50 protein-coding genes and 1 pseudogene (1 of these 51 running past the window's edge) are annotated in these 57,671 nt (G+C 30.8%); 34 read left to right on the top strand and 17 right to left on the bottom strand.

What is annotated here, in order from left to right:
• Positions 1-291: 291 nt before the first annotated feature.
• The 3 genes from QZV12_RS03220 to QZV12_RS03230 all read left to right on the top strand — a co-directional run bounded on the left by QZV12_RS03220 (position 292) and on the right by QZV12_RS03230 (position 3,746).
• On the top strand, positions 292-1,983 hold the full coding sequence (locus QZV12_RS03220; RefSeq protein ID WP_295617119.1) for an ATP-grasp domain-containing protein: 1,692 nt from the start codon (positions 292-294) through the stop codon (positions 1,981-1,983).
• Positions 1,984-2,329: 346 nt separating this feature from the next.
• Positions 2,330-3,112, top strand: coding sequence for an endonuclease NucS (gene nucS / locus QZV12_RS03225; RefSeq protein ID WP_295617122.1), 783 nt, complete (start codon positions 2,330-2,332; stop codon positions 3,110-3,112).
• Positions 3,113-3,176: 64 nt separating this feature from the next.
• On the top strand, positions 3,177-3,746 hold the full coding sequence (locus tag QZV12_RS03230; RefSeq protein WP_295617283.1) for a manganese efflux pump MntP family protein: 570 nt from the start codon (positions 3,177-3,179) through the stop codon (positions 3,744-3,746).
• Between the two features lie 120 nt (positions 3,747-3,866).
• Here QZV12_RS03230 and QZV12_RS03235 read toward each other — a convergent pair whose 3' ends face one another.
• Positions 3,867-4,367, bottom strand: a complete 501-nt coding sequence (locus QZV12_RS03235) for a hypothetical protein (protein ID WP_295617125.1) — start codon at positions 4,365-4,367, stop codon at positions 3,867-3,869.
• A 248-nt stretch (positions 4,368-4,615) separates the two neighbouring features.
• On the opposite strand from QZV12_RS03235, the gene QZV12_RS03240 reads away from it, so the two are divergent.
• The gene (locus tag QZV12_RS03240) at positions 4,616-5,716 is read left to right on the top strand and encodes a hypothetical protein (protein WP_295617128.1); all 1,101 of its coding nucleotides are present in this window, start codon (positions 4,616-4,618) and stop codon (positions 5,714-5,716) included.
• 277 nt (positions 5,717-5,993) lie between these two features.
• Positions 5,994-6,833 (top strand): carbon-nitrogen hydrolase family protein, encoded by an 840-nt coding sequence (locus QZV12_RS03245; RefSeq protein ID WP_295617130.1) that lies wholly within the window; start codon positions 5,994-5,996, stop codon positions 6,831-6,833.
• A 73-nt stretch (positions 6,834-6,906) separates the two neighbouring features.
• Here QZV12_RS03245 and QZV12_RS03250 read toward each other — a convergent pair whose 3' ends face one another.
• A complete protein-coding gene (locus QZV12_RS03250; RefSeq protein ID WP_295617133.1) occupies positions 6,907-7,758 on the bottom strand; it encodes a HEAT repeat domain-containing protein in 852 nt (283 codons plus the stop codon).
• Between the two features lie 367 nt (positions 7,759-8,125).
• Between QZV12_RS03250 and QZV12_RS03255 the strand changes: the two genes are divergently transcribed.
• The 5 genes from QZV12_RS03255 to QZV12_RS03275 all read left to right on the top strand — a co-directional run bounded on the left by QZV12_RS03255 (position 8,126) and on the right by QZV12_RS03275 (position 13,870).
• Positions 8,126-10,726 carry an ATP-dependent helicase gene (locus QZV12_RS03255; RefSeq protein ID WP_295617136.1) on the top strand — a complete coding sequence of 867 codons (2,601 nt, stop codon included), beginning with the start codon at positions 8,126-8,128 and terminating at the stop codon, positions 10,724-10,726.
• Positions 10,727-10,899: 173 nt separating this feature from the next.
• The gene (locus QZV12_RS03260) at positions 10,900-11,319 is read left to right on the top strand and encodes an NfeD family protein (protein ID WP_295617139.1); all 420 of its coding nucleotides are present in this window, start codon (positions 10,900-10,902) and stop codon (positions 11,317-11,319) included.
• A 170-nt stretch (positions 11,320-11,489) separates the two neighbouring features.
• Positions 11,490-12,458, top strand: coding sequence for an SPFH domain-containing protein (locus tag QZV12_RS03265; RefSeq protein WP_295617141.1), 969 nt, complete (start codon positions 11,490-11,492; stop codon positions 12,456-12,458).
• A gap of 66 nt (positions 12,459-12,524) precedes the next feature.
• Complete coding sequence (locus tag QZV12_RS03270) at positions 12,525-12,899, top strand: DUF5518 domain-containing protein (RefSeq protein ID WP_295617143.1); 375 nt, start codon at positions 12,525-12,527, stop codon at positions 12,897-12,899.
• A gap of 437 nt (positions 12,900-13,336) precedes the next feature.
• Positions 13,337-13,870, top strand: a complete 534-nt coding sequence (locus QZV12_RS03275) for a UbiA family prenyltransferase (protein WP_295617146.1) — start codon at positions 13,337-13,339, stop codon at positions 13,868-13,870.
• A gap of 259 nt (positions 13,871-14,129) precedes the next feature.
• Here the strand turns inward: QZV12_RS03275 and QZV12_RS03280 are convergent, their stop codons facing one another.
• Entirely contained in the window at positions 14,130-15,221 is a 1,092-nt protein-coding gene (locus tag QZV12_RS03280; RefSeq protein ID WP_295617149.1) for a formate--phosphoribosylaminoimidazolecarboxamide ligase, read from the bottom strand.
• A 393-nt stretch (positions 15,222-15,614) separates the two neighbouring features.
• Here QZV12_RS03280 and QZV12_RS03285 point away from each other — a divergent pair, with 393 nt between their 5' ends.
• Both QZV12_RS03285 and QZV12_RS03290 read left to right on the top strand, forming a co-directional pair.
• Positions 15,615-16,181: a metallophosphoesterase gene (locus QZV12_RS03285; protein WP_295617152.1), complete on the top strand. Its 567-nt coding sequence runs from the start codon at positions 15,615-15,617 to the stop codon at positions 16,179-16,181.
• Between the two features lie 16 nt (positions 16,182-16,197).
• Positions 16,198-16,824, top strand: coding sequence for an RlmE family RNA methyltransferase (locus tag QZV12_RS03290; RefSeq protein ID WP_295617155.1), 627 nt, complete (start codon positions 16,198-16,200; stop codon positions 16,822-16,824).
• 142 nt (positions 16,825-16,966) lie between these two features.
• Here the strand turns inward: QZV12_RS03290 and QZV12_RS03295 are convergent, their stop codons facing one another.
• Complete coding sequence (locus QZV12_RS03295) at positions 16,967-17,398, bottom strand: hypothetical protein (protein WP_295617158.1); 432 nt, start codon at positions 17,396-17,398, stop codon at positions 16,967-16,969.
• Positions 17,399-17,689: 291 nt separating this feature from the next.
• Here QZV12_RS03295 and QZV12_RS03300 point away from each other — a divergent pair, with 291 nt between their 5' ends.
• The 5 genes from QZV12_RS03300 (at position 17,690) to QZV12_RS03320 (ending at position 23,189) form a co-directional block, all read left to right on the top strand.
• Positions 17,690-19,687 carry a minichromosome maintenance protein MCM gene (locus QZV12_RS03300; RefSeq protein WP_295617161.1) on the top strand — a complete coding sequence of 666 codons (1,998 nt, stop codon included), beginning with the start codon at positions 17,690-17,692 and terminating at the stop codon, positions 19,685-19,687.
• Between the two features lie 436 nt (positions 19,688-20,123).
• On the top strand, positions 20,124-20,531 hold the full coding sequence (locus QZV12_RS03305) for a translation initiation factor IF-2 subunit beta (RefSeq protein ID WP_295617164.1): 408 nt from the start codon (positions 20,124-20,126) through the stop codon (positions 20,529-20,531).
• 172 nt (positions 20,532-20,703) lie between these two features.
• Positions 20,704-21,747 (top strand): 60S ribosomal export protein NMD3, encoded by a 1,044-nt coding sequence (locus QZV12_RS03310; RefSeq protein WP_295617166.1) that lies wholly within the window; start codon positions 20,704-20,706, stop codon positions 21,745-21,747.
• Between the two features lie 160 nt (positions 21,748-21,907).
• Complete coding sequence (locus QZV12_RS03315; protein ID WP_295617169.1) at positions 21,908-22,873, top strand: tyrosine--tRNA ligase; 966 nt, start codon at positions 21,908-21,910, stop codon at positions 22,871-22,873.
• A gap of 133 nt (positions 22,874-23,006) precedes the next feature.
• Positions 23,007-23,189, top strand: coding sequence for a hypothetical protein (locus QZV12_RS03320; protein WP_295617172.1), 183 nt, complete (start codon positions 23,007-23,009; stop codon positions 23,187-23,189).
• Between the two features lie 247 nt (positions 23,190-23,436).
• Here QZV12_RS03320 and tmk read toward each other — a convergent pair whose 3' ends face one another.
• Positions 23,437-24,027: a dTMP kinase gene (gene tmk / locus QZV12_RS03325; protein ID WP_295617175.1), complete on the bottom strand. Its 591-nt coding sequence runs from the start codon at positions 24,025-24,027 to the stop codon at positions 23,437-23,439.
• A gap of 304 nt (positions 24,028-24,331) precedes the next feature.
• Here tmk and QZV12_RS03330 point away from each other — a divergent pair, with 304 nt between their 5' ends.
• The 4 genes from QZV12_RS03330 (at position 24,332) to QZV12_RS03345 (ending at position 33,039) form a co-directional block, all read left to right on the top strand.
• On the top strand, positions 24,332-26,896 hold the full coding sequence (locus QZV12_RS03330) for a U32 family peptidase (protein ID WP_295617178.1): 2,565 nt from the start codon (positions 24,332-24,334) through the stop codon (positions 26,894-26,896).
• A gap of 222 nt (positions 26,897-27,118) precedes the next feature.
• On the top strand, positions 27,119-30,127 hold the full coding sequence (locus tag QZV12_RS03335) for a U32 family peptidase (protein ID WP_295617181.1): 3,009 nt from the start codon (positions 27,119-27,121) through the stop codon (positions 30,125-30,127).
• Positions 30,128-30,318: 191 nt separating this feature from the next.
• Positions 30,319-32,244 (top strand): endonuclease MutS2, encoded by a 1,926-nt coding sequence (locus QZV12_RS03340; RefSeq protein ID WP_295617184.1) that lies wholly within the window; start codon positions 30,319-30,321, stop codon positions 32,242-32,244.
• Between the two features lie 318 nt (positions 32,245-32,562).
• The gene (locus QZV12_RS03345) at positions 32,563-33,039 is read left to right on the top strand and encodes a hypothetical protein (protein ID WP_295617187.1); all 477 of its coding nucleotides are present in this window, start codon (positions 32,563-32,565) and stop codon (positions 33,037-33,039) included.
• A gap of 731 nt (positions 33,040-33,770) precedes the next feature.
• Here the strand turns inward: QZV12_RS03345 and QZV12_RS03350 are convergent.
• Positions 33,771-34,004, bottom strand: a complete 234-nt coding sequence (locus QZV12_RS03350; RefSeq protein ID WP_295617190.1) for a hypothetical protein — start codon at positions 34,002-34,004, stop codon at positions 33,771-33,773.
• 241 nt (positions 34,005-34,245) lie between these two features.
• Here QZV12_RS03350 and QZV12_RS03355 point away from each other — a divergent pair, with 241 nt between their 5' ends.
• Positions 34,246-35,067, top strand: a complete 822-nt coding sequence (locus QZV12_RS03355; RefSeq protein ID WP_295617193.1) for a transporter substrate-binding domain-containing protein — start codon at positions 34,246-34,248, stop codon at positions 35,065-35,067.
• A gap of 463 nt (positions 35,068-35,530) precedes the next feature.
• Here the strand turns inward: QZV12_RS03355 and QZV12_RS03360 are convergent, their stop codons facing one another.
• Positions 35,531-35,914 carry a hypothetical protein gene (locus tag QZV12_RS03360; protein WP_295617196.1) on the bottom strand — a complete coding sequence of 128 codons (384 nt, stop codon included), beginning with the start codon at positions 35,912-35,914 and terminating at the stop codon, positions 35,531-35,533.
• Between the two features lie 767 nt (positions 35,915-36,681).
• Here QZV12_RS03360 and QZV12_RS03365 point away from each other — a divergent pair.
• The 7 genes from QZV12_RS03365 (at position 36,682) to QZV12_RS03395 (ending at position 42,508) form a co-directional block, all read left to right on the top strand.
• A complete protein-coding gene (locus tag QZV12_RS03365) occupies positions 36,682-37,077 on the top strand; it encodes a hypothetical protein (protein ID WP_295617199.1) in 396 nt (131 codons plus the stop codon).
• Positions 37,050-37,430 (top strand): hypothetical protein, encoded by a 381-nt coding sequence (locus tag QZV12_RS03370; RefSeq protein WP_295617201.1) that lies wholly within the window; start codon positions 37,050-37,052, stop codon positions 37,428-37,430. Before QZV12_RS03365 ends, QZV12_RS03370 begins: the two co-directional genes overlap by 28 nt.
• A gap of 254 nt (positions 37,431-37,684) precedes the next feature.
• The gene (locus QZV12_RS03375; RefSeq protein ID WP_295617204.1) at positions 37,685-37,966 is read left to right on the top strand and encodes a hypothetical protein; all 282 of its coding nucleotides are present in this window, start codon (positions 37,685-37,687) and stop codon (positions 37,964-37,966) included.
• Positions 37,967-38,310: 344 nt separating this feature from the next.
• Complete coding sequence (locus QZV12_RS03380; protein WP_295617207.1) at positions 38,311-38,625, top strand: hypothetical protein; 315 nt, start codon at positions 38,311-38,313, stop codon at positions 38,623-38,625.
• On the top strand, positions 38,622-39,983 hold the full coding sequence (locus QZV12_RS03385; RefSeq protein ID WP_295617211.1) for a glycogen synthase: 1,362 nt from the start codon (positions 38,622-38,624) through the stop codon (positions 39,981-39,983). The genes QZV12_RS03380 and QZV12_RS03385 overlap by 4 nt, the downstream gene beginning before the upstream one ends.
• A gap of 98 nt (positions 39,984-40,081) precedes the next feature.
• Positions 40,082-41,833, top strand: coding sequence for a glycoside hydrolase family 13 protein (locus QZV12_RS03390; protein WP_295617214.1), 1,752 nt, complete (start codon positions 40,082-40,084; stop codon positions 41,831-41,833).
• A 237-nt stretch (positions 41,834-42,070) separates the two neighbouring features.
• The gene (locus QZV12_RS03395) at positions 42,071-42,508 is read left to right on the top strand and encodes a hypothetical protein (protein ID WP_295617217.1); all 438 of its coding nucleotides are present in this window, start codon (positions 42,071-42,073) and stop codon (positions 42,506-42,508) included.
• 192 nt (positions 42,509-42,700) lie between these two features.
• Here QZV12_RS03395 and QZV12_RS03400 read toward each other — a convergent pair whose 3' ends face one another.
• The gene (locus QZV12_RS03400) at positions 42,701-42,958 is read right to left on the bottom strand and encodes a hypothetical protein (protein ID WP_295617221.1); all 258 of its coding nucleotides are present in this window, start codon (positions 42,956-42,958) and stop codon (positions 42,701-42,703) included.
• A gap of 379 nt (positions 42,959-43,337) precedes the next feature.
• On the opposite strand from QZV12_RS03400, the gene QZV12_RS03405 reads away from it, so the two are divergent.
• Entirely contained in the window at positions 43,338-43,802 is a 465-nt protein-coding gene (locus QZV12_RS03405) for a hypothetical protein (protein WP_295617225.1), read from the top strand.
• 177 nt (positions 43,803-43,979) lie between these two features.
• On the opposite strand, the gene QZV12_RS03410 is transcribed toward QZV12_RS03405, so the two are convergent.
• On the bottom strand, positions 43,980-44,687 hold the full coding sequence (locus QZV12_RS03410) for a lipopolysaccharide assembly protein LapB (RefSeq protein WP_295617228.1): 708 nt from the start codon (positions 44,685-44,687) through the stop codon (positions 43,980-43,982).
• A 435-nt stretch (positions 44,688-45,122) separates the two neighbouring features.
• Between QZV12_RS03410 and QZV12_RS03415 the strand changes: the two are divergent.
• The 4 genes and pseudogenes from QZV12_RS03415 (at position 45,123) to QZV12_RS03430 (ending at position 49,680) form a co-directional block, all read left to right on the top strand.
• Positions 45,123-46,709: pseudogene (locus QZV12_RS03415) on the top strand (C69 family dipeptidase).
• 718 nt (positions 46,710-47,427) lie between these two features.
• Positions 47,428-47,667: a C69 family dipeptidase gene (locus tag QZV12_RS03420; RefSeq protein WP_295617231.1), complete on the top strand. Its 240-nt coding sequence runs from the start codon at positions 47,428-47,430 to the stop codon at positions 47,665-47,667.
• The gene (locus QZV12_RS03425) at positions 47,601-49,013 is read left to right on the top strand and encodes a C69 family dipeptidase (RefSeq protein ID WP_295617234.1); all 1,413 of its coding nucleotides are present in this window, start codon (positions 47,601-47,603) and stop codon (positions 49,011-49,013) included. Before QZV12_RS03420 ends, QZV12_RS03425 begins: the two co-directional genes overlap by 67 nt.
• A 328-nt stretch (positions 49,014-49,341) precedes the next feature.
• Positions 49,342-49,680, top strand: a complete 339-nt coding sequence (locus QZV12_RS03430) for a transposase (RefSeq protein ID WP_295617237.1) — start codon at positions 49,342-49,344, stop codon at positions 49,678-49,680.
• A gap of 122 nt (positions 49,681-49,802) precedes the next feature.
• On the opposite strand, the gene QZV12_RS03435 is transcribed toward QZV12_RS03430, so the two are convergent.
• From QZV12_RS03435 to QZV12_RS03470, 8 genes are all read right to left on the bottom strand, one after another.
• Positions 49,803-50,249, bottom strand: a complete 447-nt coding sequence (locus tag QZV12_RS03435; RefSeq protein WP_295617240.1) for a hypothetical protein — start codon at positions 50,247-50,249, stop codon at positions 49,803-49,805.
• 577 nt (positions 50,250-50,826) lie between these two features.
• The gene (locus QZV12_RS03440; RefSeq protein ID WP_295617243.1) at positions 50,827-51,615 is read right to left on the bottom strand and encodes a sirohydrochlorin cobaltochelatase; all 789 of its coding nucleotides are present in this window, start codon (positions 51,613-51,615) and stop codon (positions 50,827-50,829) included.
• 388 nt (positions 51,616-52,003) lie between these two features.
• Positions 52,004-52,642 carry a precorrin-8X methylmutase gene (locus tag QZV12_RS03445; RefSeq protein WP_295617246.1) on the bottom strand — a complete coding sequence of 213 codons (639 nt, stop codon included), beginning with the start codon at positions 52,640-52,642 and terminating at the stop codon, positions 52,004-52,006.
• Positions 52,643-52,720: 78 nt separating this feature from the next.
• Positions 52,721-54,073: a cobyrinate a,c-diamide synthase gene (locus QZV12_RS03450; RefSeq protein WP_295617248.1), complete on the bottom strand. Its 1,353-nt coding sequence runs from the start codon at positions 54,071-54,073 to the stop codon at positions 52,721-52,723.
• Positions 54,066-55,256 (bottom strand): precorrin-6y C5,15-methyltransferase (decarboxylating) subunit CbiE, encoded by a 1,191-nt coding sequence (gene cbiE, locus QZV12_RS03455; RefSeq protein WP_295617251.1) that lies wholly within the window; start codon positions 55,254-55,256, stop codon positions 54,066-54,068. The genes QZV12_RS03450 and cbiE overlap by 8 nt, the downstream gene beginning before the upstream one ends.
• Positions 55,253-56,005 (bottom strand): precorrin-6A reductase, encoded by a 753-nt coding sequence (gene cobK / locus QZV12_RS03460; protein WP_295617254.1) that lies wholly within the window; start codon positions 56,003-56,005, stop codon positions 55,253-55,255. The genes cbiE and cobK overlap by 4 nt, the downstream gene beginning before the upstream one ends.
• Positions 56,006-56,192: 187 nt before the next feature.
• The gene (gene cobJ, locus QZV12_RS03465) at positions 56,193-56,924 is read right to left on the bottom strand and encodes a precorrin-3B C(17)-methyltransferase (RefSeq protein WP_295617257.1); all 732 of its coding nucleotides are present in this window, start codon (positions 56,922-56,924) and stop codon (positions 56,193-56,195) included.
• Between the two features lie 287 nt (positions 56,925-57,211).
• A protein-coding gene (locus tag QZV12_RS03470) for a cobalt-precorrin 5A hydrolase (RefSeq protein WP_295617261.1) crosses the window boundary here: on the bottom strand, positions 57,212-57,671 show its 3' end. It continues 566 nt past the right edge of the window; 460 of the gene's 1,026 nt are visible here — the last part of the coding sequence; its start codon lies beyond the right edge, outside the window; its stop codon occupies positions 57,212-57,214.

Here is a 57,671-nt window from a genome sequence, read left to right on the forward strand (position 1 = left end):
TTTAGAATTAAAAAAAAATGTGTTTTCGAATAGTTAAAATAAAAAAATTAAGTTATTGAATATTAAGAATAAAAAAAATTGAGTTTTAGAATATTTAGAATAAAAAAAGATTTGAGTTTTAGAATATTGAGAATTAAAAAAACATTTAAAATTTAAAGTACAAAAATAATACTAAAGGACATTAATAAAAAAAAAAAAAAAAAAAAAAAAATCTATTTAAAAAATCAATGCCTGAATAACACAGGAGAATATATTCTTAAAAAATTATTAAAAAATTGATAGGGTAAAAGTATGAGAAATATCATAATTGTTGAATGCATATCTACAGGACTAAACTATGTTCAAGACATTATAAACAGAAACTATAATCCGATTGTTTTAGAATTGAAAATAGATGGGGATGAAAAAGCAAAGAAAGAGTATGATGAAATGCTCGAAATAACTTATGGCCTTATTGATAATGAATTCGAAATCATCTATGAAAAGGACACATATGAAGAAAATCTTGAAATGGTTAAAAAGTATGATCCATTCTTGATTATTCCAGGAAGTGAAAAAGGAGTAACCCGTGCAACCAAATTAGCAAATGACTTGAATTTATTAGGCAATCCTATTGAAAATCTAGAAGCCATGACCTCAAAGGATGCAATGCAAAAGAGATTAGCTGAAAATAATCTTCGCCACATAAAAGGCAAGCTTGTAAGTTCAGTTAAAGAGGCAAAAGAATATTACGATATGGAAGGCTTAAAAGAGGTTGTAGTGAAACTGACATATGGTGCAGCAACTGTCGGAGTGAATATATGCAAAGACAAGGAGTCAATGATTAAGGCAGTTGAAAAGTCATTAACAGAGAATAACATTTATGGCGAAGCCAATGAGGACATCCTTATTCAAGAATATATTTATGGTGAAGAGTATGTTGTTAATACAGTTTCCTGTGATGGAGTTCATCGTGTAACTACCATTTGGAAATACAATAAAATAAAGACAGCTGAAGGATTTCCGATATATGACTACGATGAAACCATCAGTGAATTAGGTCTTGGTGAAGCGGAACTTGTTGAATATGCTTATGATGTAGCAGATGCAATAGGCATCAAATATGGACCAGTTCATGGAGAATATATGGTAGATGAAAAGGGTCCTGTTTTAATTGAAGTTAATTGCCGCCCTATGGGAACCTATTTAGAAGCAAAATTCATTGATGCATTTTCAGGCCAACATGAAACAGACAGCTCACTGGATTCATACATGAACCCTGAAAAATTCAAATATGAACAAATGAAAGGATATAATTTATTAGGACATGCAGCTATGAAATCATTTATTGTGCCAAAAGACGTTATTGCAAAGTCTTCTCCAATGAAACATATCAGCAATAAGCTAAAAAGCCATAGCAAAACAATTCTAATTCCATTCAATAAAAGTCAAACATTTGTAAAAACACAGGATTTGGAAACCAGTTACGGAACCGTATTTTTAGTCCATGAGGATCCTTACCAAATTAAAAAGGACATTGATTATTTAAGAAGCGTTGAAAAAAAATCATTCCAACTGGTTTTAAGTGAAGAGCATAAGAAAAAAATGGACTTTGATGAAGAGTATGAGGAAGAAATCAAATCTTTCGTAAGGAATATGAAAGGCTACGGAACTTGCATGATTATTACTGACACTAAATATGATGATTTAGATATTTTGCAACTGTATCCTCAAGAATTAAAGGAAGACAAAGGAGAATTTGATGCTGTTTTCGTAAACTTAAATAAAAGCATGATGGAAACAAGTGATGAACTCATCGCTAAATTCATTTTAGACATTCTCGATAAAATAAAGGTTGGAGGATTAGTGTTTATTCCAAAAACCACATATGAATATATGCCTAATGGCAGAACAGGAGCTGAAGCACTTGTTAAAGCTTTAGACTTAAAAATTGAATTGCCATTGTATAATTTCCCAAAAATGTTGATCGCATCAAAAAGGTAAAAAAAAATATAGAATGGCTAAAAATAATTAAATTAAGGTAAAAAAATACAAAATAGTTAAAATAATTAAATTAAATCTAAAAAAATACATAATAGCTAAAAATAATTAAATTTAAGGCAAATAAATACCGAATAGCTAAAAATATTTAATTATATGATTCTTTTTCAATAGTTTTTGTAGACAAATAATACTTTTGATAGAATCATAATCTTTTTTTATTAATTAAGTTTATAAAAAATGAAAACAAATAATTGATAAGTGAAAATTATTTTTTAAACTCACCATAGAAAAGTGAAAAAAATTATTTGATAAAAATCACAATACATAAAACTTTAAACATGATAAAATGAAATACAAAATCTTAGAAAATCCCAATTATGAAGAAACTTATGAGCTTATTGAAGAAGGTCTAAGGAAAAAAGCAACCATATTGCTTTTTGCATGTTGTAGAGTAAGTTATGAAGGTCGTGCTTTAAGCGAACTTGATTATGGAGAAAGAATCATTATGATGAAGCCAGATGGATGCTTTTTGATTCATCAAGACAATAAGGTGGATCCAGTCAATTGGCAGCCTCCTAAATCAAGACCAAGAGCTTACATTAAAGATGAAATTCTCTTTTTAGAAAGCCACAGACGCAGTCCTCCTGAAAGATTGGAAGTTGAGGTTAGAAAAGTCCATTATGCAAATTATAACCTAATAGAAGATTATGAAGAGCTTGAAAGAGCAGGCTATGAAAAGGATATGGGAGATATGATTTGGGATAAGCCTCACATAATCGAAGAAGGATTCCGTCCAAACGTAAGAGAATATGCTACTGAGCATGGATATATTGATATTCTTGGAAAGGATAGTGAAGGAAACCTAATGATTTTAGAATTGAAAGCCCGTAAGGCAGGAATAGCTGCAGTGAAACAGATTAGAAGATACTTATCTGACTTTGAAAATAGGGAAAATAAGGAAATCAAAGGAGAAGGAGAAAAGCAAAAGATTAGAGGATTGCTTGTTGCTCCATCTATTGGTGATGATGCACTTGAGCTTTTGGAAGAGGAAGGAATTGAATTTGTAGCAGTAGAACCTCCAAGAGAGCTTAAGAAAGATAAAAAAGTCACTTTAGATGCCTTTGGTTAAAATTAATCAAAACATCAAATTATTAATCAGACAATCATTATTGAACAAATTAAAACATATTATTATGGATTTCATATCAACATTATTGATAGCAATTGCACTTGCTATGGACGCATTTAGCGTTTCACTTACAAAAGGATTCACCTTAAAGAACCTTACCAAAAGCCAAGCATTATGGTTTGGAATATTCTTTGGAGGATTTCAGTCATTGATGCCAGTCCTTGGTTGGTTAGGTGGAATCCAATTGGAATGGCTAATCACCACTTTTGCACCATGGATTGCATTCATATTGCTAGTTCTAATCGGTTCAAACATGATTAGGGAAAGCTTCTCCAATGAAGATGAAGAAGAGACTTCTGACAAATTTTCATTTAAGGAACTGACATTGCTTGCAATAGCTAGAAGCATTGATGCATTTGCAGTTGGAATAACCTATGCAGTGTTAAAAACAGATATTTTAATTCCAGTAATAATAATTGGTGTTGTAGCATTTATCTTTACAATCATAGGACTTTATTTAGGTAAAAAAATAGGAAACTACTTTGGAGACAAATTTGAAATCCTCGGAGGAGTAATCTTAATCTTGCTTGGATTCAAAATACTCCTTGAAGGACTTGGAATATTAGTCTTATAAAAAAATATAATAAAAAAAGTGTAATCAAATATTTTTACAATGGTTTCAAACTAAACAAACAGCGAAAATATTTTTGGTCAAGGTTTTTAAGCCGAAGGCTCAAAAAGCTTGGAGCTTGAGTTAAAGCTCCAAAACAAACCTTTCACCACTTAATTCTTTTAAACGTTTTATCTCTTCCATTTGATGTCTTTTAGCATAGTCATTATATGGTTTAGGAGATAATGTGTGACCATCATACTCTAATTTATAGATGACAAATTCATCAGTGTCTAAAGCAATTGTGTCTTCAGCGGTTTTCAATTCAATGCTGTTCAATTCATCCATAATGCTTTCAAACTCTTTTTCTTCCAAATCTATAAGTTCATCAAGGTCTCTTGATGCAAAGCTTGGATTGAATTGCATAGCTAATCCAATCATACCATTGATCTCTTTTCCATCAATCTCAAATACTGATGCCCTAATATGATCCATATGCTTTACCATATGGTCTAATGTAGGTTTGGTAACTGGAATTTCACTTGCAGTTCCTAAAATGTTTATTTCATAATCATTTTTCCAATCCCCAATCCTATAAACTGCATAGTTAATATTATCACATTTTATCTCTTTTTCTTCAGCCATTCTATCACTTTAATCGTTTTAAAAATTAATGGCTTCTTAAACAAATGCCATTATTTAATTTATTAATTATATTATCTAATTACTAAATAAAATATTTTCCTAATAAAGAACTAAAAAAAGAAACAATTAAAGACTAAAAAAGCAATTAAATTAAAAAGTATAAATAATATTAAATAAAAAATTAATAATAGATATTAATTACTAAATTAATTCTTATGAAGCATGATAAAAAGGAAGGAGGTTAAAAATTGGTTAAATATTGTCAAGAGTGTGGAAATGCAAGTTATGACAGTGCACCAAAATGTGGAAACTGTGGTGCTATACTGCCTCCAAAATCTGAAGCAAACTCTAGACCCCCTAAATTAGATGGGAAATTCAAGAAAACAACTGTAATCAAAAGTACAAATGATTCAATATTTTCAGGCAAGTCAAGTGAAATTGGAAAGGGATTGTCTGAAAAATTATCTGGCTTTGATTTAAGCAAATTTAGCAATACCGCTAAAGATCAAAAAGCAAAGCAAAGTGTTGAACAAGTCCAAAGTTCTAAACCATCTTTTAGCAAAACCGCAACAGAAGGATTCAAGCAAAAGGATAAAGGAATAAAAAATCCTGCTAAAAAGTTCAGCACTCCAAAAACTGAAACTGAAACCAAAGAAGTTAAAAAGGAAACACCTAAGAAGGAAGCACCTAAAAAAGAAGTTCCTAAAAAGGTTATTCCTAAAAAAGAGAAAAAGGTTGAAACTAAGGAAATCAATAAACCTGCAAGCCCACTTTCCAATATAAACATTAGGAAAATAGGAATTGTAGCAATATTAGTATTGATAATTCTTTTAATCGCAGGAATTGGACTCAATGGAATCCATAACCAAACTACAGATGAAGTAAAAAGCTATACTGATGGTGTAATCAGCTATAATTACTCTGGAAATTGGTCCATGTATAACAATACTGAAGGAAACAGCAATTCCAGCGATATTGCATTTAAAACTAAAGATAACACATTAATTGGATTCACAACTATTAAAAGCGATGAAATCACTTACGATAAGATCTTAAGTGACGTTAATGCAACTGCACACTCCTTAAACGGAGAACTTGTAGAATACAAAAACATTGAAGTTGGTGGAGTTCCATCTTTAGAAATAACAATAAGCACTGCAGACCAAGGATACTCAAGATATATCTGTATCCTAAGGGATGGAGTATACTACAGCTTTGTCATAAACAATGGAAAATCCAGCAACAGCGACATAAGCGCTTTAAATACTCATGAAATCCAAAATATGATCAATAGTATTAGTTTCCCAAATGTCGACTATGAAGGAGTAGACAGTGAAAATATAGCTTAAGTCTATTAAAACTAATATTATTAATTTTTTATTTTTTTAACTTCCTATTAAAAGTTATAAATTTCTTTTTTTCTTTTTATTTTAATTCTTTTTGATGATTTACTATTTTTTAAAAATATTTAATTGAATAAAACAAATATTAAAATTAATTACTAAAATTCAAGAAATATAATATTTAATTGAATAAAACAAATATTAAAAATAATTACTGCTTATACTAAAATTTTATTAAAAATAAAATAAAATCAGATATAATAAACGATTTAGAGGTGAAAACATGAATATTATCAAAATAGCTCTTTGTCAAATGAATGTGGTAGACAATAAGGATGAAAACATAAATAAGGCAATCCAAATGATTAAGGAATCTAAAAAACAAGGAGCTGATTTAGCGGTTCTTCCAGAAATGTTCAACTGCCCTTATGAAAATGAAAAGTTTATTGAATATGCTGAAGAAATGGAGGAAAGCATTACATTAAAAGAGATTTCTAAAATTGCAAAAGAGGAAAATATTCATGTTTTAGCAGGATCAATCCCTGAACTTGAAAATGATGGCGATTCACAATCAATTTACAATACAGCAGTTCTTTTTGACAATTCTGGAAACATATTGGGAAAACATAGAAAGATGCATCTTTTTGACATTGACGTTAAAGGAAAAATCTGCTCTAAGGAATCAGACACTTTAAGCGCAGGAAACGAAATTACAGTTATTGAAACCGAACTTGCAAAAATTGGAATCGGCATTTGCTATGACATCCGTTTTGTTGAATTATCCAGAATTATGGCTTTAAATGGTGCAGAAATATTAATATTCCCTGGAGCATTTAATTTGACAACAGGTCCAGCCCATTGGGAAATCCTATTTAGATCAAGAGCATTAGACAATCAAACATTTACTATTGGAGTTGCTCCTGCATTGGATAGGGATGCAAATTACAATTCCTATGGACATTCAATTGCAGTTAGCCCATGGGGAGAGCTTATTGAAGAGTTAGGATTTGATGAGGAACTAAAAATAGTTGAAATAGATTTAGATGAAATTGCTAGAATAAGAGAGGAAATTCCTGTTTTAAAAAATAGAAGAACTGATTTATACGAAATCAAGAAAAAATAGCAAACTTAACTAAAAAATAAAAATAAAAAAAATAGAAAGATAAAATAAATCTAAATTAATAGCAATTTAGATTTTATTTTAAGTTTCCTAACCTTTTCTCAAAGTAAGACAATTTTTTCTCATTGTCTGCAAATACTTCAATTGCAGTTTCCAAGACCCTTACTTCATTGTCATAATCATTTGTTTGCCTATAAATGACACATAATCTTTTATATGGAGCATCTTTTGCTTGTCTTGAATAAACATATCTTTCATATTCTTTAATTGCCTTTTGAAGATTGGTCTTTTCCATTTCCTTGATTGTGCTCATTGGAATGACTTTTACAATAGCTTTTCCAGAATCCTTAGCTTTTTGTCTTTTTTGAGCTTTCTTAATTGCCTTATTACAGGATTTCTTAAAGTCCTTATCATCTTCGCCTTTTCTTGCTTCCTTGATCAATGCAATTGATTCATCAGTTGCTAAATCTCCTAAAGCTTGAATTGCAGCTAATTTTACACCCCAATCCTCATCATCAAGACATTTTGCTATAGTATCCAATTCATCTTCTGCTTGAAGCTCACCTAAAGCTTTAACAGCAACTTTTCTAACACCGAAGTCTTCATCATCTGTTGATTCGACAAAATAAGGAATTACCTTTTTATCTTCAGTTTCCTTAAGTGCAAATGCTAAGAATCTTTTATCCTTTCCTTCAGATTTAGCAAATTCATCAATCAATTTGTCTACAGCTACATCACCCATATTTCCTAAGATTTCTGCAGCTTTAAAACGAATTTGAGCATTTTCATCTTTAGTAGCTTCAATTAAAGGTTCAATAATAGATTCATCATTTACCCTTTCCAAACTTGCAATAGCTAATTTCCTCTTAGCTACATCTTCATCTTTTAATGCTTCTATAGCTTCTTCAATAGATAATTTTTCAGCCATAATAAAACCTCATAAATTAAAAATAAAAATCTTGTAATCTTAAAAATATTTTAATAAAAGAATTAAACATTTTATTAAATAATAATTTTGATTTAATAATATTTTAGTTTAAACTAATATTTAAATTAAAACTAATTTTTAAGTTAAACAAAATTTTGAATACAAATTATTAAATTAATTTGAATAAATAAAAACTAAACTATAAAATAAATAAATTACATAGATATTGAGTGAAACAATTTAATTATGCAACTACAATAACAAAAAAGAGCTAACAATTTAATTAGACAATTCAATAACAAAAAAAGAGCAAACAATTTATTATACTATAAATAACAGGAAAACCACCAAAATAAGATTTGATAATATGATAAAAAAACAGACAAAAAGCTATTCTAAAAAGCAGATTTATAAAAATCTCCACCCCTACGTTAAGGAATGGTTTGATAATAGCTTTGATGACTTTACACCTGCACAAAAGCAAGCGATTCCTGAAATACATAAGGGAAAAAACATCCTTGTTTCATCACCAACAGGATCTGGAAAAACATTAACTGCATTCCTATCTGTCATTAATGAATTGACAAGCCTTGCAGATAAGGGAAAGCTTGAAGACAAGGTATACTGCATTTACATATCTCCTCTCAAGGCATTGGACAACGACATCGAGAGAAATTTGGAACAGCCTTTAAATGAAATTGAAAAAATAGCTAAAAAGCCATTAAACATTCGTAAGGCTGTAAGAACTGGAGATACAAGCCAATACCAAAGAACAAAAATGCTAAAGAAGCCACCTCACATTCTAATTACAACTCCTGAAACATTGTCAATCCTTCTTGTTGCCCCTAAATTCCGGGAAAAGTTATCACATGTCAAATATGTGATTGTTGATGAGATACATTCATTGGCGGAAAACAAAAGGGGAGTTCATTTAAGCCTATCCTTAGAGAGATTGCAGGCATTGATTGGAGGATTTACAAGAATCGGATTATCAGCTACAGTCAGCCCCCTTGAGGAAGTGGCCAGATTCCTTGTAGGTTACGAATATGGAATTGAAAGGGATTGCATTCTTGTTGACATAAACTACCTTAAGGAGCGGGACATTGAAGTGATTTCTCCAGTTGACGACATTGTAATAGCTGACGATGAGGATACGAGAATGGCAACCTATGCATTGATAGATGACTTGGTAATGGAACATAAGACAAACCTTATCTTTACAAACACCCGTAGCGCAACTGAAAGATATGTTTACAACTTAAAGAAGCTTTATGGTGAGCACTTCAACAGCAACAACATTATGGCACACCACTCCTCACTTTCAAAGGAATCCAGATTGAGAACTGAAGAAAAGCTAAAAAAAGGAGAGCTTAGGGCAGTTGTATCCTCAACTTCACTTGAACTTGGAATAGACATCGGATACATTGACCTTGTAATCCTAATCAACTCTCCAAAGTCAGTTTCAAGAGCCCTTCAAAGAATAGGAAGAAGCGGACATAGGCTACATGAAAAATCTAAGGGAAGAATAATCGTTACAGATAGGGATGAACTTGTGGAATGCTCAGTGCTTCTTAAGAATGCCAAGGAAGGAAAAATTGACAATATAAAGATTCCAAGGGACTGCTTGGATGTATTAGCCCAACACATATATGGAATGGGAATTGAAAACCCATGGGACATTGACTATGCCTATGACATAATCAGAAAAAGCTACTGCTATAAGGACCTTGATAGGGATGAGTACGAAGATGTCTTAAGCTATTTGGCAGGAGAATATGTAGAGCTTGAGGAAAGATACGTTTATGCTAAAATTTGGATTGACTATAAGGAAAACACCTTTGGAAAAAGGGGAAAATTAGCAAGAATGCTTTATTCAACAAACATTGGTACAATTCCAGACCATTCTGCAGTTCTTGTAAAATGTGATGGAGAGACAATAGGAAAGGTTGAAGAGGACTTTATGGAAAAGCTTAAAAAAGGAGACAGCTTTGTCCTTGGAGGAAGAACCTATAAATTCAATTACGGCAAAGGAATGACAATAAATGTTTCTCCAGCATCAGGACCTCCTACAATACCATCATGGTATTCAGAGCAATTGCCACTTGCATTTGACCTTGCAGTTGACATACAAAGGTTTAGATACATATTGGAAAGCAGATTCCTGTATGCAAATTCCAAAGAGGAGATTATGGAATTCCTTCACGAATATCTTTATGTAGATGAATTTGCAGCAAATTCCATTTACGAATACTTCAATGAGCAATTCCTCTATGCACAAATACCTCATAAGCAAAGATTGCTTGTTGAGTATTACACAGGATTTGGAGGAAGAAAATTCGTTGTATTCCATAGCCTGTTCGGAACAAAGACAAATGATGCCATTGCAAGAGCTGTAGCTTATCTGGCATCTGACAGAAACAAGAGAAACATTACAATTTCAATTACTGACAATGGATTTTACTTAAGCTCTGATGGAAAAATGGGAGCATTGGAAGCATTGAAGAGATTGACTCCAGACAACTTTGAAAACATTCTAATAAGATCCCTTGATAAGACCGAAACATTGGCAAGCAGGTTTAGGCACTGTGCAGGAAGGTCTCTTATGACCTTAAGGAGATACAAAGGCCATGAAAAGTCAGTTGGAAGACAGCAAGTCAGAGGAAAGATATTATTGAAATATATTCAGGAAATGGACAATAATTTCCCAATCCTCAAGGAGTCAAGAAGGGAAGCAACTGAAGATTATATGGATATTAAAAATGCAAAAAGAGTCATTTCATGGATACACAGTGGAGAAATGGAAATCAAAACAATTAATACGATTATCCCAAGCCCATTTGCATTCAATCTTGTATCTCAAGGATATCTTGAAGTATTGAAACAGAACGACAAGTCTGAATTCACTAAAAGAATGCATAGGGCAGTTATAGAAAAAATCAAAGAGGAAATGAATAATGATTTTTATTAAAAATTGTTAAATCTCTTAAGAAAGTTATATGATTATTTAAAAAGTTTTTAAAAGTTTAAAAATTATGAAAATTAATTTAAAATGTATTAAAAATCCTTAAAAATATTTAAAAAGTTTTAAATACTATAAAAATATATCATATTTCGATAAATAATTCTTAAGGAGGGGGATAAATGTGCTTGGAATTTTGGATAATACTTGCAATTGTATTCCTAATTGGAGAATTATTAAGTGGAGGATTCTGCTTATTGTCAATTGGAATCGGAGCAATAGCTGCAGCAATATTGAATTATTTTCAATATAACCTTACTATTCAAATCATTGCATTTATTATAATCACATTGATTTTCGTTCTGATTTCAAGGCCATTATATAATAAGCTCAATAAGAATACTGTTGATAAGAAGTCAAATACAGAAAGGCTAATTGGATTAAAGGCAAAAGTCACAGAGGATATTAATTCAGATAAGATTGGAACCATCAAAGTAAATGGGGAAATTTGGAAAGCAATTTCAGATGAGGAAATATCCGAAGGAGAGGAAGTTGAAACCATAGCAATAGATGGAGTTAAGCTAAAGGTTAAAAAAGCTTAAAATCTTTATTGGGAAAAAAGAAAGATAAAGGTTAAAAAAGCTTAAAACCATTATAGGGAACAAAGAAATAAATATTAACATTTAAAAATAATTAATTAAACAAAAACAATTATTGAAATCTGAAAATAAGCATATCAAATAAAAATTATATTCATTTAGAAGGTGAAAAAATGAACATTATTTTATTAGTCTTAATCATAATAATCCTTGTAGTGTTTGCATCCAGAACCTTGCAAATATTAAGGCCTTATGAGAAAGGGGTTGTTGAAAGATTAGGAAAATATAATAGAACTGTTGAAAGCGGTTTAAACATTATCATTCCATTTATCGAAACAATCAGAAAAGTTGACCTAAGGGAACAGGTTGTAGATGTTCCTCCACAAGAGGTAATTACAAAAGACAATGCAGTTGTAGTTGTTGACTGTGTAATCTTTTATGAAGTCATTGATGCATTCAATGCTGTCTATAACGTTGCAAACTTCTATCAGGCAATTACCAAACTTGCCCAAACCAATTTAAGAAACATAATCGGTGATTTGGAATTGGACCAAACCTTGACTTCAAGGGAAATGATCAATACAGAATTGCGTGAAGTTCTTGATGTTGCAACTGACAAATGGGGAACTAAAGTAGTTAGAGTGGAAATTCAAAGAATTGAACCTCCAAAGGACATTGTTGAAGCAATGAGTAAACAGATGAAAGCTGAAAGATTCAAAAGAGCAACAATCTTAGAATCTGAAGGTTACAAGGAATCTGAAATCCAAAAAGCTGAAGGGGACAAGCAAGCTAAGATTCTTGCTGCAGAAGCAGAGGCAGAAGCAATCAAACAGGTTGCAGATGCAAAGAAATATCAAGAGATTGCAGTTGCAGAAGGTAAGGCAAAAGCTACTGAAATAACATATAATGCAATACATGCAGGAAATCCTACAAACGATTTGATTGCTATCAAATATTTGGAAGCTCTTGAACAAATAGCTGATGGAAATGCCACCAAAATCTTCCTGCCAACTGAAGTTTCTGGAATCTTAGGTTCAGTCGGAGGAATAGCTGAATTGTTCAAAGAAGATTCTGACAATGTAAAGGTTTTTGAAAAAACTTCTGAACAAAAGCAAATTGAAACCATGGAAAAAACTGAATAAAAACAAAAATTTAAAAATCAAAAAATATAAAATTAAATATAGAAATAATTGAAAAGAGGTGATATTATGGCAAAAATGAATGCTGTGATTTTAGGATTTATACTAACATTAGTTGTAGCCCTATTCTTCAGCCGTTATGAATTCTGGGGCCTTTTAATAGTTGGATTTATAGTAGGATACATTGCTCATGATGGAGCACTTGGCGGATTGTGGAATGCTGCTCTTGCAGGAGCATTCGGTTCAATAGTATCTGCAATCCTATTCGTAATACTTGTAACTGTTGGAGGAAGTGCATTAATGGGTCCTCTCGGAGGTCTTGCTGGATTTACAGTCTCTGGAATCACAGGTTTTATTGATGTTATTCTTCAAATAATCAAATACATGATTGCTATGGGAATAACTGGTGCTATTGGTGGAGCAATAGCTGGAAAAGAAGAATAAAAAATTTTATTTTTTCTTTTTCTTTATTTTTTTTAATACATTTTTTTATTTTTACTACTTTAAATGAATATTTTAAAATAACCTACACTTTTTTACAACTTTAAATGATTAACCTACTCTTTTTTACAACTTTAAAAGATTATTTTAAATAAAATACTTTTTTATAGTTACCACTTAAGATGAATATTTAAAATAAAGTCTTCATTTTTATTTTAATTTTTATTCTAAAACTAATTAAATCGATTTTTTCTTTTTTCTTTTTTAAAAAATATTTAATCTCTTTTTTATGTCCTTTTTTTAAAATAAATTCTAAACAAATTAAAACAATCTTTCCTTTAAACTAAAAAACATTAAACTTTAAATTATATGAAAAATAAAAATCTAATAAGATATATAAAATGTTAATTGATTAATTTTAAAGTTTTAGGTGTGATTGAATGGTAGATGCAGATAAGCAAAAAAATCCTAAAGGAAATAAAACTAAAAACAGTAGTTTGCCAGAGATAAATTTAAAATCATTGATATTTGGTGCAGCAGCATATGCATTTTTCCCACTTATGGCATATCAACATAATATTGATATCTTAATGGCATTTGCAGCTATTGGACCTCTTTATATAGGTTATGAGGCAAAAACAAAATTAAAAGCTGTCCTTTTAGGTATTGTTGGTGCAACACCATTACTCTACTTGGCATATGGGGGAATGATTGGAAACTATGTACCATCTGAAACTGGAGATTTAATCACTGTAGTTACAATTCTTGGCCTTGGTGCAATAATGGCATACTTCGGATCTTACCTTTACAAAGACAGATCCAAATCAAAAGAGGCTTACGAAGAGGCAAGCAGTTACAAAGGAACCAAGAACGTTCCAATTAAAATGAAAAAGATGGAAGACACAGGAAGTGTAACAACCAATATCCGCAACCTCTTTTTACCAAGCAGAAAAAAGAAAGAAGAAGATGAATAAAACAAATCTAATTTATTAGGATTTGAATAAATCTTAAAATTAATAAACAAATCAAATCAATTAGAATTTAATAATTCTAATTATTCTATTTTTTTTAATATAATTCCAAATATCCTGTTTTTTAAATTGATAGACACAAGTATTTTTTTAAATTTCATATTTATTTTGAAAATATGTTTTTTTAAAAAATAGTTTTAATAATGTCGAACTAAATAATGAGAAATAAAAAAAAGAAAAAAATAATGAAAAGATATTAAGTTTATGTAATGATCTTTTCAAATCCACCGTTTTCGAGTGCCATTTTAATTTCACGTGCAACTCTTCTTCCCATACTCATACCTTCACCGTATTTGAGGTAACTGTAGGAAGAACCTTCCATGAAGGTGTTTGTACCACCATCAGTTCTTGCACTTGTTTCAAATACAACAACTTCAAGGTTATCGTTAACAAGAGTTTGGATACAGAATGGACCGTTTAAACCAGGTTTTACTAATTCTGCAGCACTTTTAACTAATTTGTCACCGATTTCAAATGCTTGTGGGAGCAATGATTCTCTCATTACAACTGGGTGGTTACCAGTTACAACATAAGATGGGCTAATATCAATGGATAATTGGTCTTTAGCAGGCATTCTTACAAATCCATCAATACTGGATTCGTATCTGCTGTCCATACCCATAAGTTCCACTTCATCATTTAATGCTGAGTAGAAATAGTGGATACAGTAGTTACAACCGGATACATACTCTTCAATGTGAGCTTGTTCCACATCTGCATCTTCAATCCAGCCACGTTCTTTCATTGCTTCGATTTTTTCATCAAATTCTTCAGTAGATGAAGCTACGAAGTAACCTCTTCCACCTCTTGCTCCAGGGAACTTAACCATTACAGCACGGTCAATTTGTGAAGGGTCATCGTATTTCATTGGGATTCTGATTTTACCGTTGACAAGCAATTGTCTTTCCAAGTCTCTTTCAGCTTCCCATCTTAAGATGTCTCTGTTACCGAACATAGGAACATTGAACTTGTCTTCAACATTGTCCAAACCTGCATATGCAACAAAGGATCCATGAGGAATAACGATTGCATTCATGTCTCTTAATTTTTGTTGAACATCTTCGTTTACAATGTCTTCAAATTTATCGACAATGATATATTCATCTGCTACATCAAAACGTTGATAAGGGACTTCTCTTCCTTTTGCACATACGATAGCAGTTCTAAATCCTTCTTGTTTAGCACCGTTAAGAATATGTAAAGAAGTGTGACTACCTAAAGTTGCGATAGTTATATTGTCTTTATCATATCCTTCTAAAATCTCCAATATTTTTTCTTTACTAACTTTACCCATTTTTAATCTCCTGAATGAAATAATTTTTCAGAAATAATCTTAAAATATAGAATATATTTATCGATAATAATATTATATTTTTATAAACTTATAAAGTTTTATTATTAATTTTCATTTGAAGTATATTAAACAAAACTTATACTGATTTTTAAAAAATTCCCTATACTGAAACGATATTAGAAAGAAAAAATATTAAAAAATGATGATTTTCTAAAAAACTATATAATTTATATTAAACAAAGTAATTATTGTTAAACAATTACTTAAGAAAAACTTAGAAGACTGGCAAAATAATTTATTTAAACAATCTTAAGAGAAACTTAGAAAACTGCCAAATTAATTAATAGCTAAAACTGTTAAATTAATCTTAAAAACCAAAAGACATGTGAAATTATGCTAATCGGACTAATATCAGACACACATATTCCAGATAGAAGAGTTAAACTTCCAGAAAAGGTTTTGGAAAGCTTTGAAAATGTTGAGTTAATACTTCATGCAGGAGACATTACAAGCCAAAGCGTTATTGATGAATTGGAAGCGATAGCTCCAGTTGTTGCAGTTGAAGGAAATATGGATCGAGTTGTTGGAGAGATTGATTTGCCTGCTGCAAAAGTCATTGAAGTGGAAGGTCATAAAATAGGAATAATCCATGGAGAGGTTTATCCAAGAGGAGACACACAGCACCTATACTACAATGCATTACAGTTAGGTGTAGACATTCTTGTAAGCGGACATTCACATATAGCCCAATTGGAAAAGGTCAAGGATGTTATTTTAGTCAATCCTGGAAGTCCAACAAATCCAAGATTATCAGACCCCTCTGTAGCATTGATGGAAATAAATGGAAATGAGATAAGCATAGAATTCATACAAACTGGAAGACCTGTCTGTTCAGCATTGAATTTCTTTGAAGAAAAGGCAAAAAAGGACAAAGAGAAAGAAAACAATAAAGAGGAATAATTTAAGGAGGGCTAAAATGGGAAGCAGATGGCAAGTGGAAAAGAAGAATGATCCTTATTATAAAAGAGCAAAAAGTGAAGAATACCGTTCAAGAGCATCATTCAAACTCAAACAGCTTGATAAGAAATACAAGATCATTAAAGAGGGAGACACTGTAGTGGATTTAGGTGCAGCTCCTGGAGGATGGTCTCAAGTTGCTTTGGAAAAGGTAGGTGAAGAGGGAATCGTTGTAGGAGTGGACTTAAATAGGATAAAGCCATTCCCAGACCCTAATTTCTATGGAATCAGAGGAGACTTCACCAAAGACATTATTCAGGAAAAGGTTATGGAATTGACTAACGGAAAGGCAAAGGTCTTGATGTCTGATGCAGCACCTTCATTAACTGGAATCAAGGATTTAGACCATTTAAGATCTGTAGACCTTGTTGAAACAGTATTTAAGATTGCAGACAATATTCTTGAAACTGAAGGAAACCTGGTAATCAAGGCATTTCAAGGAGCTGAATACAAGCGTCTTTTAGACAGCATAAAATACGATTTCAGAAAAGTGAAATCAACTAAGCCACCATCATCAAGACAAAAAAGCAAAGAAATGTATATTGTTGGATTAGGATATAGAAAAGGACCTAAAAGGAAAAAATAAGAATTTTATAAATTTAATAAAAAAAGCATTGAATATGAAAATAAGAATTTTATAAATTTAATAAAAAAATAGTATTGAATAGGAATAGTTAAAATTTTAATTAAAATTAGTTAAAATAAAAAAAGAAAGTTAAATAAAATATTTATTTAACTGACAATGTATTATAAGCTTCTTGAGCTATCTTTAAATCTTCTCTTGTTTGTTTCAGTCTTTTATCAACTTCCGGAGCAGGCTTACCCATCGACAATGCACTTTCTACATCACTTAAATCATTTTGAACCCGTACAAGTTCCACTTTTGCATTTACAAACTCTCTTTCTAAAGTAATATTGTCCATAGCATAAATCTTATTACCAGTATCATTAAATTGAACCTCTAAATTGGTGCAATTAGATTTTAGCTCTGCTAATTGGTCATATTGAGTACCGGAAGAAATTCCACCAGTAAGATTAGAAGAGACTAGGCTAAAACCAATATAAGCAATTGCAGCAACAGTAGCTACAATCATTATAACTCCTAAAACTGAAATTAGCATAGAAGTTGATTTGAATAGACCCAATCTTGATTTTCTCATAAATTCACCATAATATTATTTAAAAAATATCTAATACTATTATTAGTTTTAAATTTACACCTATTTATAATTATCAATTAAAACTGAAAATGATAATCGGATAAAAAAATTAAAACTGAATGTAAAATTATAACTGGATTAAATAAATAATAATTTGATAAAAGAATAAAAAATGATTGTAAAATTATAACTGGATTAAATCAATTTTACAAGCCAAATACAGTAGGAAAATGAAATTTTTTTTAAAATCAAATAAACTTTTATAAGATTAAATATAAAGAATATAATACAATGAATTCCACTAACAAATCAAAAACATCACTTTCAAAATTTGAGGAATTTTTCTCAACAGTTTACAAAAATGATGTATTTGAAATCTTAGAAAAATATCCTGATGAAAGGTCACTTACAGTCAATTACAAAGAATTGGAGATGTTCGATCCTGATTTAGCGGATTTGCTGATAAAAAAGCCTGATGAAGTTATTGCAGCTTCCCAAAAGGCTATTAAAAATATCGATCCATTAATGAAAGATGCAGAATTAAACATCAGATTTGAAAATCTTGACAACAACATTCCATTAAGTGATTTATTAAGTAAATACATAGGCCAATTTGTGTCAGCTGATGGAATTGTCAGAAAAACTGATGAAATTCGTCCAAGGATTGAAACAGGAAGATTTGAATGTAGAAGCTGCATGAGAATAGTTGATGTGGAACAATCCTCTGGAAACCATATCATGGAGCCTTCATTATGCAGTGAATGTGGTGGAAGATCTTTTAGATTGCTTCAAGAAGATTCTAAATACATAGACACTCAAAGCGCTAGAATGCAAGAACCTTTAGAAAACTTATCTGGAGGAACTGAACCAAAACAAATGCTTATGGTTTTAGAAGATGATTTGGTAGATGAATTGAATCCTGGAGACAAAGTAAGAATCACAGGAACATTGAAAACATTTAGAGAAGAAAGAAGTGGAAAATTCAAAAATTACATTTATGTAAATCATATTGAACCTTTAGAACAGGAATTTGAGGAACTTGAACTTAGTGAGGAAGACGAACAGAAGATTTTAGAATTATCCAGAGACCCTCATATACACGATAAGATCATCAATTCAACTGCACCTTCAATTAGAGGTTACAGAGAGGTAAAGGAAGCTATTGCCTTACAGCTCTTTGGAGGAACAGTTACACAATTAGACGATGGTACTCGTTTAAGGGGAGACATACACCTCTTGCTTGTAGGGGACCCTGGTATGGGTAAGTCTCAAATACTTAAATACGTTTCCAAATTAGCTCCAAGAAGTGTTTACACAAGTGGTAAAGGTACTTCAGGTGCTGGATTAACTGCAGCAGCAGTTAGGGATGAACTTGGAGGATGGTCTCTTGAAGCAGGTGCATTAGTACTTGGGGACCAAGGTAACGTATGTGTAGACGAATTGGACAAAATGCGTTCAGAAGACAGATCTGCACTTCACGAAGCATTGGAACAGCAAACAGTAAGTATTGCAAAAGCAGGAATCATGGCAACATTAAATACAAGATGTTCTGTGCTTGCAGCGGCAAACCCTAAGTTCGGTAGATTTGACCAATATAAAGGTGTAGCAGAACAGATTGACTTGCCTTCACCTATTCTTTCTCGTTTCGATTTATACTTCGCACTTGAAGATAGGCCAAATGTGGAAAACGATAGAAAGATTGCTAGGCACATTCTTGAAATACATAAAACATCAAATGTAGAATATGAAATTGAGCCTGAATTGCTTAGGAAATATATCGCTTATGCACGTAAAAACATTAATCCAACCCTTACTGATGAAGCTATGCAGGTATTGGAAGAGTTTTATGTTACAGTAAGAGGAGGAGGTGTTGAAGAGGACACTCCAGTGGCAATCACTGCAAGACAATTGGAAGCTATCGTTCGTTTAGCAGAAGCCAGTGCAAAGCTACAGCTTAAGGACAAGGTGGAAGCTTCTGATGCACATAGGGCTATCAAGCTACAGCAATACTGTTTAGAAAAGATTGGAATGGATCCAGTATCTGGAAAGATCGATATTGATAAATTCGAAGGAAGACCTGCAACTTCAGATAGAGATTTAATGAATAAGATCATGGCAGAGATTACAGAATTGGAAGGAGAATTTGATAAGGTTCCAGTTAAAATCCTAAAGCAGACAGCTGTGGAAAAATATGAGATAAGTGAAGAGAAAGTTGACGAAATCGTTAAAAATCTCAAGAACAAGGGAATGATCTTCGAACCTCGTAATGGTCTTATAAACAGACTATAAGAGAACTTAAACATTACAAATCTCTTGTAAACAGACTATAGGAGAACTTAAACATCACAAATGTCTTGTAAATAGACTATAAGACTAAATTAAACATTTTTGCTTGATTCAATCAAGCATTTTTTTTATTTTTTTAAATTTAACAAACTTGTTTTGAATTTTCTTTTTAAAACTAATAGTGTTTTGGAATATATCTATAATTTTAATTTTATTTTAAGCAGAAATAAATTAGATATTCTCATAATTTTTTTATTTTAATCAGAATAGATTAGATTTTTATCCAAATATTTTATTATATTAATAAATACATTAATAAATGATAAAAAATATAACTTATATTAATATAATCCAAATACTATTTTAAAAAAGAATTATCCAAATTTTATTTGATTATAATTATTGCAAATTATTTTATTATTCCAAAGAGGTGAAAAAAATGGAAGATTATGAAAACTTATTAAACAGAGCTATTGACCAATTACCTCCTGAAGTATTTGAAAGCAAAAGGTTTGAACCGGTTAAAGCATACTCTGTTATTCAAGGTAATAGAACATTCATTCAAAATTTCAAAGATGTTGCAGATTCTTTAAACAGAGATCCTCAACATGTATTAAAATATTTATTAAGAGAATTAGGTACTGCAGGTAACTTAGAAGGAGTAAGAGCAATCTTACAAGGTAAATTCAATCATTTCCTAATCAATGAAAGAATTGATGAATATATTGAAAAGTATGTTATCTGCCATGAATGTAACAGACCAGATACCAAAATCATAAGAGAAGATAGGATATTTATCTTAAAATGTGCTGCATGTGGTGCAAAAGCTCCCCTTAAGCCATTATAAATTTTTTATATCTTTTCTTTTATTTTTTTATTAAAATTGATTTATTAAACTAAAACATGGATTATTAAATTAAAATATTGATTTATTTTATTAAGCCATTCATTATCTATTTTAACGTATATCTTGTATTTTTATCAAAATTATTAATTTTTATTTACTTGAGTGTTTTAAAATGTTTTGTCCAGAATGCGGTGCAACAGATGTTGAAATGATAGATGGAATCTGTAAAAACTGTTTTTTAAAGAAATTCCAACTTATGGAAATTCCAGAAAATATCTCTGTAACTGTCTGCAATCACTGTAATGCTAAATTAGATGAAGGAAAATGGAAAGATGAATACATTCCAGAAGAGGAAATCATCTATAGAGCATTAGAGAGAAACATCACCCTTTCCGATTTGGCTGAAAACGAAGAGATTGAACTTGAAATTGGCCAAATGAGAGGAACAATTGCAGAATGTTATGTTGAAGCTATTGCAACTGTTTTAGGAGAAGAAGTGGTGGAAACACACACTCCAAATGTAAAGATCAATTACTCTGTTTGCCCTGACTGCAGCAAAAGGAATGCAGGATATTATGAAGCTGTAATCCAATTGCGTGCTGATGACAGGGAACTTAAGGAAGATGAAATAGAAAAGGCAGAGGAAATTGTCAACAGAACCCTTAACAAGCAATATAAAAAGGACAAATTAGCTTATATCCCTCAAGTTGCAAGGCTTAAGGAAGGAAATGACTATTATATCGGTTCACTTAAATCTGCTAAAAAAGTTATAGAGCATCTTAAGGAAGAGTTTGGAGGAACTACTAAAGAATCTCCAAGACTTATAAGTGAAGACAAGTCTACAGGTAAGGGATTATACAGAATCTGGATATCCTTAAGGCTTCCAAAATTCGTTAAAGATGATTTTGTAAAATACAATGACAATGTCTACCAGATCAATGATGTTGATGGAAACAGAATCCAAGTGATAAACTTGGAAAATCAAGAGAAAATAGCATTGAAATGGAGAGAATATGACTCTATAGAAAAAATAGACCATCTTGAAGGTGTTCAAAAGGCAATCATAACATCAAAGTCTCCAAGCACTCTTCAAATCCTTGACCCAGATGATTACAGCCCAATTGATTTGGAAATGACTGAAAAATTGGAAAAATACAATATTGGCGAAGAGATAGATGTTATAAAGATAGATGGCAAAATCTATATAATCTCATAATCATTAATAAAGAAAAAATTTAATAATCTCAAATATTACCAAATAAAGAAATAAGAATAAAAATTTAACAATCCCAATTATTGCTAAATAAAGAAAATAATGGGAAAAACCAAAAATCTCATAATTATCAAATAACCGAATAAAACAAAAGTGTGATACAATGAACATTGAAGAAAAAATTGAATTAATTCAAGAAGGAACTTTAGAAATCATTGATGTAGATGAATTAAAAGAAAAGCTTGAAAAAGAACACCCTATTGCTTATACTGGATATGAACCTTCTGGAAAAATTCATTTAGGCCATGCAGTAACAATAATGAAGCTTAAACAATTACAGGATTTAGGATTTAAAATCAAGATTTTACTTGCAGATTATCATGCTTTCTTAAATGGAAAAGGAACTGTAGAGGAAATAGTTGAAACTGCAGAATACAATAAAAGATGCTTCCAAGGATTAGGACTTGGAGATGACACTGAATACATTTTAGGTTCATCTTTCCAAACCGGAAGCGAATACACTAATGACGTTTACCAATTAGCTACATTAACCACCTTGAAAAGAGCTAAAAGAAGTATGGATCAAGTCAGCAGACACGATGACAATCCAAAAGTGGCAAGTGTAGTTTATCCATTGATGCAAACTGCAGACATGTCTGCATTGGAAGTGGATATTGCATTAGGTGGTATGGAACAGAGAAAAATCCAAATGTTGGCAAGGGAAAACCTTCCAAGATTAGGAAAAGAAGCTCCTGCCTGTATTCACACTCCTTTGATTCATGGTCTTGACGGTGATGACAAGATGTCTTCAAGCAAAGGAAACTACATTGCTGTTGACGATGATGAAAAGACCATTAAAGACAAAATCAAGAAAAGCTACTGTCCAATGGGAGAAACTGAAGGAAACCCTATTTTGGAAATTGCAGACCACTTTGTATTTACACAGCAAGACACTTTGCTTATAGAAAGACCTGAGAAATTTGGTGGAAACTTAGAACTCACTAAAGATGAGTTATACCAAATGTACAGCGAAGAAAACTTGCACCCAATGGACTTGAAGAATGCAATGACCAAATTCCTTATTGACTTCCTTAAGCCAGTAAGAGACTTTATGGAGTCACAAGAATAAATAAGGATTAAACTTGGAGTCAAAAGAATAAATAAAGAGTAATTATAGGCTCACAAAATAAAAATAAGATTATAATTATTATTTTTAAAAAAAGATAAAGAGGGATAGAATGGAAGAAGAACCAGTATATGAAATGAAACTTACCAATGGTATTGGAGAACAAATGCTTGCTCATGTTATTGAACAGTTCGATGTTGAACTTAAGCAAACTGAATTTGGACCAAAACTCCAAGGAACAAAAGAAGAGCTTGAAAAAGCACAAGAATACATCGTTAAAGTAATGAAAGAAAGATTAGATGAATTAGATAAAAGATAATCTAATTTAACTATCTTTACTTCCTTATTTTTATTTAAAATTAAAAATACTTATTTTAGATTTTAATTATTATTTTAAAAAAAAATAACTAATTTAGATTATAATTTTAGATTATATAATTAGTTTAAAAAAAATAACTAATTTAAATCATAATAATTAGTTTAAAAAAAAATATTAATTTAGATTTTAATTATTAATATAAAAAAAATAACTTTTTAAGAGTTTACTTAAATATCCTATTTTTAGATTATAAAATACAATCCTTACAGATATCAAATAATGGAGCAACTTCTTTTTTAATATCAGAAGACACCTTATTTGGACCATTATTTGCATCAATTATCTTAATGTTATCATAGGATTCAGCCAAATCCAAATACTTCTGTTTCACTTCAGTTAAAAAGGCTTCGTTTTCGAATTTATCTTTTTTATCACATCTGTCAACAGATTTCTTAACATCCAAATCCAAGAGCAAAACCAAATCTGGAACCTTAGCATATTTATTTAACTCTTTAACCCATTCTAGTGGTTCTTGATACACAAAGCTTGAATAGAAAGATCTGTCGCTTATCACAACAGTGTTTTCCTTTTCCAAACTTTCAATCTTATCCATCTGCATAAGTCTATCAGCAGCGAATAATAATCCTAAAATCCTTTGCATAGACTCTGAATCAGCATCGCTTCTAGCCAAATATTCTCTAATAAGCCTTCCAATTTCCATATCAGTCGGTTCTGTAATTGTTTCAACATTAAAGCCATTATTCTCTAGCCATTCCTTTAACAATTTTATCTGGGTTGATTTCCCAGAGCCATCTATTCCTTCCAAAACTATATACATAAGATAAAATTTATTTTTTTAGAATATATAATTTATCTAATTTGAATAGTTTTCACAAGCTCCCATAAAAAACAATATATTAATAATGAATAATTAGAATCATATTTATAAAACTATTATATAATAAAATTAACATATTATTAATAGTTAGATTATTTTAAATAAAAAATCCTTAAACTAAGATTAAAATTGAAATAAAGCATTATCTCATAAATCAAAAACAAAAAAATTTTCATATTATAAAAATTAAATTAAATTAAATTTCTAAAAACAATCAAACATCAAAATTATAGGAGATTACTTAATGACATTACCTGAATTATTAGCACCTGCAGGAGACTATGACATATTGGTTACAGCAGTCAATGCAGGAGCTGATGCAGTATACATATCTGGAGAAAGATTTGGAGCAAGGGCATTTGCCAAAAACTTCACTTTAGAGGAAATAGAAAAAAGTGTGGAATATGCCCACTTGAATGGAGCAAAAATACATGTAACCGTAAACACATTAATAAACAACTTTGAAGTTGAAGATGTGGTGAAATACCTGTTCTACTTATATAAAATAGGTGTTGATGCAGTTATCGTACAGGACTTGGGAATCATTGAACTTATCAAAAACCTTATTCCTGGCCTTGAAGTCCATGCATCCACCCAAATGACCTTAAGCGATTATGATTGTATCCTATGGGCTGTGGAAAACAATATCTCCAGAATAGTCTTCCCACGTGAAATAAGCGTCGATAAAATAGCTGAAATATCCAAAAAGCTAAAGGAATCAAATTTAAGCATGGAAGTTGAAGTCTTTGGACATGGAGCCCTCTGCTATTGCTTTAGTGGAAACTGCTACATTTCCTCTTACAACAGTGGAAGAAGCGGAAACAGAGGAGCATGTGCACAGCCATGCCGTAAGCAATACAAGCTTAAATATAAAAATTACAATGTTGGAAACGGATATCTCCTTTCAACCCATGACCTTGCAGTCTACAAAGGATTGGATAGAATAGAAGATGCAGGTGTCTTTTCACTTAAATTGGAAGGGCGTATGAAGTCTGCAGATTACGTTGGAACAATCACAAATGCATACAGACACTTGATAGATGGAGATGAAGGAGACTATGAAAAGGACTTAAGCCTTGTATTCAACAGACAATTTACAGATGGATACATTCTCAACCAAAAGCCTGGACAGGTATTGGGAAGGGAAAGCTCATGTCACGAAGGAGTCTACATTGGAAAGATCATAGAGAAAAAAGGTGAACTAATTACCATCGCTAAGGAAAACAAGGAATTCAAGATCAACCTTGACATTGGAGATGGAATAGGCTTCAAATACAAGGATAAAATCAAAGGAATCTACATCGACAACATCAAGGAACAGACTGACGAGTACATAAAGCTTGAAACAACAAGAAATGTAAGGGAAGGTGACAAGGTTCTCTTAAGCTATTCCAAATCAACTCATGACAATCTCAAGCAATTCCACAATGAAACAATAAGGCAAAACATCCCATTGGATTTAGACATCAGATGGACTGAAGACTTGAGGCTTAACATCAATGCCAAATTCAAGATTGTTGAAAAGGGAATAAACAACGAAAACAAGGAAGAGGAATTTAACTTCAGATACATATCAGAAACCAAATTCGAACCTGCTCAAAAAAGGCCAATAAGCATTGAAGACATTGAAAAGCAAATGCTTAAAACAGGCTCAACATCATTTTACATTAACAGCTTAACCATAAATGGAATGCCTGAAAAAAGCTTTGTTCCTATTGGAAAGCTAAACAAGATAAGAAGAACCATACTTGATAAGGCTACCGAACTATTATTAGGCTATTACAAGCCTGACAAAAAGGAAATCAGAGCAACAAACAAACGCATTAGCCAATTCATTAAAGAATACAAAAGCTATACAGACATTCCAGTTAGAAATGAAAGATTGAACCTTTCAATATTTGCAGACAATTTGGAACTTATCAAAATGACTTCCAAATTGCCAATCCACAAGTATTTCTTTGATCCATCATTTTCATACAATAGCCCAGAGGAATACTTCAGCAATATTAAGGATTTATTGAAAGAGGCATATTCCATCGTTTATAAAGGCAAGGAAAATACAAATGACAAGCTGGTTCTTGTCTTATCATCATTTATCAGCGATGAGGAAATAAATGAAATCAGCAAAATCATTGAAGGCTTGGAAGATGAAGGAATGAGAATCCCAATCATGTATGACACTCCAGGAATAGCTAACAGCTTTAATCATAAGGTTTATGGAAACCATAACCTAAATGTCTGGAATAGCTATAGCGTTAAAAACCTCTCTGATGCTGGCTTTGAAAGCATAATCCTATCTTCTGAATTGTCACATACAGAAATCAAGGAATTGGTTTCAAAATACCAATTCATCAAGGGAGCTGCTGATGTAGACTTAAATCTAATCATTCAAGGAAACCTTGAAGTTATGAGCAGCAAGGATGACTTTTCAAATCTTAATGATGGAAAGGATTTTATAGTCAAGGATTCTTCAGATTATGCAATACTTGAAGACCAAAAGCGTAAGAAATTCAAATATAAGGTGGTCTTTGATTATAACATGCACAGCCATTTCATCAATAAGGACTGCTTATGCCTAATAGATGAAGTGGAATTGATTAAGGAAACTGGAGTGAACTCCTGCATAATAGATTGCAGATTCTCTTCACCGCAATACAGTTCTACAATAGTCTCACTTTACTCACAGGCATTAAAGGAAGACAACACATATGATTTGAACTTGCTTAAAGAGCAAATAAATAACATAACATTATCAAGATTAAACAAAGGAAACTTCATTAATGGAAGAATACATGAAAAACCATGCTAAAGCAAAAAAGAAGATGAAATTAAAATAATAATGCTAAAAAAGTAAAAAAAAAGAGCATTTGATAAAATAATAAATGATAAAAAGAAAAAATAAGATGAAATTATAACAATAAATCTAAAAAAACAAAAAATAAGACGAATTTATAATGATAAAGTTAAAATAAGCCAAATTATGAATTCATAAATTTATGAAAAAACAATTATCTTAAATTAGAGGAATAAAATGAAATTACCTGAATTATTAGCACCTGTTGGATCTGCAGAGCATTTGAAGTTAGCAATATTGTCTGGTGCAAATTCAATATACTTGTCTGGAGAGAATTTTGGAGCAAGGAAATTTGCAGAAAACTTTTCAGTCCCAGAAATAAGGGAAGCTGTAAAGTATGCTCATTTGCATAATGTAAAGGTTTATGTAACTGTCAATATCCTAATCAAGGAAGGAGAATTGGAAAAGGTAGCGAATTACCTTCTTGAATTATATAAAATGGGCTTTGATGCAGTGCTTATCCAAGACATTGGACTTGTAAGAATCATTAATGAAAACATCCCTAATCTTAAGATCCATGCATCCACTCAAATGAACATCCACAATATTGAAGGAATAAGATGGGCATCAGAACATAATATTAAAAGAATTGTTCTCCCAAGAGAGACTGAAATGAATGAATTGAAGGAGATTATCGATTATGCCCATTCATTAGGTATTGAAATAGAGATATTCGCTCATGGAGCACTTTGCTACAGCTATTCAGGACATTGCCTACTTTCTTCAATGCAAGGAGGAAGAAGCGGAAACAGAGGAACCTGTGCTCAGCCTTGCAGGGAAAAATATGAATTGAACATAAATAAAACCAAAAAGATCAATGCTAAAAACGAAGGAAACTACCTCCTATCACCAAAAGACCTTTCATTATATGAACATCTTGATGAAATAATCAGTTTAGGTGTTGACAGCATAAAGATAGAAGGGAGAATGAGAAGCAATGATTATGTTGCAACTGTTGTCAAAAACTACAGAAAAAGACTGAACAAATTAAGGTATGACAAGACAAACAGGGAATTGAACAGAAACATCAAGGAACTGGAAAGGAAAAGCAAAGGGAAAAAGGGAAGAAGCACTGATTTGAAAAAGGCTCATGACAAGGAAAGAATAGCTGAGCTGAAAAGAGAACAAAAGCTTCAGAATATGGAATCCCTTGAAGAATTGGAATTGGTATTCAATAGAGAGTTTACAACAGGACACTTGATTCCTAAAAACAATCCTATAATAATGAACAGGAAAAAGCCAGGACATCAAGGATTATACATTGGACAAATCCACAGATACAATCCCCAAACAGAAGAGATACACATTTTGCTAAGGGACAATCTCATACACATTCCTGAAAAGGGAGATGGAATACTAATCGAAACCAATCCAAATAGCCAAACCAATCCAAATGAAGATAATCAAGATAACAAAAACAGAAAAAATAAAACAAAACAGGATAAAAGAGCTAAAAGAAAGGAAAAAAGGACTAAAAGGGAAATCAAGGAAAGCATTCCTACTGATGGCAGCATCCAAACCTATGGATTTGACATATCCTCAAAACCTGTCCTAAAAGATTCCAAAGACAAGCATTGGAGAAAAAGAGACAGGGACAAGGACATTGAAGGAAAGCTATTAGTTGTCAAAAGGGTTAGGGAAAACAGAAGAATCAATTTCCCACTGACTAAAGGCTCAAAAGTATTCCTTACAAAGAAAAACTCCCTTTTGAATGAAGTGAAGGACCTTCCACATAAAAAGGAAAACCATTACATTAAAAAGTCATTGCTTGAACTTTACTTTAGAATAGACAGCGACAATTATCCTCACTTAAAGGGAAATCTGAAATTGGATAACGGCAAGGTAATCACCCTTAAGGTTAAGGGAGAAAAGCCATGGGAAGAGGCAATCAAAAAGCCAATATCCAATGAAACAATCAAAAAGCAGCTTTTAAAGATTGGAGACTTGCCTTATTACATTGAAAAGATTACAGTAAACAATAACAAAAGCCTGTTCTCCCCAATAAGTGAAATAAATGAGCTTAGAAGAACTTTCTTCAATAGACTTGAGGAAGAGATCGTTGAAAGCTACAAGCCAAAAATTGAAGATATGGAAATAGCTGAAAGAAACATATTCAGATTATGTGAAGACTTTAGAAAGAGAATTGACTTGAAATCAAAAGTCGATGACAGCAAAGACAACAATCTATCACTTTATATCAATAGCTTGGAAATCCTAAAGGAACTGAATAAGGGCAATGAATCCATTTACAATAGAATCTATTTGGAAATTCCTTCAAATAAGGACTTTGAAGAATTCAACCAAGACATAATAGAAAACAAATCCTTGCAGGAGCATGAATTAAACATCAGCTACTGTGTCAATTTCCTTAAAGAGGCTATTGAAATTTCCCAAAATCAGGATTATGAATTGATCTGGAAGTTGCCTGACATTGCCCATAAGCAATCCAAGGAATCAATAATGAAGATTATGGGAATCCTTAAAAAGATGAATTTGGACATTGACATAATGGTCTCTTCTATTGGATTGGATGATTCATTAAAAGACAAGTTCAATGTCAAACTTTATGGAAATTATCCATTGAATGTATTTAATATAGAATCTGTATTGGAACTTGACAATTATGAAACCATATCCATCTCTCCAGAGTTATATAAGAAAAACATTAAAGATTTGATGGAAGACTATTACATTGAACTTCATAAGGGCAAGGAGCTTCCTGAATTGGAACTTTTGGTTCATGGAAATATCGAATCAATGATAACAAGAAAGGAATTGGTCTCTAAAAAGCAATTGAAGCTAATCAGCAAATACAATAAAAAGCAAATGATGAAGAGCAATCATGATTATTACAATAATTTCTATATTGATTCAAATGAATATTATCTAAAGAATAGAAAAGACATGTATTATCCTATTAGAACCAGCTTGAATGAAGACACAATCATACTATTGAACTGTGAAGAACTTTGTCTAATCGATAATATAGACTATTTAAAGTCAATGGGAATCTCAAGCTTTTCAATAGATGCAAGATGGAAATCAGCAGATTACATTAAGGATATTGGAAAGACATATAAGGACATTATTGACGGAAAAACAGACAACATCAATGAATCTAAAAAAACAATAGCTGAATACTGTCCAAACATAACAAAGGCAAACTTTGAAAAGGGATTGAAATAAATATTTATAAAAATTTACGAAATGAATCAAATATTCTAATCAGATTGAAATTGAAACTCTTGAAAATCAAAAGATTTAAAAAACAATAGAAAAATAAAAGAAATTAACAATATGACAAAGAAAAAAAGGCAATTTAATTATTTTAAAAAATGTAAGAAATTATTTAATCATTCTTAAATTGAGGTAATCTTATGGAAGGAGCAAATTTACAAAACATTAAGGGAATTGGAGACAAATTATCTCAAAAGATTATTGGTGAATTGGGAGGAGAAGAGGAATTAAACCGAGTAATTGATGATCTTGACCTTGAAAGACTAATAAGCATTGAAGGAATCAGCCAAAGAAAGGCAATTGAAATCATGAACCAATTAATTGGAAATCCTGCCCAAAAGTTCTTGAAAAGCGAAAGGGCAATCCAACTGTACGAAGAGATAATAGAAAAGATAGTTGGCTATTCAAACACTTCCTACTCTAAAAACAGAATTCTGCTCCTTGCTCCTATAAAAGATGAAGCCATCATCAATGAAAGATTGGATTTTGTAATGAATGCAAAAGAGAAAGTAAGCCAATTGCCATTATATGACTTGGATAAGCTAATGAAAAACCTGCACACACCCAAGAAATCCAAAGCAAACTATGATGCAGCTAAGGCAATACTTGTAGAAAGCCATGAAGATGCCGACTACCTAATGGATTTAGGATTGAACAAATACTACACAATACTAACCGCCTCTGATTCACCATTCTTCCAGGAAGAATTGAAAGGATATGAATTAATCTTTTACATATACACTGAAGGATTCCTTGACTTAGGAGACATGCCTAACTTAATTATGATAAACAAGGATGCTCCAGTTTATCAGCTTGTACCTGAAGTGATATTAGACTATTTCAAGGAAAACAAAGACTTATTTGAAAGAGTTTCTAAAATCAAGGAAATTTTAGGCGAGGAAACCGTCCTTAATGACATTGGTCCAATACTTGATGAGCTTGATAGCTACAAGACTAAAGAAGTGGATTTGGACGAAATTGTTAATAATGAAAAAAGACATATAGACCAAGAATTGAAAGAAAGAATTCAAAATATTGACCTTGAAGGAGATGAAGTACTCGACTTATTAAACAATGCTTTACCTGCCAAACTAGAAGAAATATTTAACGAAATTTTAAGTAAATCAAAGGAAACAATTAAGGCAGAAAGTGGAGTTTCATTTGACCCATTCATCAAGAAGTATCCGATTGAAATTGATGACATGGAAGTTGAAAGGATGAAGATGGAAATTCTTTCAAATTCTGAAAACAATTACTTTGATAAGAAAAGCACTGCTGCAGAACAGTTGGCATCAATTAAGGAAGAGGCTGAAAAGGAAGTTGAAGAGATAATCAAATTCGATTATGAATATGCATTAGGAAGCTTTGCATACCTCTATGATTTGAACAAGCCTGAGTTTTCCAATGAGTATGACCTTCATCAGGCACTTCACTTGGAATTATGCTTGAAAGAGAAAATCAGTGAAGAGGAAATTCAAAGAATCGATTATAAATTGAATGAAAAAGAGAATATTGCATTATTGACTGGAGCAAACAGTGGTGGAAAGACCACTTTGCTTGAAACAATCAGCCAAATAGCAATCCTTGGACAGATGGGAATGCCTGTTCCAGCAAAGGCTGCAAAGATTAAATTGCTAGATGAAATCTATCACTTTTCCAAAAAGAGATCTTTGGATGCAGGAGCATTTGAATCATTCCTGAATGTATTTATGCCTATTGTTACAAGTGACTCAGAAAAACTGGTTCTCCTTGATGAGCTTGAAGGAATCACCGAATTGGAAGCAGCTGTTAAAATCATTTCCAGCTTCATTGAAATGATTGAGGAAAGCAATTCCTTTGCAATAATCGTAACTCACATGGCAAATGAATTGATGAAATATACAGACATTCGTGTAGATGGAATAGAAGCAACAGGGCTTGATGAAAACTACAATCTGATTGTAGATAGAACTCCTAAGATGAATTACCTTGCAAAAAGTACACCTGAGCTAATTATAAAAAGGATGTATAACAATTCCGACCCAGAACTTAAAAAAGTCTATGGCAGAATACTTGAAAAATTCTAAAAAAAGACCAATACAAAAAAGATTTAAAAACTAAAAAAATCTAAAAATATGAATTAAACAATGCTTTACCTGCCAAACTAGAAGAAATATTCAACTAATTTTAAGTAAATCAAAGGAAATTTAATATATTAATAAATTAAATATATTAACAGTTAACTAAATTAATAGGTGATTTTTATGGTTGGGTTCTCTGTTGAATTAGCAATTGTTGATTTTTTTGTTCCCATCTTATTTTTATGCTCTTTCTTAATCTTGAAAAAAAATTTGAAATCTAAAATGGAAAAAAAGCTCTACACCCTTTTTGTTATAGGAATGTCAATGTCTTTAATCATGGGATTCATAATCCCAACATATAAATTAATAGTAGGATTAGGATTTTTAAAATTCACCCCACCAGGACATTTAATAGTCATGACAGGAATTGGTCTTTTAACTGCAGGAAGCTCTCTTTTTATTAATGTTTTTAAAGAAGAAGACTTAAGCAAATGGTGCGGTACAGGATTAATGATTCCAGTTGCTTATCTGAATATGCTCTGGATAATATTAGGAGTGATTGGAGAGGCACTTCTTTATATTTCCTTAATTAAGATAGCAAAAGAAAATAACTTAAAGAAACCAATAATCTTTCTAGCCATTTCATTCTGTTTTGTAATACTTATGGGAATGTGTGGATCCATAGAGAATGTGAATTCTGCATTAACTCATTGGATATTGGAAATAGTAAATATTTGTACACAATTTTTCTTGCTTTTAGCAGTGATGAATTTATTCCCAAAAAAAGAGAAAGCTTGTTGATTTCATCTCTAACAAGCATCTAACATCATTGATATAATCCAGTTGATTTTCAGACTTTTTTTAAGCTCGAACTATGCTGGAATATCAGAATTATATAAGCCATGACAGATGTTTCGATTAGATAATCTCCCATATAAACCCAACCACTATTTTTTATTATATGATTAGATTAAACCTAAAATAAAAATTATATGATTGGATTAAACCTAAAATAAAAATATTTCTTTATTTTTTTAAGAAATTATTAAATAATTTTGCCCGTATACTAACTCTCTTGCTTCACAGGTAGTTTACCCTTTCCTCCACGAGTAACCCTCGAAACAGGCAGCCTATCTAATGCCGGGTTTCTCCTAATCATCGACAGCTAAAGCTTCCCTCATAGAAGGACCATAAACATCAGTCATAAAATATGATGCGACAATATAATCTTTACTTAAGATTGTATATATAATTTTGTAATAAAAAAAACTATTTTTAAAAAATGTGGAAACCTACGCCACATACACAGTTATAAAACCCCTTCCTCAAAATCAAGCATTTTAAGAAGAAAACTTTATATGTAAAAACAGCAAAAATGTGGAAACCTACCCCCTATAACAGTGTTAAAAAAGCCTTACACAAAACTTAGCAAAAAGAAGAAGCAGTTAGCATTTAAATTAGAAAAATAAGAAAAAATTTTAAGGGTTTAATCAAGTTCTTTAAACAGAAGTTTTGTTAAACAAAAATAGCTTTTATAATTTAGATTCGTCAATAGGAATAGGATTATCCCGAGTACCGAAAAAGTCAGGCAACCTATTTCTAGCTATACACCATGCTTTCCATTCATAATATTTTTTAGGGTCTTCTTGCCATAACTTTTTAATATGGGCTTTTTTACCATCATTATCTAGTTCTTCCATTTTTAGTACTTCTGAAGTATTTTCAAATCTACCATATCCTTCTGGACGATCAAAAGTGTACTCCATTTTATCACCTAATTAGTATTATATTCTTTGGCATTAATAAATTTTGTTTAATCAAGTTCTTTAAACAGAAGTTTTGCTAAACTTTATCAAACTTTTAAAATTAGATAAGTATTGAATTTATTTCAGAAATTTTATTAATAAAAGATTATAAATTATAATTATGTATAATATTAATGTTTTAGATTAATTAATTTTTAATTAAAGAGTTAATTATCTAATATAATTAATTGGGGCGAGAGTAATGAAAAAATTAACAATATCAATATCAATTATTTTAATGCTCTTAATAATTGTATGTGTTGGTTTCGGATTTTTTGATTTCTTAGGTAATCCTGAGACTTTTGATAACAATCCAGATAGTGCATTTGTCATTGGATTCAATAGTGAATTTCCTCCATTTGGTTATGTGTCTGACAATGCCACTTATACTGGTTTTGATATTGAATTAGCTCAAGAGGTTGCTAAAAGGAATAATTGGACATTCAAAGCACAGCCACTTATAGATTGGAACACTAAAAAAGTTTCTTTGGATAGTAAGGAAATTGACTGTATTTGGAGTGAATTCACTATCAATGGAAGAGAGAATGATTACCTTTGGACTAAGCCTTACTTTAACAATACCAAGTATGTTGTTGTTAACAAGGATTCAAATATCACAACTCTGGATGATTTGAATGGCACAGTTTTAGAAGTTCAAAAAGGAAGTTCAATCTTAAATACAATTGCAAAAAATGACACTCTAAACAAAACTTTTAAGCAAATAAATCAAGTGGATGGATACAACACCGCATTTAAGGATATGGTATCTGGAAATTGTGATGTTATAATACTTGATTGCTGTTTAGGAAGATATATGGTTAAGGAGAAATATACCAATACAAGAATCCTAAATGAAACAGTTAACACTGAAGAATATGGGGTAGCATTTGCAAAAGATAATCATGAATTAAAAGATCAAGTTCAAAGAACTTTGGATGAAATGTATAGGGATGGAACTGTAGAGAGAATTGCTAAAAAATACAGTGATTATGGTGTTCCTGAAGGTTTAATTTATCCAGAATAGGGAAATTTAATCTCTATTTTGCAACATAACGATTTAATGGGCTTGATTATACTAATGTTAAATGATAATGTATTCGGTGACTACTGAAACATTTATTTCACTCTTTTTATTATTTTTTTTTTAAATATTTAATCAAATTATCTAAAAGTTATTAATTGTTTTAATTTATTTTTGACATGCTTTATCGAATTTTGACTAAAATGTATCGTGTCACATTCTCCATTTTGCATTTTGTTTGATCAAGTTCTTTAAACAGAAGTTTTGCTAAACAAAATAGATTTAAAAAAAAAGTAAAAAATTAGGGTCTGTTGAAAACCTTTTTAAAAATTTATTTTAAATCTTTTTAACAGTGAAATTTAAAAATTTTTATATAAATTTATAGGATTTCAACAAAGCCCAAAATTAGATAAGATTATCTAAATTTTCATTAACAATTAAAATTCAGGAAAAGGGTTTATATAGGTTATCCTAAATTTGTATTGTTGTTGGGATCTTTATAACTAGGTATGTCCCCACCATCAATTATCCATCCGATAGGTACATCTCCACCGGATTGTAATCTTTCATTAGGATTAGGAACAGAAATAGTCCTATTCCTAGAAGATTGTAACCTTTCATCAGGATTAGAAACAGAAATAGTCCTATTCCTAGAAGATTGTAACCTTTCATCAGGATTGCTTGTGAAGATGCCTGGTCTTTCAGAACTTACTATTGCTTTGTGAACATTATGATCTCCACTATCAATTTTTTCAACAATGGAATGAGAGTTCAAATCAGCTGAAAAAGCACAGCCAATACCGAATACCAAAATAAATAATGAAATTAAAATTATTGTGGTTCTTTTCATTCTTTCACCATTAAAATTTAAAAAAAGTTCTATAAAAAAAGATTTTAATAAAAGGTTAATGGAATTTTTTAAAAAATTAATATTTAAAAGATATTATTTTTTAAAATTATTTTAAGAACAAATGTTTCTCAAGATGAAAATTAAAAATAATGAGATTGTAAAAAAGTTTCGGCTTAAAATCAGAACATTAATTTTTATTTTTAAAGAAATCTGACAAAATTAAAATAAGCCTATAAAATTTTTCACTCTCAAAATAATATTTTTAAAATATATGTGAATAATATTTTAAAGATATTATTTTTTAAAATTATTTTAAGAAAAATTATTTCATAAGTATTTCGATTAACCATTCTTGTTTTTTATAGGACTTTCCCATATTAAGTATTAAGAAAGAAATATATAAATGTTATTATATGCAAGTATTTACTTGCATCTTTAAATAATAAATAGTGCATGGAATATTGGGTTAAATTGAAAATTAAACCAAGTTTGGTCAAATTCCTTAATAGAAATTTTGGGAAAATAAAAAGTTTAGGAATTTGGGATTGTATAAATTTATTTGAAAAACTTTTTTTATTAAAAATGCTTATTTTTTAAATTGAAGAGTAAAATCCACTTATATCTTATTTATAAACATTTAAAAACTTTATTTTTTAAAATAAAGATGCAAATGAGTGCTTACATGCGAAAATCTTTATATATGTCTTTAATATAATAATTAAATGTGTTAAGAACACGATAAAAATTTTTAATAAAGGATGATAATAATGAATAGAAATATATTATTCACTTTTACTATAATGATCATATCCATTGTTGGGCTAGGTATAGCATCAGCTGCAGATAACGGCACTATTAATGATATTGAAATTAATGATATCGATAATGTAGTTGTTGCTAATGAAACTATTGATTCAATTAATGGCATTGATGATGAAGTTGTTGCTAACGAAACTGCTGATTCAAAAGAAGACATTGTTAAATTAAACCATACTATTATCTATGATACACCAGATAAGGAAAATAAGAACGTTAATAAGCCAATAGGCATTGCTACATTAGAAAAGGCTAATACCCAAAGCAATTATGAATTAATTGAACTTTACTTCGACCAACTTATAAAAAACATAATGAATTGGATATTGAACACATTGTTCCTATAATTGATGAAATCGATAGCATGTATGTTACTGGACATAGCTGCAAAGAAATTTCAGAATATGCGAACATGACCCCTAATCAAGTTCAATACATTGTAGACACTCATCTCATTGAACCTATTAACTGTGATGAATTATCATATTCCGTTTACACTTTATACGGAACTGGAAGTCTTAAGGAACTTGCTGATAAGATTGGTGTTTCCCAAGATGATGTCTATAATAAGGTGCTTCAAATCAAATCAGGATACTATGGAATAAATTATAAAAAATTATTCCACGCTCGTGATATGATTGCTTTAACTTCAGGTCATTCTGATCTAGTTATTAACAATAAAGAATATTATCACAATTAATTTTTCTTTTTCTTTTTCTTTTTTTTATTTGTTTCTAATTTTTATTAACTTTTTTTAATGCTTTTTTATTTAATTTCAATTCTTTATTTCGATATTTTTTTAAAATTATTTAATTCAATTAATAGAATCATTTTCATCTATTGGCAAAGCATAATTTTTCCACTTAATAACAAACATTTATATTGTACCATTTCAATAAAGTACTTGCACATATAATGTGAGAAGGTGATAAAATAATAGAAGTAATTGAGAAAGTGACAAAAGAATTGGAAAATCTTGGCCTTACACTGGATACTGTTGAAAATGAGCATATCCTTGAAGCATGCATAGCTAAGGTTGCATTGGCGGATAATTTAAAAAAGGAAGGAATCGATTTCGATGAACTCGAAAATAAACTTTATCCTGATTCAACATTCGTTAATCAAATGATAATGCATCTTGATGATGGAGGATCTGATAATGATTTGATTTCAAGATTCTTGATTAAGGCTCTTGATTATTCACCAGAATTGCAGGATTTGTTCGAATCTCCTTAAGAAGAATAGATAAAAATCTATTCTTTTTTTACTGATGCAATGATGTTAAAAAAAAACTGGAACTTTAAAACTTATATTAAGTTCTTTTGATGAACTACTTAGTTTTTTATCCCCATTTTATTTAATTAAGCTTTATGAGCCACTGCATTACTTTTTTATCATTATTTACTTAATAAAGCCCCATATAATTAATTGCTTTACTTATATCATCATTTATTTTTTATTAAACTCGTTAAGAAAGTTTTTACAAAATATAAAAGGCTCATAGAAATTATTATTCTTTTTTTTAAATCCAGATTTTCTGAAATAAATTTAATGATATTGAAAAAAAGCACATTTTATATATGAAAAAAAATAAATTTAATGATATTGAAAAAAAGCACATTTTATATTATGAAAAAAATATATCATATAATAAAATTTATGGATTCAACCTATTTAAGACCACATATGAATATATGTTAAAGAAATACCCAAGGAATGGAATTTTGAAGTTTAATAATATGACAATGCAAAAATTTTTTCAAAGGAAGAAATGGATTTATATGGAATACATGAAGAGAAAATTCAATATGTTTGAGAGAGAAAGCAAAAAGGATGAAATAATATATGATTTCGGGAATTACTTATTCACATTGCAATGGGAAGTTTTATTATGAAAATAATCATGGCATCTACAGAATTTGAAGGATTGTTGAAAACTGGAGGGCTAGGTGATGCAGTTACAGGAATTTGTCACAGCTTATCAAAGTATAATGACATTGAAGTTTATGCAGTAATACCTAATTACAGGAATTTAGATAGCAGTGACTTTGAAAAAATTGATGAAATAAGCTTAGATGATTCTAGATTCCCAAAAGAACAAACCAGTGCAAATCTTTTATATAAAAAAATAAATAATACAAATGTTTATTTGATTGACAATGAATATTACTTTAATAGAGAAAACATTTACGGTTATGAGGAGGATTTGCTTAGATGGGCATTTTTCTGCCGTTTTATTTATGAGTTAATAGTTCAAAAAGACATGAATCCTGATATTGTCCACACTAATGATTACCATGAAGGTATGGTTTCTTATATCTTTAAAAATTCCAATTTGAATCCTCTTCCAAAATTTGTCCTTACAATCCATAATGCATTATTCCAAGGGTATTATGAATTTCAAAGCGATGAAGAGAAATCATTGCTTGAATATTATATAAATTCCCCATGGCCTCAAGACAGCATTAATCTATTAAAAGAATCAGTTTTAAAATCTGATGAGATATTGACAGTCAGCCCAGATTATGCAGAAGGCATGAAAGAAGAGAAATGGGGAAATGGCTTAGAGGATTTGTATTTGGAAAAAGGGATCAAGGGATTTATAAATGGTTTGGACACCAGTTTTCATGACAGAGAAACTGATAATTTTGATGATTACTTGAATGTTAAAAAGGAATATAAAGCAAGAATACAAGAAAAATTTGATTTGAAGATTGATGAAAACATCCCTTTAATAACATATATCTGCAGATTAGGTATTCAAAAGGGTTCGGATATTGTTTATGAATCTTTAAATAACTTCATAGATAAAACCCAATTTATATTGTTAGGCACTGGCGTTGAAGAGTTTGAAGAGAAGTTTTCTAATTTCAAGCATGAAAATTTACATGCCATCATTGACTTTGATTCTGAACTTGCTAGAGAGTTGTACATTGCATCAGATATCTTTTTAATGCCTTCCTATTTTGAACCTTGCGGAATAAGTCAGTTAATAGCCCTACATTATTCTTCTATTCCAATTGTAACAAATATTGGAGGATTAAAGGATACTGTGGAAGATGGAGTCAATGGTTTTAAGATGAATGAATATTCTTCTGATGAATTAACAGATAAAATATTAATTGCAACCAGCATCTATCTAAATGATAAAAAAAGATGGAGGAATTTAATGAAAAATGCATTCGAATCTGATAACCATTGGGACCACAGAATAAAAAATTATGTTAGATTATATAGGAAAATGGTGAAATAATACAAGACAAAAATGAATTTATATTAAGGACATCTTAATATTGTCTACAAATTACACAAAATAGATAAAGGAAGGAATGCTAAAAGTGAGGGCTATTGATGTTTGAAGTAATTTATGATTCACAAGAATTGGAGTATAAAAGACCTTTTGGAGCAATTCCCATAAATGCAGATGTTGAATTTAAAATAAAAGCCAATCATAAATGCAAAGCAAAAATGATCTTTAATTCAAGCTTAGGCAAGGAAGAATACGATTTAGAATGTCTAAGGCAAGATAGAGATTATTTTATTTACTATTTAAAATTAAACACTTCCAAGTATATTGGACCGATTTTCTATTATTTCAAATTTCAAGTTGAAGATAAAATATATTATTATTCCAATAATGAGGAATTGCAGGGAGGCATTGGAAAGCTTAGCTCTATAAAACCAAAAGGCCATTATCACTTTTATGTTTATGATTTAAAATATAAGGTTCCAGAATGGTTTAAAACTGGAATAACTTATCATATATTTGTAGATAGGTTTAACAATGATTCTTCAACCTTAGAAACAGTGGATAAAGAATTATGGAAAGTTTACGGAGGCAATCTAAAAGGAATAATTAACAAATTAGATTACTTAAAGGATTTAGGAGTTTCCATAATCTATCTAAGCCCTATTTTTGAATCTGAAAGCCACCACAAATACGATGTTGAAGACTATAAAAAAATTACAAGTGATTTTGGAGATTTAGAAACTTTTAAGGAGTTAGTTTCAGAAATGAAAAAAAGAGACATGCATTTGATATTGGATGGAGTATTTAATCATTCCGGCAGCAACAGCAAATATTTCAATAAATACTCCAAATATGAAACTATTGGCGCATATCAATCTAAAGAATCCCCTTATTTTGATTGGTATACCTTTAACAGTTTCCCTGATGATTATCAATGCTGGAATGGCATTGACACTCTACCTGAACATAAGCAAGACAATGAGGATTTTCTAGACTATCTATTGTTTAATCAAGATTCAATAGTGAATTATTGGATGAACTTAGGAGTGGAAGGATGGAGATTAGATGCTGCAGACTTGTTGACTGATGATTTCCTAAGAAAAGTATATGCAGTTGCAAAAAAGAACAATCCTAATTCAGTGATTATTGGAGAGTTATGGAATGACGGAACCAATTTCAGATATCATACAGAGAATGAAATTCATGAATATATGTGTGGCTGTGAACTTGAATCAGTCACCAATTACCCATTGCATGGTTTAATTTTACAATATTCAAATGGAGAATATGATTCAGCCAGATTCATTAAAGGATTTTATTCTCTTTTGGAAAATTATCCCATTGAATATTTTTATTCATTGCTAAACTTTTTAGGAACTCATGACATAGAAAGGGTATATCATCTTTTAGAAGGAAATGTTGATTATTTAAAATTAGCTATCCTGCTTTCTTTAAGCTTGCCAGGAGTTCCATTGATATACTATGGTGATGAAGCAGGATTGGATGGAGCTGGCGATCCAGATAATAGGCGCCCATTCCCATGGACCAACATAAATTCTGAAATCTATAATCATTATCGTTCAATGTGCCATATGAGAAACAATAATGATGCATTTAAAAGGGGATCCATTTATTTTGTAGAAAATTCTGATTTTTTAATTTTCAAAAGATCTTATGAAAATGAAAATATTTATGTTATTTTAAATAATTCCACTGAAAAAGAGCTGAATTTAAGCATTTTATCAAATGATGACATTAAGTTGAAAAATTTGGAAAATAATGAGGTATATGATATAAAAGATAAGTTATCCTTTGATGGCTTTAGCTATAAAATACTCTTGGAACAAATTTAAAAAAAGGTTTAAGTTTAATAGATTTCATTAGATTAAAGTTTCAAAAGCATATTATTAGATTTTAAAAAAAAATCATAAACTCTAATTTTACAACAAATAGTTTTCATAAATGCAAACAAATATTAGATTTCTAAAAAAAACATCAAATCTAATTTTACAAGCAATAGTTTTAATAAATGCAAACAATAATATACTATAAGAGACTATTATCATACATACATTATTAGGAGATTAAACATGTCTGACATTGCAAGAATAGTTATATTTAAAAAAGATAATGGGGAAGAGTTTATTTTTGATGATAAATATGTCCAAATAACCTCTTTGGAAAATAAGATGATGATTTTTAAATTTGAAGCTCCTCAAGAAAAATTGAAGGAAGGAACCGATTTTTTCAGTAAGTTCAATTCCTATGAACAGATTAAAGTTGATATTGGAGGAACTGGAGACATTCCATGCTATTTGAAAAGCTTATCACATATAGTAGGTAGAGGTCCTAAAAAAACCAATGGAGAACATTTAAATGGCATTTTCACATTATCTCTACAGCAAATAGTTGCAGCTCCTGATGCAGAGGAAGAGCAAAACTGTTTAAACTGTGCATTATCACAAAATGGTGTATGTTCAATTAAGGACAATAGTGAAAAAACAAGCTGTGATGATTATAAAAAATAGATTAATTGGTAAAAAGCCATTATATAAAAATTATTTAATCAATGCAGAAGGGAAAGCTGATTTTTTAAAAAAAAAATATGAAAAATAAAAAAAATAGGATAATTGATAAATATATTATCTATAAATTTATTTTAACAGAAATTGAGGAAAATTAAAAAATTTTCCAAAACTCAAACTTTTTAGAGTTAATGATTATTTATACTCATTAACCTCTAAACTTTCTATTTCATCAAGGAAGACCCAAGTGATCCATTCTCCTCTGCGAAGTTCAAGCAAAAGATGAATTCCAGTTCTGCCATAGTCATGCATATCACATTGAACTATGCTGATTTGTTCACATCTTGTTCTGACATTATTTACGGTGACTCTACAATCCATATAATAATCCAAGCCATCAATAAATGGGTTATTGTTAGTTTCTATCTCTCTAATTATTTCTATTGCTTCCATATTTTACCTCCTAAAATATATTATAAAAATCTTCTTTTACCTTGCTTAGACATCTGATATTAATTAAGCTCTAAGTGAGCTTTAGAAAACTAAATCTTTTTACACTAGTTTCTATTCCCCTAACTATTTCAAATGATTATATATTTAAAACCCCCTAAATAACATTTTAAATTCATATGAACTCATCTTTCTTTACTGTGATTATGATTTCTTATAATCAATTAAGTTCTAAACAAGCTTTAGAAAAAATAATCTTTTTACTCCTCCAACCACATTTCCTTTTTTAAAGATTGGAAAAAGATATATATCATCAAAGTCATATTTTATATTGGTGTATATAATGAGGTTAACTAAAATATTAATTTTTCTAATAATTTTAATGATAAGTGCAGGAATAGTATCTGCAGCAGATTTCAGTAATTTGAAAGCACCTTCCAACTTTAAGTTTGATGGAAATCAATCTTTTTATGAAACAAATATTTTAGGGATGGAAGATGTTGAAGGAGTAAGTTTAGATATTGTGACTAATGATGATTTGGAAGAAGCTAAAGAAGCACTAAACTCTGATGAAGATGCAAATATCTTAGATAGTTTTAAAAATGATTCTGATGTGAAATATACCGTAGAATCTACTGATGATGAAAATATTTTCTCCTTCACAGATGGTGTAAATGAATTAAAAGGTTATGTTGAATTGATTCAAATTGGTGATGAAAAATATGTTTTAGAGTCTTATGTTGATAATGGAGATTCTGATGAGAAAGTAAACAAATCATTATCTTCATTAAAAGAGTTTAATGAATTAAATAATTTAAAGCCATTAGACCATAATTCAGATAATTAATCAATCTCCAATTATTTTTTTATTCATATCCCTATTTTCCATTTTGCTTTTTTTACTTCTTTACTCTTTTACTCTTTTACTTTTTTACTCTTTTACTCTTTACTTTTTTACTTTGTTAGGTTTCATAAGTTCTTTAAGCTAAGACATATGAAATCATGATTTCTTTTAAAAGAAAAATTATACATTATAATTGAAATTCTTCTCTATATATTCCTTAACCCTTTCATTTAAATCAGCAAGCTCCTGATTATATTCAACATGTTTCAAATTCAAGTCATTGTTGATTTTAAAGCATATCAAGTCATCTTCATTAGGCCCAATTGCAAAAAGACGATCCAGAATCCTATTTGCCTTATCAAAGTCATCCTCCAAAAAGCAGATGTGCATTGAATAAATGTAATGCTCATTCTCAAATGGATATGCATCATGCTCCTTTTTAAGATATTCCTTGGCCTTTTCAATTTCTTCCTTCTCAATCAATACACTTGCTATTCTAACATATACTCCCATATATCTCGGATTTATTTGGGCTAATCTTTTATACTGTCCTAAAGCCTTATCCAGTTCTCCCAAAATCTCATAATTCCATGCCAAAATAAAATTTATTTCTTCTACATCAGGCCATTCTTCCAATATCTTTTCATAGCATTCCCTTGATTTCCTAAAGTCCTCCTTATCCCAATATTCCATAGCCTTTTTCTTAAGGTCATGATAATGCTTGAAATTTTCAAATGGCAAAAGCTCGCTTCCGCAGTCTGAACAAATTTCTCCACCCTCATTAACCTCACTAAAGCATTTAGGGCAAAACTTTTTAGGATAGGCGCCGCAAAAGGGACAAAAATCGAATTCTTCAGAATAATCAGTACCACATGCATTACACTTCATATTATCACCCTTTAAATTATGTATTCCTAAATATTTTTCAAACTATAAATTGCAAATAAAATATAGGAACGATAGTATTTAAAGTTAATGAATTTGAAAAAATTTCATTAAATCACATAATACAATATCCAAACAATTAATGAAATAAATGAAATAAAAAAAAACAAAAACATATGAAAAATATCCAAACAATTAATGAAATAAATGAAATTTAAAGAAAATCACAAAACACATAATAAAATATTTAAACTAACAAAAAAAGAAAAAACATTAAAGAATAAATTTATTTATCAAATAGACTTTTTTGTGAATGGAATTATGTAGAATAGTTTTAAGCATAATGATCATTTCACTTAAATTATAAGAAGGATTTTTATGTTAGAAATGAAAAATTTATCAAAAAAATTAATAGTCATATTTTTATGTGGGCTGCTAGTGTGTAGCATACAGGCATGTGCAGCATGTACTGCTGTATACGTAGGGCAGGATGTTAGCGCAGACGGTTCAATAATTATCGCCAGATCAAACGACCATCAAGACGTTTGGGGAAATCATATTACAGTGATTCCAAGGGTAGAGAACCAAGAGGGACGCTTTATGCCTGTAAGTGGGGATGGAAAGGTAAAGATGGAACTTCCATCAACCACATATAAATACACAGCAACACCCTATATGAATAGTACAACTGCATACAATGGAGCATCTCATGATGCAGCTGCCTGCACTAATGAATATGGAGTTGCCATGACCATGTCCGTTACAGCATTTCCAAATGATGCTGCATTGAAAGCAGATCCATTAGTTGAAGAAGGAATTACTGAAGATACAGCAGTGGACCTTGTGGTTTGTCAGAGTAAAACAGCAAGAGAAGCTGTAGAAAAGCTTTGTGGAATCATTGACAAGTACGGGAGCAGTGAAACCAATATTGCCCTCATCGCTGACCAAAATGAAACATGGTATGTAGAGATGTATACTGGACACCAGTATTCTGCAGTGAAATTGCCATCTGACAAGGCATCTGCATTTGGTAATGAATTTAACTTAGAATACCTGTCTGACTATGAAGACAACATCACATCAAAAAATTTAACCAAACTTGCAGAGGAAAAGGGTTTTGCTGTACATGGCAAAAATAATGAAATCAATTTATATGAAACATATTCTGGAATTGATATGGCTTTCGATTACTCACATTTGAGGACTTGAATAGGACACCATCTTTTATCCCCTTCAAACTACAGTGCAGACTACAGTTTAAACACTATGTATCCTCTCTGCTTTACACCAGACAAGAAAGTTTCAATGGAAGATGTCTGTCAAATTTACCGAAACAGATATGAAGGAACAGAATATTCTCCTGATGAAACTGGCAGAGGTGAAATTAGGGTTATTGGAACTGAGACTACACTAAGTGCCCATGTCTTACAGGTGTACCCAGACCTTCCAGCAGAAATGTCATGCGTCAGTTGGGTCAGTTCTGGTCCGGCAGTTTGTGGAGTCTATGTGCCAGTCTCCAACGATTGCCTAAATGTCAGTGAGGCTTATGGAGCCAATCAACCTGCAAATGAGAAAGAAACCTTTGATACAGATCACTACCCATATTATGTATTTAAGGAACTTTGCGATCGTGGTATAGGACCTGAAAACTACAAACCTTATGGTAAGCCTGTACAAGCCTACTGGAAAGAAGCGGAAGCAAATATGTTTACTGGAATGAGTGAAGTCATTAAAAAGGCTGAAAAAATAGAGGATAAGGAGACTAGGGCAAAATATATCACAGCATACTGTAATGAGAAGCAGAGCCAAGCATTCGCAGACGGTCAAGAAATATTGAATGATGTGACTTGGATACAAAACAAAAACAGTAAAACACTTAAAGTCAAGCTCAATCCTGAAACCCATGAACTAACTGGTGAGAAGATAGAGATTCCTCCAATGAACATAAGCCTTAATGCAACAAAATATAAACATGTTCCAGAGGTGCCAAATGGAGGATTTGAATTTAAACTTCCATTTACCTAGTTATTGCATATTACTGCAATTGATGCAAATGGAATCTCTAAACTAATTCATTCAGTAAGGAAACTGCAGAGAAATTTCATATATGCAAAGGAATTTATTTTCCTTGTTTTTTCTTTTTTTAAAAAGTTTGAACTATTCGATTTTTCTTTTTTTTAAGAGATTTAAACTACTTTTTTCTTTTTTAAGGAGATTTGAACTAATTTTTTCTTTATTAAGACTTTATGATTATTATTTACTAATTGTTTCAATTGAATTTTAATTCTAATTTTACTTGTTTAAAGTAGTTTATTGAAAAAATAATTAATTAAAATGGTTTAAATTAGTTCATTAATTGAAGTTTTGTAAAACATAACCCTATTTAAAAAAAGAAAAAAATCTAAAGATAAACAAAAAATAAACCAACAGATGAAAAAAAAAAGAAAAAATTTCTAAATTTAAACAAAAAACAAACCAACAGATGAAAAAAAGAAAAAAATCACAATTATGAAAATAAACATGGAAATCAGTATAACAATGTTAAAAAGTATGATTGAACAAGTTTATAAAATAATTGCAAAAAAGTATATAAACTACAAAAAAAGAAAAAATAATAGGGATGACATTATTTATTAAATTTTGTGTAATATTTAAACATCAAATGAATGTTTAGATGAATTATATGATAGAGTTAAAATATTTATCCAAAAAAGGGATAGTCATAATTTTATGTGTGCTGTTATTGTGTGGAACACAAGCTAGCGCAGCATGTACTGCAATATATGTAGGCTCAGATGTCAGTGCTGACGGTTCAACAATCATGGCAAGGTCAAACGACTTTCCAGAAGTTTATGGGAATCACATCACAGTTACTCCAAGAGTAGAAAATCAACCGGGACGATTTATGCCAGTAAGTTGGGATGGAAAGGTAAGACAGAGATTCCGGCAACAACTTACAAATACACTTCAACACCATTTATGAATAGTACAAGAGCATATAATGGATTTAATCAGGATTCAACTGCCTGCACTAATGAATATGGAGTAGCAATGACTATGTCCGTTACAGCATTCGCAAACAATGCTTCATTGGAAGCAGACCCATTAGTGCCAGAGGGCCTTACAGAATTTGCTGCAGTGGATCTTGTAGTTTGTCAGAGTAAAACAGCAAGAGAAGCTGTAGAAAAGCTTTGCGGAATCATAGATAAATACGGAAGCAGCGAGTCCAATATTGCAATCATCTCTGACCAAAATGAAACATGGTATGTGGAGATGTATACTGGACACCAGTATGCTGCAGTGAAAATGCCTAAAGACAAAGTAGCAGTCTTTGGTAATGAATTTACCTTAGAATACTTGTCTGACTACGAAGACAACATCACATCAAAAAATTTAACTAAACTTGCAGAAGAAAAGGGTTTTGCTGTACATGGCAAAAATAATGAGATTAATTTGTTTGATACATATTCTGGAAAGGAAATGACTTTCGATTATTCTCATAGGAGGACTTGGATGGGACACCAACTTCTATCCCCTTCAAACTACAGTGCAGACTACAATCTAAACGCTATGTATCATCTCTGCTTTACACCAGACAAGAATGTTTCAATAGAAGATGTCTGTCAGATTATCCGTAATAGATTTGAAGGAACAGAATTTTCCCCTGAAGAAAATGGCAGAATTGATGTAAGAGTTATTGGAACAGATACAGCACTAAGTGTACATGCATTACAGGTTTTCCCAGACCTTCCAGCAGAAATGTCATGTGTCAGTTGGGTCAGTACTGGTCCAGCACTTTATGGAGTGTTTGTACCTGTCTCTAACGATTGCCTAAATGTCAGTGAAGCTTATGGAGCAAATCAAGCTGCAAAGGACAAAGAAACCTTTGATACAGATCACTACCCATATTATGTCTTTAAGGAACTTAACACCCGTTGTTTGGAACCAGAGGATTACCAAGCTTATGGTAAGCCTATTAGAGCTTACTGGAAAGAAGCAGAGCATAATATGTTCGAAGGAATGAGTAAAGTCAATAAAAAAGCAGCAACAATGAATGATAAGGATGCAAGGGCAAAATATATCACTGCATACTGTAATGAGAAGCAGACCCAAGCATTCAATGATGGGAAAGTACTGCTGGATGATGTGATTTGGACACAAAACAAAAACAGTAAAACACTTAAATTAAAGCTCAATCCCGAAACCCATGAACTGACTGGTGAAAAGATAGAGATTCCACCTATTAACATAACCCTTAATGCAACAAAATATAAGAACATTCCAGAAGCGCCAGATGAGGGATTTCCATTTAAACTCCCTTTTACCTAGTCTTCTAAGTGTATGGCATTGAGAAAATAAGGGGAATATACTATAGTCTCTATTAGACAATATAAATTAAAATAAAACAATTTATGCAAGGAAATCATTATTCCTTGTTTTTTTCTTTTTTTTTAACTTAAAAAAACTATTTTTAAAAATAAAAGGATCATAAAAAAATTATTAAAAAAACCTATTTCTTAAAATAAAAGATTAATTGGAGGTATGTCACGATTATGACCATCACTCACTTTTTTTCTTAACTTATTTTCCTTTAAATTTATATACAAAGAAGTACAATTCCTTATTATAGAAATAAATAATTTAGGTTGTGTATTTTATGGTTTTAAGAGATGATACAATAAATCAACAATTATTAATCCTTCTTGACTTGAGAGATTTGATTCCGAAAGACCATCCGCATTATTTTATAAAAAACGTTGTCGACACAATGGATTTCACAGAAGTCCATAAAAAATTCGAAGGAAAGCCTGGAGAATCTGCATATTCTCGTGCAATGCTGCTTAGAGTAACATTAATGGGTGCGTTCGATGGAGTATTATCCAGCAGAGACCTGGAAGAGCAAGTAAATAGAAATATCGCTTACATGTACCTTGCAGGCATGCTAAAACCAGATTTCAGAACATTTGCAAGATTCAAAGAACAAAAAAGAGATTAATAAAAGATTTTTTTGGATTTTGGAAAAATTAAAAAAAAAAATGGGATCATGAATTTGTTTTTTTTTTTTCAAATTTGTGATCCCTCTCAAAAGTAAAAAAAAGAAAAATATCTGAAAATCAATTATTTAGCATATTTTTGTTCAAATTCTTCTTTTTCTGTAGCGATTTTACCTTCTAAAGTAGTTACTACAGTAGCTGTTTTATCTTTAAATTCAGCAATACTTTCCTCGTAATTAATAGTTTCAATAGTGTCATCAAGGTCTTCTTGAAGGTTTGCAATTAATTCATTTTTTGCTACTTGTATTCTTAATTGTGTTCTTAAGAGAATTTCTTCTAAAATGTTTTCTGCTTTAAATAAAATAAAGTCAGCATCTTCACCATTGTTTTCAATTGCTAATTCAACTTCATTAGATAAAACAGCAACAGCTAAATCTGCATCATCTAAAGCATCTTCGATTCTTGCATCAGCTAAAGCAAGATGTGATTCTAATTTTTTTTGATTTCTAGCTTTTTTGTTTTCTAATACTTTTTCTTCGAATTTTATTTTAGCGTTAGCCTTTTTTTTCATTAGCAGCTAATATTTTTTCTTCTTTTTTTTATATTAAATTCTTCTTTCTTTTCTTCAAAACTCATATTTTCACCATATTATTTAATTATTATTAATAAAAGTAATTTATTAACACATTATTATATGCTTCTCATCATTAATTAATATTTTCATTATAAAATTCATTTTTTAAATATTGTTTACTATTATTAATTAAAATAATTTCAAATTATCTTAATAAAAAAAAATAAGTAGACATATGATAATAAACATATGCCCTATAAGACTGGCAGAAAATCCTGATAAATCAGTTGATTTAAATATCTTTACCCTTCAAGTTGCAATGATCCAAAGTTGACAAAAATTGTAATACAGATAATCCTTTCATGACATATTGTGTAATTAAAAAAAAATGATTAAAAAAACCATTTCTTAAAAAAAAAAGATTAATTAAAAGAATAATTGAAAAAAACTATTTCCAAAAATAAAAGATTAATTAAAAGAATAATTGAAAAAAACTATTTCTAAAAATAAAAGATTAATTAAAAGAATAATTGAAAAAAAACTATTTCTAAAAATAAAAAAAGAGAATGATGATTTAATTTAAACCATCAATAGCATTTTGAACATGCTTAATGTAAACATCCCTAATGTCTTTAGATTGAGCAAGTCCTTCTATTACACATTCAACTTCATAGCCTTCTGATGCAAACATGTTTTTCCATGAATCATCTTCATCTCCAGCCATATCGTTTTGTGCATGATCACCAGCTACAACCATTAAAGGTTTTAATACAACCTTCTTGTAATCCCCTTCTTTTACCATAGCCAATACATCATCATAATCAGGCTTTGCTTCAACAGTACCAATATAATAATTATTGAATCCCTTATCCTTTAGCATTCCCTGTAATTTGGTATAAACCATATTACTTTCCGCAGGAGAGCCATGACCCATGAATACAACTGCTGTATCGTCATCGTAATCTCCTTTAGTTGTAATGCTTGCAATTAAGTCTTCAAAGTCTTCATCGGAGATTAATAAAGGTTCTGCAATTGGAATGTTTTCAAATTTGTCAATATACTTATCTACGGTGTCCTTGATCTTGAAATGATATTCAGTACCATTCATAATGTGGGTAGGTTGGATTATAACTGTTTTAACGCCATCAGCTAATGCCCTTTCCAATGCTTCCTCTACATTATCAATATGCAAATCATCACGTTTTTTCAAAATGTTTATAACCATTTGGCTTGTAAATGCCCTTCTCATTTCATAATCTGGAAATGCTTCATCAATATCCTTTTCAATAGCTCCAATAGTAAGGGCACGGTTATTGTTATAAGAAGTACCGAAACTTACCACTAAAATAATCTTGTCACTCATATTATCATCCTAATAAAATAAAAATTTTTTAATTGAATTATTTATATTTTAATTTATTATTATACTAATTTTTCATTTTAAATAAAAATTTAAAATTATTAAATTATACTTTATAAAAAGAAATATTTAAAAATATTGATTAAAAAATAAGAGAGAAATCAAAAAGATAAGATTTAAAAATATTAGCTAAAAAAGCAGATAAGATATAAAAGAAAAGAAGAGAATGAATAAAATAAAATTTTCATGTAATTACATGAAATGAAAAAAAAAGATAAAAAAATAATAAAATGAAATTAAAAATATAAAATTTAAAAAAGAAAAAAAATAATGAAACAGACCTAAAAATATAAAATTTAAAAAAGAAAAAAATAAGGAAATGGAATTCAAATTATTTCATTTGATCCCTTAAGATATACAATAATGCATTGGAAATGGCAGCTGCAACATTGCTTCCACCTTTACGTCCACGAGCAACTATATATGGAACATCACATTCCATTATCAACTCTTTTGATTGGACCACATTAACAAATCCTACAGGAACTCCAATGATAAGTTCAGGATTGAGTTTACCTTCTTGAATCAATTCATATAATCTAATCAAAGCAGTTGGAGCGTTTCCTATTGCAAAAATCAATGGTTTATCCAAGCTTGCAGCCTTATCCATAGATGCTCTTGCACGTGTGGAATGATTCTTTTTAGCCATTTCACGAACATCATCATCACTCATAAAGCAGAAGACTTCACCGCCATGCTTCTTAAGCTCTGCCTTATTGATTCCTGCCTTTGCCATATTAGTGTCAGTTACAATGCAAGCACCCTTTTTTATTGCTTCCAATGCCTTATCAACAACATCTTCTGAAAAGTATAAATTATCCACATAATCAAAATCTGCAGCTGTGTGAACTGCCCTTTTAATGATTGGTGCCAATTTTGGATCCAATTCATGAGGCAATTCAGATTCAATGATTTCCATACTCCTGTTTTCAATCTCAGCAGGTTCAACTTGTTCTAATTCAATTTTCATGTTATCACTTCATTTTCTGATATCAGTAATTAGCCAATATAAATCATAATCAATAATAATCTTTAAAAATAATTTAACTTAATTTTTCCATTCCTGTGCCTTTTTAACAAAAGACTTTGCGAAATTAGGGTTTGCAGGAAGATAAATATGAGGGAAACCAGCATATAGGCTATCTGAACCATGACAGCAAAGATATTCCACTCCATTAGATGCCTTTTTAGCCATAAATGATTCTCCACAGTTTTCACTATCATAATAATGGAATTCATGCACCCTAATGCTGTCATCCTTTTTGCATAATAGATTATCCTCCAATGCAGTTATTTCAATATAGCCAAAACGCTGCAATTTATCTGTCTTTATGCAATTTCCTTTGATAAAACCAACCATAGGAATATTTTCAATGGATTCATGTAAATACATGAAACCCCCACATTCGGCTATTGTAGGAATTCCCTTTTCTATAATGTCCTTAATTTCATTGCATAATTTCTTATTTTTAGATAATTCTTCAGGATATAATTCAGGATAACCTCCACATAAATACAATCCAGATATATTCTCTGGAAGCTTTTCATCTTCCAATGGGCTGAAATAGACCACTTCACATCCTAAGTCTTCCAATATCTCAATGTTTTCCTTATACATAAAGCAAAAAGCATTATCACGGGAAACTGCTATGCGAGTCTTTGGTTCATTGGAATCGGCTTTGCTGTTTTCAATCAATTCCTTAAAATCATCGCTTGCTTCAAGAACTGGCGCAGACTTGGCTAATTCAAAGAGACCATCTAAATCAATGTATTTTTCTGCCAGTTCTCTAAGGCCATTGATTTTCTCCTTAATATCTTCAATCTCATCTGCAGTGATTAGACCTAAGTTTCTGCTTCCAATGGAATACTTTTCTTCCCTTGGCAGGAATCCATATGCCTTTATGCCTTCTCTTTCAACTATATCCCTTAAAAGAGGGTAGAGCATTGGAGAAATGCCATTGAAGATTACACCTTCAACCATGCTTTCGGCTTTGAATTCCTTAAATCCTTTTATGATTGCTGCTGCAGAATTGCTCATTCCTTTAGCATCAATAATCAAAACAGCAGGAGCCTTAATGGATTTGGCAACTTCCCAAGCGCTTGCCCTTCCTTCAACTCCTATTCCATCATAAAATCCCATAGCACCTTCAATTATGCTTAAGTCCTTACCGCAATTGCGGATGAACTGGTCGCATAACATCTCTTCAGTTGAGAAATAAGGGTCTAAATTATGGGTTTCTACATTAAAGACCTTTCTGTGAAACATAGGATCAATATAATCTGGCCCTGATTTAAATGAAGCTATTTCCAAACCTCTGTTTTGAAATGCAGCAAGCAAAGCCATAGTTATAGTTGTTTTTCCACAATTACTGTTGGTTCCAGATATTAATATTCTATTCATCCTGACCACTTCCACTAATAATGAATATAGGATTTTGTGCTATCAGCATATGCAAATCAGCAATTGCCTTGCCTTTTGATACTGCAACTTGAACAATGTCCCCACTTATTCCAACATTTTTAAGGGAATTGAGACCTGCCATAACATTTTCAAGAGTTACAGCAGTTATTACAAATCTCATGTTGCTGTTTATTCCATATAGATAACTGACAATTTCATCCATATTTCCAGAGCTTCCTCCAATAAAGGCTACATCAGGAACCGGAAGGCCCTCAAGACATTCTGGTGCCAAACCACAGATTGCCTCTACATTATCCAAATGGAATTTTTCACAGTTTTTCTCCAATAAGCCTATAGCCTCTTCATTCTTATCAAAGGCATAAACCTTGCCGTCATATGCTGAAAAGGCCATTTCAATTGTTACAGAACCTGTTCCGCAGCCAATGTCATAAGCTATATCATTTGGAGAAAGTGACAATTTAGATAAGCATACAGACCTCACTTCTGACTTTGTCATTGGAACTTTTCCCCTAATGAATTCCTCATCAGGAATGCCTGTTCGGATTCTTGAATCAAAATCAGGGTTTTCTATAATCAAAACTGTCAATGAACTGAATTCCTTTCCGGATAAATCTGATATGATTGTTTCTTGAATTGATTCCTCTTCAGAGCCTAGGTTTTCACCAACCCAAACCTTTAAGTCTCCAAAGCCAAACTTATCCAATTCCTTCTGCAATTCTGGAACATTTTTACCTGTTAAGGCAAAGGTGAACCTATTTCTGCCAACTGATGAAACGATGTTTGTATCGATTCCATGACAGCTTATCAGATTTGCATCCTTCCAAGGAAGTCTGCATTTTGCAAAAAAGTAGGAAACTGATGAGATTCCAGCAATTAGATTAGGATCATAATTCTTTAAGGTGTCTGTCAATTTTTCAGCAGCGCTATAAAATCCGACATCTCCAGATACTAAAATTGCAATTCTTTCTCTGTCTTCTTTTTCTATTATTTCTAAAATATCATCAGATAAATAAGCATTAAAACTTGGTTTATTCAAATGGGAAAACTCGTTTATTAATCTTTTAGCACCAATTAAAATATCTGCCTTTTTAATCAGCTCTAAAGCTTCAGAAGTAAGAGTCTTTTCACTCATTCCCATTCCAATAATGTTGATTTCTTTCATAAGCATTTACTCCTAATGGCATCCTTAGCTTCTTCTACACTTAGCCCTTCTTCATTAACTAATCTGGATAAAACAACAACTTCCATGCCACATTCCTTTGCAGCATCTATCTTTTCTAAAAAACCACCAGCATTGCCTGATTCCTTAGTTACAAGTATATCTGCACCTATTTCCTTGAATTGAGCCATATTGAATTCCTTTGAAAACGGACCTTGCATACCACAAAGATTTTTCATAGGATATCCTAAGTCCAAACAAGCCCTCATTCCTTCAGGAGAAGGCAGCATACGCAAATAAACTCTTTCCTGGAAGTTTTCTATTTCAGTTAATGCAAGAGCCTCCTTTGCTCCCATTGAGGAAAATATCAGACCTTCAGTGCCATTTAGATAATCAATCAGATCTTCCATGCTAGAGCATTTTACAGCATCTTCAATCTCAATGGATTCCCGCAAGACTCGAATGTATTCAATGCCCTTTTCAGCACAGACCTCCCTGATATGCTTGCTTATTTCTGTTGCATAAGGATGTGTAGCATCAAAGACAAATTCAGTTTGCTCGTCTTCAAATAGTTTTCTCATAGCATCTGGCTTTAACCTTTTAGGTTGAACTATGACAGGAGGTTCATATTCCAATACTTTCTCCCCATATTCAGTAGCAACACAGACAATAGATGGAACCTTGTTTTGAGATAGGAATTCAGTTAAGAGACGTCCCTCAGTAGTTCCACCAAATAAAACAATTTTATGCATTTTTACACCTCTAAAAATAGAGTTTGAAATTATCAATATGAATTATAGTATATTATAAATTGAAAGTATTTAAGTTTATACTTAATTAGAATTTAGTTATTTTAAGTTTGGTTAAATTAAATTATTTTAATCCAAATTAGTTAAATTAATTTTATTAAATGTATGATTTTGATTAGAATTTAGACGTTTATACTCCTTTATAACCTCTTGGAGTTACCATCTTATTATCAATGATTCTTGTATTGGCATTTCCAATGAAGACTGTGGTGAACATATCCACTTCTGTGTCCTTAAGTTCTAAAAGGCTTGTTATATGATACTCTTCACCATCTCTTCCAATATTTCTTACATAACCGCAAACGGTGTCTTCTCCTTTGGATTTCAATAATATTTCACACGCCTTTTTCAAGTAGTCCTTTCTTTTATGGCTTGATGGATTATAAAGGCAAATGCAGAAATCTCCTTGAGCAGCTAAATCCAATCTCTTTTCAATAAGTTCCCAAGGAGTGAGGAGATCTGATAAGCTGATAACAGCAAAATCATGACCTATTGGAGCACCTAAAACTGCAGAACCGCTTAAAACAGCACTTATGCCTGGAACGATATCAATTTCAACATCAGGAAAATCAACAGACAATTCATAAACCAATCCTGCCATACCATAGACTCCAGCATCCCCACTGCAGACTACAGATACACAATTGCCTTCAGATGCCTTTTCCAATGCCATTTTACATCGGTCAACCTCTTTAGTCATTCCAGTGTATAAGTATTCCTTTTCAGGCAAATACTCTTCTACAAGTTCCACATATTTTTTATAACCTACTATCAAATCTGAATCTTCAAGAGTTTTTCTTGCAGCAATGCTAAGAAATAACTCATTTCCAGGACCAATACCAACAACAGATACACATTTCATAAATTTTAGCCTCCAATAGACACCTAAATAATTATTATTAGCATTAAATTGAAATTTTATATTATATTGAATAATTAATTTTTGAATTATTAAAATTTTGATTATTAAACTTACTTCATAATTAAATTCATTGAATTATTAAAATTTTGATTATTAAACTTACTTCATAATTAAATTCATTGAATTATTAAAATTTTGATTATTAAACTTACTTTATAATTAAATTCATTGAATTATTAAAATTTTGAATCATATTAAATATTATTAATTTTATTGAATTTCCAAACTTACTTTTCCCATGAAATAATAGGGTCATTTATCGCTAAAGCAACAGTTACCCCTGCACCATCACAGGTATCCTTTCTTCTAATCAATTTTCCATTGCTTTCCATAACTGCGGAACGTTCGCAAACATTGTCAACTTCCACAACACTTTTAACAAAGTCTGACTTTGTAAAGTCACCTTCAAGACTGTTAAGCTCATCTGCACTATAAGTGATAAATGGCAAATCATATTTTCGAGCAAATTCCAAGATTCCCTTTTCATCAGCCTTTTTATCAATGCTTGCCAAGGCCTTTAAAGACAAAAGATGATAATTCTCTTTTTTCAATATATTCAAGATGGATTCTTCTATCGCTTCAAAGCTTATATTCTTTCTGCATCCAATTCCTACTGTAATAATTTGCGGAACCAATAACAATATATCTTTCTTATACTCATTTTCAAAATCATTATGGCTGATTATT

The sequence above is a fragment of the uncultured Methanobrevibacter sp. genome (assembly GCF_902769175.1).
Lineage (GTDB): Archaea > Methanobacteriota > Methanobacteria > Methanobacteriales > Methanobacteriaceae > Methanobrevibacter.

What these genes read in the sequence shown, in the direction of transcription:
- QZV12_RS03220 (WP_295617119.1), top strand. Translation starts at nt 292, where the DNA reads ATGAGAAATATCATAATTGTTGAATGCATATCTACAGGACTAAACTAT.
- nucS (WP_295617122.1), top strand. Translation starts at nt 2,330, where the DNA reads ATGAAATACAAAATCTTAGAAAATCCCAATTATGAAGAAACTTATGAG.
- QZV12_RS03230 (WP_295617283.1), top strand. Translation starts at nt 3,177, where the DNA reads ATGGATTTCATATCAACATTATTGATAGCAATTGCACTTGCTATGGAC.
- QZV12_RS03235 (WP_295617125.1), bottom strand. Translation starts at nt 4,367, where the DNA reads ATGGCTGAAGAAAAAGAGATAAAATGTGATAATATTAACTATGCAGTT.
- QZV12_RS03245 (WP_295617130.1), top strand. Translation starts at nt 5,994, where the DNA reads ATGAATATTATCAAAATAGCTCTTTGTCAAATGAATGTGGTAGACAAT.
- QZV12_RS03250 (WP_295617133.1), bottom strand. Translation starts at nt 7,758, where the DNA reads ATGGCTGAAAAATTATCTATTGAAGAAGCTATAGAAGCATTAAAAGAT.
- QZV12_RS03255 (WP_295617136.1), top strand. Translation starts at nt 8,126, where the DNA reads ATGATAAAAAAACAGACAAAAAGCTATTCTAAAAAGCAGATTTATAAA.
- QZV12_RS03260 (WP_295617139.1), top strand. Translation starts at nt 10,900, where the DNA reads ATGTGCTTGGAATTTTGGATAATACTTGCAATTGTATTCCTAATTGGA.
- QZV12_RS03265 (WP_295617141.1), top strand. Translation starts at nt 11,490, where the DNA reads ATGAACATTATTTTATTAGTCTTAATCATAATAATCCTTGTAGTGTTT.
- QZV12_RS03270 (WP_295617143.1), top strand. Translation starts at nt 12,525, where the DNA reads ATGGCAAAAATGAATGCTGTGATTTTAGGATTTATACTAACATTAGTT.
- QZV12_RS03275 (WP_295617146.1), top strand. Translation starts at nt 13,337, where the DNA reads ATGGTAGATGCAGATAAGCAAAAAAATCCTAAAGGAAATAAAACTAAA.
- QZV12_RS03280 (WP_295617149.1), bottom strand. Translation starts at nt 15,221, where the DNA reads ATGGGTAAAGTTAGTAAAGAAAAAATATTGGAGATTTTAGAAGGATAT.
- QZV12_RS03285 (WP_295617152.1), top strand. Translation starts at nt 15,615, where the DNA reads ATGCTAATCGGACTAATATCAGACACACATATTCCAGATAGAAGAGTT.
- QZV12_RS03290 (WP_295617155.1), top strand. Translation starts at nt 16,198, where the DNA reads ATGGGAAGCAGATGGCAAGTGGAAAAGAAGAATGATCCTTATTATAAA.
- QZV12_RS03295 (WP_295617158.1), bottom strand. Translation starts at nt 17,398, where the DNA reads ATGAGAAAATCAAGATTGGGTCTATTCAAATCAACTTCTATGCTAATT.
- QZV12_RS03300 (WP_295617161.1), top strand. Translation starts at nt 17,690, where the DNA reads ATGAATTCCACTAACAAATCAAAAACATCACTTTCAAAATTTGAGGAA.
- QZV12_RS03305 (WP_295617164.1), top strand. Translation starts at nt 20,124, where the DNA reads ATGGAAGATTATGAAAACTTATTAAACAGAGCTATTGACCAATTACCT.
- QZV12_RS03310 (WP_295617166.1), top strand. Translation starts at nt 20,704, where the DNA reads ATGTTTTGTCCAGAATGCGGTGCAACAGATGTTGAAATGATAGATGGA.
- QZV12_RS03315 (WP_295617169.1), top strand. Translation starts at nt 21,908, where the DNA reads ATGAACATTGAAGAAAAAATTGAATTAATTCAAGAAGGAACTTTAGAA.
- QZV12_RS03320 (WP_295617172.1), top strand. Translation starts at nt 23,007, where the DNA reads ATGAAACTTACCAATGGTATTGGAGAACAAATGCTTGCTCATGTTATT.
- tmk (WP_295617175.1), bottom strand. Translation starts at nt 24,027, where the DNA reads ATGTATATAGTTTTGGAAGGAATAGATGGCTCTGGGAAATCAACCCAG.
- QZV12_RS03330 (WP_295617178.1), top strand. Translation starts at nt 24,332, where the DNA reads ATGACATTACCTGAATTATTAGCACCTGCAGGAGACTATGACATATTG.
- QZV12_RS03335 (WP_295617181.1), top strand. Translation starts at nt 27,119, where the DNA reads ATGAAATTACCTGAATTATTAGCACCTGTTGGATCTGCAGAGCATTTG.
- QZV12_RS03340 (WP_295617184.1), top strand. Translation starts at nt 30,319, where the DNA reads ATGGAAGGAGCAAATTTACAAAACATTAAGGGAATTGGAGACAAATTA.
- QZV12_RS03345 (WP_295617187.1), top strand. Translation starts at nt 32,563, where the DNA reads ATGTCTTTAATCATGGGATTCATAATCCCAACATATAAATTAATAGTA.
- QZV12_RS03350 (WP_295617190.1), bottom strand. Translation starts at nt 34,004, where the DNA reads ATGGAGTACACTTTTGATCGTCCAGAAGGATATGGTAGATTTGAAAAT.
- QZV12_RS03355 (WP_295617193.1), top strand. Translation starts at nt 34,246, where the DNA reads ATGAAAAAATTAACAATATCAATATCAATTATTTTAATGCTCTTAATA.
- QZV12_RS03360 (WP_295617196.1), bottom strand. Translation starts at nt 35,914, where the DNA reads ATGAAAAGAACCACAATAATTTTAATTTCATTATTTATTTTGGTATTC.
- QZV12_RS03365 (WP_295617199.1), top strand. Translation starts at nt 36,682, where the DNA reads ATGAATAGAAATATATTATTCACTTTTACTATAATGATCATATCCATT.
- QZV12_RS03380 (WP_295617207.1), top strand. Translation starts at nt 38,311, where the DNA reads ATGAAAAAAAATAAATTTAATGATATTGAAAAAAAGCACATTTTATAT.
- QZV12_RS03385 (WP_295617211.1), top strand. Translation starts at nt 38,622, where the DNA reads ATGAAAATAATCATGGCATCTACAGAATTTGAAGGATTGTTGAAAACT.
- QZV12_RS03390 (WP_295617214.1), top strand. Translation starts at nt 40,082, where the DNA reads ATGTTTGAAGTAATTTATGATTCACAAGAATTGGAGTATAAAAGACCT.
- QZV12_RS03395 (WP_295617217.1), top strand. Translation starts at nt 42,071, where the DNA reads ATGTCTGACATTGCAAGAATAGTTATATTTAAAAAAGATAATGGGGAA.
- QZV12_RS03400 (WP_295617221.1), bottom strand. Translation starts at nt 42,958, where the DNA reads ATGGAAGCAATAGAAATAATTAGAGAGATAGAAACTAACAATAACCCA.
- QZV12_RS03405 (WP_295617225.1), top strand. Translation starts at nt 43,338, where the DNA reads ATGATAAGTGCAGGAATAGTATCTGCAGCAGATTTCAGTAATTTGAAA.
- QZV12_RS03410 (WP_295617228.1), bottom strand. Translation starts at nt 44,687, where the DNA reads ATGAAGTGTAATGCATGTGGTACTGATTATTCTGAAGAATTCGATTTT.
- QZV12_RS03430 (WP_295617237.1), top strand. Translation starts at nt 49,342, where the DNA reads ATGGTTTTAAGAGATGATACAATAAATCAACAATTATTAATCCTTCTT.
- QZV12_RS03435 (WP_295617240.1), bottom strand. Translation starts at nt 50,249, where the DNA reads ATGAAAAAAAAGGCTAACGCTAAAATAAAATTCGAAGAAAAAGTATTA.
- QZV12_RS03440 (WP_295617243.1), bottom strand. Translation starts at nt 51,615, where the DNA reads ATGAGTGACAAGATTATTTTAGTGGTAAGTTTCGGTACTTCTTATAAC.
- QZV12_RS03445 (WP_295617246.1), bottom strand. Translation starts at nt 52,642, where the DNA reads ATGAAAATTGAATTAGAACAAGTTGAACCTGCTGAGATTGAAAACAGG.
- QZV12_RS03450 (WP_295617248.1), bottom strand. Translation starts at nt 54,073, where the DNA reads ATGAATAGAATATTAATATCTGGAACCAACAGTAATTGTGGAAAAACA.
- cbiE (WP_295617251.1), bottom strand. Translation starts at nt 55,256, where the DNA reads ATGAAAGAAATCAACATTATTGGAATGGGAATGAGTGAAAAGACTCTT.
- cobK (WP_295617254.1), bottom strand. Translation starts at nt 56,005, where the DNA reads ATGCATAAAATTGTTTTATTTGGTGGAACTACTGAGGGACGTCTCTTA.
- cobJ (WP_295617257.1), bottom strand. Translation starts at nt 56,924, where the DNA reads ATGAAATGTGTATCTGTTGTTGGTATTGGTCCTGGAAATGAGTTATTT.